This is a genomic window from Borreliella californiensis (assembly GCF_014205885.1).
GTDB classification, from domain to species: Bacteria; Spirochaetota; Spirochaetia; order Borreliales; family Borreliaceae; genus Borreliella; species Borreliella californiensis.
This window is the reverse complement of sequence record NZ_JACHFB010000002.1, coordinates 1-57,671: the sequence shown is the minus strand read 5'-3', so window position 1 is coordinate 57,671 and position 57,671 is coordinate 1. Positions and strand designations below refer to the sequence as shown.

General features: G+C 29.4%; 51 protein-coding genes, 2 tRNA genes and 2 rRNA genes (1 of these 55 running past the window's edge). 17 read left to right on the top strand and 38 right to left on the bottom strand.

The genetic code is table 11. The features are described 5' to 3' along the window. The 5 genes in view from HNP67_RS02440 to HNP67_RS02420 are tightly spaced (at most 17 nt apart) and all read right to left on the bottom strand, a layout consistent with a single transcriptional unit that may run on beyond the window. A protein-coding gene (locus HNP67_RS02440; protein WP_184124637.1) for an AAA family ATPase crosses the window boundary here: on the bottom strand, positions 1 to 1,635 show its 5' portion. 657 nt of this gene lie to the left of the window's left edge; the window shows 1,635 of its 2,292 coding nt (coding positions 1–1,635); the start codon lies at positions 1,633 to 1,635; its stop codon lies beyond the left edge, outside the window. A 10-nt stretch (positions 1,636 to 1,645) separates the two neighbouring features. Then, entirely contained in the window at positions 1,646 to 2,863 is a 1,218-nt protein-coding gene (gene tyrS / locus HNP67_RS02435; protein ID WP_184124635.1) for a tyrosine--tRNA ligase, read from the bottom strand. Beyond that, complete coding sequence (locus HNP67_RS02430; RefSeq protein WP_184124633.1) at positions 2,860 to 4,197, bottom strand: glycine--tRNA ligase; 1,338 nt, start codon at positions 4,195 to 4,197, stop codon at positions 2,860 to 2,862. Before HNP67_RS02430 ends, tyrS begins: the two co-directional genes overlap by 4 nt. 17 nt (positions 4,198 to 4,214) lie before the next feature. After that, positions 4,215 to 5,687 carry a glutamate--tRNA ligase gene (gltX, locus tag HNP67_RS02425; protein WP_184124631.1) on the bottom strand — a complete coding sequence of 491 codons (1,473 nt, stop codon included), beginning with the start codon at positions 5,685 to 5,687 and terminating at the stop codon, positions 4,215 to 4,217. A 12-nt stretch (positions 5,688 to 5,699) separates the two neighbouring features. After that, positions 5,700 to 6,467 (bottom strand): hypothetical protein, encoded by a 768-nt coding sequence (locus tag HNP67_RS02420; protein ID WP_184124630.1) that lies wholly within the window; start codon positions 6,465 to 6,467, stop codon positions 5,700 to 5,702. Between the two features lie 124 nt (positions 6,468 to 6,591). On the opposite strand from HNP67_RS02420, the gene pdeB reads away from it, so the two are divergent. Genes pdeB through HNP67_RS02400 form a run of 4 tightly spaced genes read left to right on the top strand, consistent with a single transcriptional unit; the run spans position 6,592 to position 10,112 of the window. Beyond that, a complete protein-coding gene (gene pdeB, locus HNP67_RS02415) occupies positions 6,592 to 7,731 on the top strand; it encodes a cyclic di-GMP phosphodiesterase PdeB (RefSeq protein ID WP_184124629.1) in 1,140 nt (379 codons plus the stop codon). A gap of 22 nt (positions 7,732 to 7,753) precedes the next feature. After that, positions 7,754 to 8,467, top strand: coding sequence for a 5'-methylthioadenosine/adenosylhomocysteine nucleosidase (locus HNP67_RS02410; RefSeq protein WP_184124628.1), 714 nt, complete (start codon positions 7,754 to 7,756; stop codon positions 8,465 to 8,467). Then, a complete protein-coding gene (gene metK, locus HNP67_RS02405; RefSeq protein ID WP_184124627.1) occupies positions 8,464 to 9,642 on the top strand; it encodes a methionine adenosyltransferase in 1,179 nt (392 codons plus the stop codon). Before HNP67_RS02410 ends, metK begins: the two co-directional genes overlap by 4 nt. Beyond that, positions 9,639 to 10,112, top strand: a complete 474-nt coding sequence (locus HNP67_RS02400) for an S-ribosylhomocysteine lyase (RefSeq protein WP_184124626.1) — start codon at positions 9,639 to 9,641, stop codon at positions 10,110 to 10,112. The genes metK and HNP67_RS02400 overlap by 4 nt, the downstream gene beginning before the upstream one ends. Before the next feature lie 12 nt (positions 10,113 to 10,124). On the opposite strand, the gene HNP67_RS02395 is transcribed toward HNP67_RS02400, so the two are convergent. The 23 genes from HNP67_RS02395 to HNP67_RS02285 all read right to left on the bottom strand — a co-directional run bounded on the left by HNP67_RS02395 (position 10,125) and on the right by HNP67_RS02285 (position 32,768). Then, complete coding sequence (locus HNP67_RS02395; RefSeq protein WP_184124625.1) at positions 10,125 to 10,787, bottom strand: hypothetical protein; 663 nt, start codon at positions 10,785 to 10,787, stop codon at positions 10,125 to 10,127. Between the two features lie 26 nt (positions 10,788 to 10,813). Further along, positions 10,814 to 11,233, bottom strand: coding sequence for an HIT family protein (locus tag HNP67_RS02390; protein WP_184124623.1), 420 nt, complete (start codon positions 11,231 to 11,233; stop codon positions 10,814 to 10,816). Positions 11,234 to 11,283: 50 nt separating this feature from the next. Next, positions 11,284 to 12,648 carry a magnesium transporter gene (gene mgtE, locus HNP67_RS02385; protein ID WP_184124620.1) on the bottom strand — a complete coding sequence of 455 codons (1,365 nt, stop codon included), beginning with the start codon at positions 12,646 to 12,648 and terminating at the stop codon, positions 11,284 to 11,286. 53 nt (positions 12,649 to 12,701) lie between these two features. After that, a complete protein-coding gene (locus tag HNP67_RS02380) occupies positions 12,702 to 14,126 on the bottom strand; it encodes an MGH1-like glycoside hydrolase domain-containing protein (RefSeq protein ID WP_184124618.1) in 1,425 nt (474 codons plus the stop codon). Positions 14,127 to 14,238: 112 nt separating this feature from the next. Next, on the bottom strand, positions 14,239 to 15,264 hold the full coding sequence (gene bmpB / locus HNP67_RS02375) for a nucleoside ABC transporter substrate-binding protein BmpB (RefSeq protein ID WP_184124616.1): 1,026 nt from the start codon (positions 15,262 to 15,264) through the stop codon (positions 14,239 to 14,241). 86 nt (positions 15,265 to 15,350) lie between these two features. Then, a complete protein-coding gene (gene bmpA, locus HNP67_RS02370) occupies positions 15,351 to 16,370 on the bottom strand; it encodes a nucleoside ABC transporter substrate-binding protein BmpA (RefSeq protein ID WP_184124614.1) in 1,020 nt (339 codons plus the stop codon). A 41-nt stretch (positions 16,371 to 16,411) separates the two neighbouring features. Beyond that, positions 16,412 to 17,473, bottom strand: coding sequence for a nucleoside ABC transporter substrate-binding protein BmpC (gene bmpC / locus HNP67_RS02365; protein WP_184124612.1), 1,062 nt, complete (start codon positions 17,471 to 17,473; stop codon positions 16,412 to 16,414). Positions 17,474 to 17,794: 321 nt separating this feature from the next. After that, positions 17,795 to 18,820 carry a nucleoside ABC transporter substrate-binding protein BmpD gene (gene bmpD / locus HNP67_RS02360; protein WP_184124610.1) on the bottom strand — a complete coding sequence of 342 codons (1,026 nt, stop codon included), beginning with the start codon at positions 18,818 to 18,820 and terminating at the stop codon, positions 17,795 to 17,797. Between the two features lie 96 nt (positions 18,821 to 18,916). Continuing rightward, the gene (gene rpsG, locus HNP67_RS02355) at positions 18,917 to 19,390 is read right to left on the bottom strand and encodes a 30S ribosomal protein S7 (RefSeq protein ID WP_184124608.1); all 474 of its coding nucleotides are present in this window, start codon (positions 19,388 to 19,390) and stop codon (positions 18,917 to 18,919) included. Between the two features lie 24 nt (positions 19,391 to 19,414). Then, positions 19,415 to 19,789, bottom strand: coding sequence for a 30S ribosomal protein S12 (gene rpsL, locus HNP67_RS02350; protein ID WP_002656492.1), 375 nt, complete (start codon positions 19,787 to 19,789; stop codon positions 19,415 to 19,417). 67 nt (positions 19,790 to 19,856) lie between these two features. After that, positions 19,857 to 23,990 carry a DNA-directed RNA polymerase subunit beta' gene (gene rpoC, locus HNP67_RS02345; protein ID WP_184124606.1) on the bottom strand — a complete coding sequence of 1,378 codons (4,134 nt, stop codon included), beginning with the start codon at positions 23,988 to 23,990 and terminating at the stop codon, positions 19,857 to 19,859. A gap of 15 nt (positions 23,991 to 24,005) precedes the next feature. Then, positions 24,006 to 27,473, bottom strand: coding sequence for a DNA-directed RNA polymerase subunit beta (rpoB, locus tag HNP67_RS02340; RefSeq protein ID WP_184124604.1), 3,468 nt, complete (start codon positions 27,471 to 27,473; stop codon positions 24,006 to 24,008). Between the two features lie 85 nt (positions 27,474 to 27,558). After that, positions 27,559 to 27,933 (bottom strand): 50S ribosomal protein L7/L12, encoded by a 375-nt coding sequence (gene rplL / locus HNP67_RS02335; protein ID WP_184124602.1) that lies wholly within the window; start codon positions 27,931 to 27,933, stop codon positions 27,559 to 27,561. 68 nt (positions 27,934 to 28,001) lie between these two features. Beyond that, positions 28,002 to 28,490 (bottom strand): 50S ribosomal protein L10, encoded by a 489-nt coding sequence (gene rplJ / locus HNP67_RS02330; RefSeq protein ID WP_184124600.1) that lies wholly within the window; start codon positions 28,488 to 28,490, stop codon positions 28,002 to 28,004. 4 nt (positions 28,491 to 28,494) lie between these two features. Then, positions 28,495 to 29,175 (bottom strand): 50S ribosomal protein L1, encoded by a 681-nt coding sequence (rplA, locus tag HNP67_RS02325; protein ID WP_184124598.1) that lies wholly within the window; start codon positions 29,173 to 29,175, stop codon positions 28,495 to 28,497. Then, positions 29,175 to 29,606: a 50S ribosomal protein L11 gene (gene rplK, locus HNP67_RS02320; protein ID WP_184124596.1), complete on the bottom strand. Its 432-nt coding sequence runs from the start codon at positions 29,604 to 29,606 to the stop codon at positions 29,175 to 29,177. The genes rplA and rplK overlap by 1 nt, the downstream gene beginning before the upstream one ends. Positions 29,607 to 29,657: 51 nt before the next feature. Then, positions 29,658 to 30,212, bottom strand: coding sequence for a transcription termination/antitermination protein NusG (gene nusG / locus HNP67_RS02315; protein WP_184124594.1), 555 nt, complete (start codon positions 30,210 to 30,212; stop codon positions 29,658 to 29,660). A 23-nt stretch (positions 30,213 to 30,235) separates the two neighbouring features. Then, positions 30,236 to 30,406 carry a preprotein translocase subunit SecE gene (gene secE, locus HNP67_RS02310; RefSeq protein WP_184124592.1) on the bottom strand — a complete coding sequence of 57 codons (171 nt, stop codon included), beginning with the start codon at positions 30,404 to 30,406 and terminating at the stop codon, positions 30,236 to 30,238. Between the two features lie 27 nt (positions 30,407 to 30,433). Continuing rightward, positions 30,434 to 30,506: transfer RNA gene (locus tag HNP67_RS02305), tRNA-Trp, on the bottom strand. 15 nt (positions 30,507 to 30,521) lie between these two features. Next, positions 30,522 to 30,701: a 50S ribosomal protein L33 gene (gene rpmG, locus HNP67_RS02300; protein WP_002556991.1), complete on the bottom strand. Its 180-nt coding sequence runs from the start codon at positions 30,699 to 30,701 to the stop codon at positions 30,522 to 30,524. A 27-nt stretch (positions 30,702 to 30,728) separates the two neighbouring features. Next, positions 30,729 to 30,801 (bottom strand) — tRNA-Thr (locus HNP67_RS02295). Between the two features lie 73 nt (positions 30,802 to 30,874). Then, positions 30,875 to 31,723, bottom strand: coding sequence for a hypothetical protein (locus tag HNP67_RS02290; protein ID WP_184124590.1), 849 nt, complete (start codon positions 31,721 to 31,723; stop codon positions 30,875 to 30,877). A gap of 13 nt (positions 31,724 to 31,736) precedes the next feature. Beyond that, positions 31,737 to 32,768, bottom strand: coding sequence for a hypothetical protein (locus tag HNP67_RS02285; RefSeq protein ID WP_184124588.1), 1,032 nt, complete (start codon positions 32,766 to 32,768; stop codon positions 31,737 to 31,739). Positions 32,769 to 33,115: 347 nt separating this feature from the next. On the opposite strand from HNP67_RS02285, the gene HNP67_RS02280 reads away from it, so the two are divergent. Further along, positions 33,116 to 33,775 carry an ankyrin repeat domain-containing protein gene (locus tag HNP67_RS02280; RefSeq protein WP_184124586.1) on the top strand — a complete coding sequence of 220 codons (660 nt, stop codon included), beginning with the start codon at positions 33,116 to 33,118 and terminating at the stop codon, positions 33,773 to 33,775. 9 nt (positions 33,776 to 33,784) lie between these two features. Here the strand turns inward: HNP67_RS02280 and HNP67_RS02275 are convergent, their stop codons facing one another. Then, on the bottom strand, positions 33,785 to 35,335 hold the full coding sequence (locus HNP67_RS02275) for a hypothetical protein (RefSeq protein WP_184124585.1): 1,551 nt from the start codon (positions 35,333 to 35,335) through the stop codon (positions 33,785 to 33,787). Between the two features lie 106 nt (positions 35,336 to 35,441). Between HNP67_RS02275 and HNP67_RS02270 the strand changes: the two genes are divergently transcribed. After that, complete coding sequence (locus HNP67_RS02270) at positions 35,442 to 36,632, top strand: dicarboxylate/amino acid:cation symporter (RefSeq protein ID WP_184124584.1); 1,191 nt, start codon at positions 35,442 to 35,444, stop codon at positions 36,630 to 36,632. A 23-nt stretch (positions 36,633 to 36,655) separates the two neighbouring features. Here the strand turns inward: HNP67_RS02270 and proS are convergent, their stop codons facing one another. Both proS and HNP67_RS02260 read right to left on the bottom strand, forming a co-directional pair. Next, positions 36,656 to 38,122 (bottom strand): proline--tRNA ligase, encoded by a 1,467-nt coding sequence (gene proS, locus HNP67_RS02265; protein WP_184124583.1) that lies wholly within the window; start codon positions 38,120 to 38,122, stop codon positions 36,656 to 36,658. Between the two features lie 50 nt (positions 38,123 to 38,172). Beyond that, positions 38,173 to 38,850, bottom strand: coding sequence for a DUF2259 domain-containing protein (locus tag HNP67_RS02260; protein ID WP_184124582.1), 678 nt, complete (start codon positions 38,848 to 38,850; stop codon positions 38,173 to 38,175). Between the two features lie 165 nt (positions 38,851 to 39,015). Here HNP67_RS02260 and HNP67_RS06870 point away from each other — a divergent pair, with 165 nt between their 5' ends. Genes HNP67_RS06870 through HNP67_RS02250 form a run of 3 tightly spaced genes read left to right on the top strand, consistent with a single transcriptional unit; the run spans position 39,016 to position 40,665 of the window. After that, positions 39,016 to 39,432, top strand: a complete 417-nt coding sequence (locus HNP67_RS06870; RefSeq protein ID WP_236845721.1) for a hypothetical protein — start codon at positions 39,016 to 39,018, stop codon at positions 39,430 to 39,432. Then, positions 39,429 to 40,040, top strand: a complete 612-nt coding sequence (locus tag HNP67_RS02255) for a DUF3996 domain-containing protein (RefSeq protein ID WP_184124581.1) — start codon at positions 39,429 to 39,431, stop codon at positions 40,038 to 40,040. Before HNP67_RS06870 ends, HNP67_RS02255 begins: the two co-directional genes overlap by 4 nt. A 10-nt stretch (positions 40,041 to 40,050) precedes the next feature. Continuing rightward, complete coding sequence (locus HNP67_RS02250) at positions 40,051 to 40,665, top strand: DUF3996 domain-containing protein (RefSeq protein WP_184124580.1); 615 nt, start codon at positions 40,051 to 40,053, stop codon at positions 40,663 to 40,665. 52 nt (positions 40,666 to 40,717) lie between these two features. On the opposite strand, the gene manA is transcribed toward HNP67_RS02250, so the two are convergent. Together manA and HNP67_RS02240 are read right to left on the bottom strand one after the other, a co-directional pair. Then, entirely contained in the window at positions 40,718 to 41,833 is a 1,116-nt protein-coding gene (manA, locus tag HNP67_RS02245; protein ID WP_184124579.1) for a mannose-6-phosphate isomerase, class I, read from the bottom strand. Next, complete coding sequence (locus tag HNP67_RS02240) at positions 41,830 to 43,707, bottom strand: fructose-specific PTS transporter subunit EIIC (protein WP_184124578.1); 1,878 nt, start codon at positions 43,705 to 43,707, stop codon at positions 41,830 to 41,832. Before HNP67_RS02240 ends, manA begins: the two co-directional genes overlap by 4 nt. 103 nt (positions 43,708 to 43,810) lie before the next feature. On the opposite strand from HNP67_RS02240, the gene HNP67_RS02235 reads away from it, so the two are divergent. From HNP67_RS02235 to HNP67_RS02225, 3 genes are read left to right on the top strand one after another with little or no spacing between them, the layout of a single operon-like run. Further along, on the top strand, positions 43,811 to 44,440 hold the full coding sequence (locus HNP67_RS02235; protein WP_184124577.1) for a hypothetical protein: 630 nt from the start codon (positions 43,811 to 43,813) through the stop codon (positions 44,438 to 44,440). Next, complete coding sequence (locus HNP67_RS02230) at positions 44,437 to 45,318, top strand: DNA/RNA non-specific endonuclease (protein WP_184124575.1); 882 nt, start codon at positions 44,437 to 44,439, stop codon at positions 45,316 to 45,318. Before HNP67_RS02235 ends, HNP67_RS02230 begins: the two co-directional genes overlap by 4 nt. Next, positions 45,315 to 46,094, top strand: a complete 780-nt coding sequence (locus tag HNP67_RS02225) for a hypothetical protein (RefSeq protein ID WP_184124573.1) — start codon at positions 45,315 to 45,317, stop codon at positions 46,092 to 46,094. The genes HNP67_RS02230 and HNP67_RS02225 overlap by 4 nt, the downstream gene beginning before the upstream one ends. On the opposite strand, the gene HNP67_RS02220 is transcribed toward HNP67_RS02225, so the two are convergent. After that, positions 46,082 to 46,702 (bottom strand): diacylglycerol/polyprenol kinase family protein, encoded by a 621-nt coding sequence (locus HNP67_RS02220; RefSeq protein WP_184124571.1) that lies wholly within the window; start codon positions 46,700 to 46,702, stop codon positions 46,082 to 46,084. The two genes, HNP67_RS02225 and HNP67_RS02220, sit on opposite strands and share 13 nt — an antisense overlap. A gap of 249 nt (positions 46,703 to 46,951) precedes the next feature. On the opposite strand from HNP67_RS02220, the gene HNP67_RS02215 reads away from it, so the two are divergent. The 5 genes from HNP67_RS02215 to HNP67_RS02195 are packed head-to-tail and all read left to right on the top strand — an operon-like array spanning position 46,952 to position 51,934. Beyond that, entirely contained in the window at positions 46,952 to 47,809 is an 858-nt protein-coding gene (locus HNP67_RS02215) for a protein-glutamate O-methyltransferase (protein ID WP_184124569.1), read from the top strand. Between the two features lie 32 nt (positions 47,810 to 47,841). After that, positions 47,842 to 48,969, top strand: a complete 1,128-nt coding sequence (gene cheB / locus HNP67_RS02210) for a chemotaxis-specific protein-glutamate methyltransferase CheB (RefSeq protein ID WP_184124567.1) — start codon at positions 47,842 to 47,844, stop codon at positions 48,967 to 48,969. 23 nt (positions 48,970 to 48,992) lie between these two features. After that, entirely contained in the window at positions 48,993 to 50,207 is a 1,215-nt protein-coding gene (locus HNP67_RS02205; protein ID WP_184124565.1) for a TraB/GumN family protein, read from the top strand. A 38-nt stretch (positions 50,208 to 50,245) separates the two neighbouring features. Continuing rightward, positions 50,246 to 50,881 carry an adenylate kinase gene (locus HNP67_RS02200; protein ID WP_184124563.1) on the top strand — a complete coding sequence of 212 codons (636 nt, stop codon included), beginning with the start codon at positions 50,246 to 50,248 and terminating at the stop codon, positions 50,879 to 50,881. A 24-nt stretch (positions 50,882 to 50,905) separates the two neighbouring features. Then, the gene (locus HNP67_RS02195; protein ID WP_184125255.1) at positions 50,906 to 51,934 is read left to right on the top strand and encodes a hypothetical protein; all 1,029 of its coding nucleotides are present in this window, start codon (positions 50,906 to 50,908) and stop codon (positions 51,932 to 51,934) included. Positions 51,935 to 51,952: 18 nt separating this feature from the next. Here HNP67_RS02195 and rrp1 read toward each other — a convergent pair whose 3' ends face one another. The 4 genes from rrp1 to HNP67_RS02175 all read right to left on the bottom strand — a co-directional run. Next, positions 51,953 to 52,876 (bottom strand): cyclic-di-GMP-producing response regulator Rrp1, encoded by a 924-nt coding sequence (gene rrp1, locus HNP67_RS02190; RefSeq protein WP_184124561.1) that lies wholly within the window; start codon positions 52,874 to 52,876, stop codon positions 51,953 to 51,955. 2 nt (positions 52,877 to 52,878) lie between these two features. Beyond that, positions 52,879 to 57,360, bottom strand: a complete 4,482-nt coding sequence (locus tag HNP67_RS02185) for an ATP-binding protein (protein WP_184124559.1) — start codon at positions 57,358 to 57,360, stop codon at positions 52,879 to 52,881. A gap of 98 nt (positions 57,361 to 57,458) precedes the next feature. Next, positions 57,459 to 57,569, bottom strand: a 5S ribosomal RNA gene (rrf, locus tag HNP67_RS02180). Between the two features lie 23 nt (positions 57,570 to 57,592). Beyond that, positions 57,593 to 57,671 (bottom strand): 23S ribosomal RNA (locus HNP67_RS02175); the annotation flags it as partial.

Sequence of the window (57,671 nt, the reverse complement as noted above, 5' to 3'; positions counted from 1 at the left end):
ACTATACTCACCCATGTTAAGACTAAACTTTGGAATTTTAAACTCTTGTGATAGAATATCCGTCAATTTGCATTTTCCTGATCCAGAAGCACCAATAAAAGCAAATATACCAATAGTACTTCTATTGGCAAGCAAATTAAATTTTAATAATTTAATATTTAATATCAAATCAAATACTAAGTTATCATGTATAACAAGTTCTTTTTTTATTCTATTTTCTAAATTAATTAGCAATTCGTTATTATACTCTTCAAAATTAAAAATATTAGAACCAATAATAGATTTAATCAGATCACAAACATCATCTTTTGTTATAATTCTTTTTATGTTTTCAAGCTTAAACTTAGAGCCCAATTCATCTAAAATATCAAAAGCTTTGTCTGGAAGAAATCTATCTTTAATATATTTTTGAGACATGAGAATGCAAGCTTGTATTGCCTCATCTGTATATTCCACATTATGATATCTCTCATAATCTTTTTTAATCTCCTGCAAAATATTATAAGCGTCTTCAAAATTGGGCTCTTTAAGCTCTATACTCTGAAACCTTCTCATTAAAGCCTTATCTTTTAAAAAAAACTTTCTATATTCATATTCTGTAGTAGCTCCAATAAATTTAATTTTTCCCAAAGTGAGAATGGGCTTCAACAAATTGGAAATATCCATACTACCAATTGAAGTAGCTCCTGCTCCTACTATCATATGGATTTCATCAATAAAAAGCATAACTTTTTTTCTTGAGTTTAAAAAATCTAAAACCCTATTCACCCTACTCTCAAGATCTCCCCTATATTTAGTGTCTGAAATAAGCCTACCAATATCAAGCGAATAGATTTCATACCCTATTAAATCCTTTGGAACATTCTCCATTTTTATTTTATATGCAAGACCTTGGATTAATACTGTTTTCCCAACACCAGGTTCTCCAAATAAAATAGGATTACTTTTGTGCTTTCTTAGTATCACCTGGATTAACCGAGATAATTCTTGCTTTCTACCAATTAAAGGATTGTATTTTAAATCCAAAGTATCAATAACGTTTGTTAAAAAATTACCGACAGAGTCTTTGCTTTCTAAGAAAATATTATTTTGATCTAACTTATCGTGCTTATCATTAAAAATATGAAAGCCTCCTTTCCTTTTTGGTACATTATTATGAATATACTCTACAATTAATTCACTGTTTCCTGAGGAAGATTTAGTATTTACAGTCAAATAATCATGAACTTCAATAAGTTTGTCAAAAATAGTTAAATTAAAACCTGAGCTAAAAAGCGCATCTAAAATACTATTTTTTCTTTTTTTGACAAGCACCCACAATAAATCTTTTTCTTGTATTTTATAGGGTTTTTTATAAAAAAAAAGAACACTAATTATATCTTCATACAAATAATCCATACTAGAAACATAGCCTGGGATATAATTGCCTCTTAAGGGAAGTTTACTAAAAAATTCTTCTAGTTGTTTATTAAGTTTATAAAAGTCAATTGCACACAAACTAAGCAATTCTCTAATTTTATCGCTTTTAATAAGCCCATAAAAAATATGCTCTTCTGTAAACACAAGATGCTTGGATTCCATAAAAAACAAAAAAGTGTTAAAAAATAAACAATTTAAAGCTCTTCTATCATACATCTAAAATCAACTATAAAACAATTCGTAAAAATTTTTTCTTACCCACTCTTAATTCAACTTCATCGTTATTAAAATCCTTTTTAGTAAGAAGGTGGCCCTGATTTTCTACCCTTTTGCCATTAATATAAACACCCCCAGAATCAATCAATCTTCTGCCTTCTGATTTGCTAGGCACAATTTTTGAATCTAGCATTAAATCAACCAATAATACCTCTTCTTCCAAATTAGAAAAGTTAAATTTAAAAAATGGAATATTACTTCTATCTCCAATTCCCCCAAATGCAGCAAAAGCTGCCTCTTGAACTTTTAAGGCTTCCGTTTCTCCATGAACAATTTTAGTTATCTCAAAAGCTAAAATCTCTTTAGCTTTATTTAAAGAATTCCCCTTAAAATTTGAAATTAATTCAATCTCATCTTCTTCTAAAAAAGTAAAAAGATATAAAAAAGTTTTCACATCCGAATCTGAAGTATTTCTAAAATACTGATAAAAATCATAAATACTGTAAAGATTGGAATCAAGATAAACAGCACCTTTTTCTGATTTACCCATTTTTTTCCCATCACTTCTTGTAATTAATGGAAACGTAAGCCCAAAAGCTTCTGATCCAATTTTTTTTCTAATTAGATCAACCCCTGAAATAATATTTCCCCATTGATCATCGCCACCAATTTGAAGTCGACAATTTTTAATTTTATTAAGCATATAATAATCATAAGACTGTAAAAGTTGATAATTAAACTCAATAAATGAAAGTCCAAAATCAAGCCTTCTTTTATAAGTTTCAAAGCTTAACATGCGATTAACAGAAAAATGCACCCCAATATCTCTTAAAAATTCAATATAATTGAGATTATCTAACCAATTTGCATTATGAATAAAGCATTCTGAAGTAAACTTAGTTATTCTTTGAAGTTGATTTTTTATCAACAAGGCATTATTGCTAATCTCTTCTGAAGATAAAATCTTTCTCATCTCACTTTTTCCAGAAGGATCACCTATTTTTGCTGTAGAATCTCCAATTAAAATAATTGGTATGTGACCATGTTGTCTAAGATGCATCATTGCTAAAAAAGGAATCAAGTGACCAATATGAAGAGAACTAGATGTTGCATCAACTCCCACATAAAAAACTATTTTTTCTCTATCCATTAAATCACTTAAAACTTTTAAAGATGTACATTGCTTTAAAAATCCACGTTTATGCAAAAGACTTAAAGCAAGATTCATTTATTAAAATCCTCTTTGTAATTTAAAATCTCTGTTTTAATGTATGAATATAAATCATTAATATAAATTCTTTTCTGAGTCATGCTATTTCTTTCTCTAACAGTAACTGTCTCATTCTCAAGAGTATCATAGTCTATTGTTACACAATAAGGAGTTCCTATTTCATCTTGACGTCTGTACCTTTTGCCTATTGTTCCACCATCATCGTAAAATATATGAAAATCATCGCAAAGCTCCATATAAATCCTTCTAGCAACCTCAATAAGCTCAACTTTTTTAACAAGAGGGAATATCGCAATCTTGTAAGGAGCCAACTTAGGATGTAAGCGCAAAACAATACGCTTATCTCCATCTGAGAGTTCTTCCTCAGAATAAGCATCACAAAGAGTCATTAAAACAGACCTTGTAAGACCAGCAGAAGTTTCAATAACATAGGGCACATATTTCTCTTTTGTTAACAAATCATGATACTCAAATATTTTGGGCTTGTTAGAAAATTTAGCATGCTGAGTTAAATCATAATTACCTCTATTGTGAATACCCTCTACTTCCTGAAATCCAAACGGAAATTCATACTCAATATCAAATGCGGCTTTTGCATAATGAGCAAGCTGCGTTGAATCATGAGCTTTAAATCTTAACCTATCGGATCTAATTTTAAGAATTTCTATAAAAAAATTCATTCTATTTTGCTGCCAATAGCAAAACCACTCGTCTATTTGCTTAGGATGAACAAAAAACTGCATTTCCATTTGCTCAAACTCACAAGTTCTAAATATAAAATTCTTAGTAACTATCTCATTTCTAAACGCTTTACCTACCTGAGCAATTCCAAAAGGAATCTTAAGCCTTGAAGAATCCAAAACATTTCTAAAATTAACAAAAATTCCTTGTGCTGTCTCAGGCCTTAAATAAACCTCACCAGAACCATCCTCCACTGCTCCAATATGGGTCTTAAACATCAAATTAAAACTTCTTGGAGAAGTAAAATTATTCCCAACTTTGCAATTTGGACAATTTTTTGACAAATCAACAAAATCGACTCTAAATCTACTTTTACAATCTTTGCAATCAACCATAGAATCTGAAAAACCATCAACATGCCCAGATGCTCTCCAAATTTCAGGGCGCATAAAAATAGCACTATCTAAACCTACAATGTTTTCATGCAAATATACCATGCTCTTCCACCACTCTTTCTTTATATTTTCTTTAAGTTCGACTCCCAAAGGACCATAGTCCCAAGCTCCTGAAAGGCCTCCATAAACCTCTGAAGACTGAAATACAAACCCTTTTCTTTTTGCAAGAGAAATAATATCTTCCATTCTAACCATAAAAATATCCTTAATAGCTATTCATTTATTCTTAAAAATTCCTGTGCTAATTTTATTCTTTCAAAAACTTTAGACCTACCTATCAATTTTAAAGAATCAAAAAGCGGCGGAGAAACTTTGCTGCCAAGAACTGCAATTCTAATAGGAAGAAGAATTTCTCCCAATTTAAAACCATTACTTTCAGCAAAATCATAAAAAATTTTATCATTTTCTTCTGACGATCTTTTTTCAAATCCTTCTAAAATAGGCTTTATTAACTCTAAAATAGAACAAACCTCTTTAGCTGTTTTTTTTCTGCTTAAAAACTCATCTAAATTCCAAGATTTAATGTCTTCATAAAAAAATTTAGTCATATTTAAAGCATCACTTAATTTTTTAATTCTACTCTTTATAAGAGGAATTAGTGACTTTAATTTTTGATCCTCTTCCAAAGTACTAGGCTTAGAAACATACCCTTTTTTTTGAAAAAAGGGGAGCAAAAGATTTAACAAATCTTCATCTTTTTTCTCTCTAATATAATAACTATTAAAAAAATCCAACTTATGATAATCAAAAATCGCAGGAGATTTATTGATCTTCTCAATTGAAAAAAATTGCTCAAGATCATTTTTTGAGAAAAATTCTCTCTTATCATCGTAGGACCAGCCAAGCAAAGTAACATAATTAATAATAGCTTCTGGAAGATACCCATCTTCAATAAACTGTCTTAAAGCTGTTGATCCATGTCTCTTGCTTAATTTTTGACCATCATTTCCCATAACCATTGGAAGATGACAATAAATAGGCGGCTTCCATTTAAAAGCCTTATAAAGAAGCACGTGCAATGGACCTGAAGAAACCCATTCTTGAGCCCTTAATACATGGGTAATTTTCATTAAATAATCATCAACCACATTAGCAAGATGATAAGTTGGAAGTCCATCTGACTTGAGAATTACAGGATCAGGACTAATGTCTTTATTTGCCCATGTAATTCTTCCAAGCAAAATATCATCAAAGCTAGTGTCTCCCTCTAAAGGAATTTTAAATCTGACAACAGGTTTGATTTTTTTAATTAGCGCATTCTCAACTTCATCACTACTTAAATTCCTACAATGCCTATCATATCCGGGTGGCATCTTATTAATATTTTGAATTTTTTTAATCCTTTCAAGCCTTTCAGAACTGCAATAACAATAATAAGCATGTCCAGATTCAATTAAATATTTAGCATATTGCTTATATATTTCACTTCTTTGAGACTGAACATAAGGTGCATAATCACCTCCTATAACAGGACCTTCATCAAAAGAAATACCAAGCCATTTAAGACTTGAATAAAGATCATTTTCAGCCTCTGAAAAATACCTGCTCTGATCTGTATCCTCAATCCTAAGTAAAAATTTACCTCCACAAGACTTTGCAAAAAAATAATTAAACAAAGCTGTTCTAATCCCACCAATATGCTGCAAGCCCGTTGGAGAAGGCGCATAACGAACCCTTATACTCAAAACACAACTCCTTTAATAAAAAACATCTTTTTTAGAAAAATCATAAATATAATAAAAAACAACAAAAAATAAATTTGAACCAAGTAGCTTTGTATGTTTAGAATCTATCCTGTTTTTAAATTTATAATATCGATTTCTAATCTCAATTTTTTTTCTTTCAAGTAAATCAAAAGATGTTTTTGATTTGCGCAATAAATAATAGAAATAAATAGTAAAAATATCATTTTTCAAAAAAAACTTATCTAAAAAATTTATTAACTCTTTTAGCTTTGAATGCTCTTCAAATGACAACATACTAAGAGCCTCACAATATTTCACCCACTTATTTCTACTATACTTGTAATTTAAAATCAAACTAGAAGCCTTTTCTTTTTCTCTAAAGCTAATAAGAACAGAATAAAGCTCTATTATTGTCTTATGTCTTAATCTGGTGTCTTTTAAATAAAAATAAAGCTCATCAAGACTTTTTTTATCTTGTTTTATTAAAATAAACCTAAGAAGAATAGATATTTCAAAAACACTTTTAAGCTTTTTACGAACCATTTTAAGCTTTAAAAAAGTAAATGCATCTTCCATCCCATTTAAAATAAAATACAATCTTGAAAAAAAATACTGAGAATATATAACATTAAAAACAATCACTAATAAAAAATAAATCACAATAAATTGGTAATTAAGTAAAATGAAGCTTAATTTCATTTGAAATCTTAAAATTGCCAGAAAATAAACAAATAATCCAAGAAAAATAATATTAAAACCTAAGCGTATTTTTTCTACCATAAAAATCTCTTCAAAAAAGCTTAATTCAAAAATTGAGATATAATAAATACATTATACTAATAGATGGACAATTAATAAATAATATGATATACATGGTTAGTAGAGCTTAATTTCAAGGGAATAAATGCAAAATTCTGAAAGCATTATTAAAAATATAAAAAATTCGTCATATTTAATAGATGAGGAATTCTTAGTTTGGCCTGAAAATGCATTTATTGGAGATAAAAACATTGAGCTTATTGAAAAATGGAATTTAAAGTCATACATTAAAGAGAGAAAAAATTTTTTCAGTGATGATTCTGTTAAAAAAGAATATGAAGAAATACACAAAAAATTCAACGAAGAGGCTATTTCTAGTTATCATGTAATAATAAGTAATTTAGAAGAAATCTATGAAAATTGCAAAAGAAATAAAAAAATATACTACCAAGATATAATGCCTACTGTAAAAAAAGTAATAGAATTTTACAAAAAACAGAAAAAAATTTTTATCAAGTATTTTAGAATTCCCAAGCTTTCTGCAAACTATCACATTATTCATTCAGTAAATACAGCTATCCTAACAGTAGCCCTTGGCAATGAAATGGGACTAAATAACTATAAAACAGTAGAACTTTGTAGTATTGCTCTTTTACATAAAATAGGATTTTTATTTATTCCATCAAAAATCAGCGAAAAAAAAGAAGCATTAACCGAGGACGAACTAGAAATAATAAAAAAATATCCCATAATAAGCTATAAAATAGCTTCAACAAGCAATCTGTCACGATCAATGTGCTTAACACTTTTAACACATAAAGAAAATCTAGACGGAACTGGCTACCCTAAAGGACTAACAAGCGAAAACATCAGCATAGAATCAAATATAATAGGTGCTGCTAGTGCCTATTCTGCTATCATTTTAGATAAGGCATACAAAAAATCCTTTAATTCTGGAGCATCTATTATTGAATTAATTCAAGATGCTGACAAAAAATTTGACAAAAGAGTTTTAAAGTTAATAATCAATGCTATATCTTCTTGTCCTTTAGACTTTATTGTAGAACTTAATGACAATTCTATAGCCAAAATAGTAGATATAGATGATTCTAACCCAAATCTCCCATACATAAACCACATAATAAAAAATGGAAAGGTTGTAGACAAAAATGAGCAATCTAGTGTTCAGTCTATACCAAACACAAACACAGGAATAAAAAAAATACTCAATCAAAATGAAATAGAACTAATTAAAAATAAATATTCTTTAATAGATATTATATAAACACTTAAAAGGAGAAAAAAGCATGATTTTGATAATATCAGCTATGCAAGAAGAATCAGAAGAAATAAATAAAATGCTTGATAACAAAGAAGAAATTGTATTAAACGATTACTTAGAAAATAAAAAGATTTACAAAGGAAAAATTTTAGGAAAAAATGTAATATCTTTAACTACAGGAATTGGTAAAGTTAACGCAGCAACTTGGAGCAGTCAAATTATCTCTAAATATAAAATCACTCACATAATAAACTCTGGGAGCTCTGGAGGAATAAAAGAAAACTCTAACCTTAAAATATTAGATATCATAGTATCCTCAGAAACAGCATACTATGACTTTGACTTAACCAAGTTTGGACACAAAATAGGACAAGTCCCCAATTTGCCACAAAAGTTTAAAGCAGATGAAGAGTTGCTAAAAAAAGTGGTCAATATTGTTGACAGCAAACTTTTAAACATTGATACCCACATTGGCTTAATCCTAACAGGAGATCGATTTGTTGACAATGAAAAAAATCTTGAAACAATTAAAAAAAATTTCAAAGATGCTTTAGCTGTAGATATGGAAGGAGCTGCAATAGCTCAAGTAGCTCACATATTTAAAATACCATTCATAATCATTCGTTCAATTTCTGATTTACCAAACACTAAAGACAACCATATAGACTTTAATAAATTTTTAAAAACATCATCAATAAATTCAAGCAAAATGATAAAGGAACTTATTAGGCTAATATGAATAAAATAATAGCAGCTAACCAAACTTTAACTTCTGAGGCTGTATCTGAAGGACATCCAGATAAAATTGCAGATCAAATCTCTGATGCCATCCTTGACGAAATGCTAAAAGAAGATAAAAATGCAAAAGTAGCTTGCGAGGTCATAATTGCACAAAATTTAGTAGTAATAGCAGGAGAAATAAATAGTCCTGTAAAAAAAAACATAGATATAAAAGGAATTGCTAAGAACATCATCAAAGATATAGGCTATACAGACATTGATTATGGGCTTGATTACAAAACAATAACAGTAATAGACGCTGTTGGCAATCAATCGCGTGACATTATAAACGCAATTGAAAAAAAAGGATCCAATGCCCTTGGAGCAGGCGATCAGGGAATAATATTTGGATATGCCTGCGATGAAACAAAAAATTTTTTGCCAGCTCCCTATGAACTTGCCAATTCAATTCTAAAAAAAGCCAGCAACCTTAGAAAATCAGGAGCAATAAAATGGTTAAGGCCTGACTCAAAATCTCAAGTTACTATAGAATACGATAAAAATAGAAACCCTATAAAAATAAAAAATATTATAGTCTCTCATCAACACCATCCAAACATCTCCCAAGAACTAATACGACAAACAATAATTGAAGAAATTATCAAACCCACCATTCAAGACAAATCAATGCTTGATGAAAATACTACTTATTGCATTAATCCTTCCGGAAATTTTGTAATTGGAGGGCCTACCGGAGACACCGGTCTTACAGGAAGAAAAATTATTGCCGATAGCTATGGTGGATTTGCAAGACATGGAGGAGGAGCATACAGTGGAAAAGATGCCACAAAAGTAGATAGATCAGCTGCCTATATGGCAAGATATATCGCAAAAAATATGGTTGCAGCCGGAATTTCTAAAGAATTTGAACTACAACTCGCATATGCAATTGGAATTGAAAACCCAATATCTATTCAAATAACTGCAGGAATAAATGATCCTAAATATGCAAACAAAATATTAAATTTTATTGTTAATAACTTCGATTTAACTCCCAACGGTATAATTGAAAAATTAAAATTAAAACAACCAATATATCTTAAAACTTGCACTTATGGTCATTTTGGAAAAAATGAATTTGAATGGGAAAAATTAGATTTTGTAAAAAAAATACAAACAGCGCTAAAAAAATGAAAAAAATAACAAGCTTTACAATAGATCACACAAAACTAAACCCTGGCATATATGTCTCAAGAAAAGACACCTTTGAAAATGTAATATTTACTACAATAGACATTAGAATCAAAGCTCCCAACATCGAACCAATAATTGAAAACGCAGCAATACATACAATAGAGCACATAGGGGCTACTTTGCTTAGAAATAATGAAGTTTGGGCCAAAAAAATAGTATATTTTGGGCCTATGGGATGCAGAACTGGTTTTTACTTAATAATTTTTGGAGACTATGAAAGTAAAGATCTTATTGCCCTAGTCACATGGCTTTTTTCCGAAATCGTAAATTTTTCAGAGCCTATTCCAGGCGCAAGTGATAAGGAATGCGGAAATTACAAGGAACACAACCTTGATATGGCTAAATATGAATCTTCTAAATACTTGCAAGTATTAAACAATATTAAAGAAGAAAATTTAAAATATCCTTAAGCTCACAAAAATTTATAAAATAGAAAGTATTTCGCTTTCATTTTTTGTTGCTACATCAAACTGAAAAATAAATCCTAATGTTATTTTGTGCATTTGATTTAAAAGTAAAGGTTTGTTGTAAAAAATTGGAGAAACTGTATATTCCAAAAAAATAAAATCTATATTAATTCTAGCTCCAATATCTACTCCCAAAACAAAATTATCTAGCAATGTCCAAGCTCTTGAATTTATAGAACAAATTTTTGCAACAATGTATGAAAATTTTAAACCCGTAAAAAAGATTAAACTAAACATTGGGGTATATGATAAAAAGAAATAATCACCATACATTCTCATTGAGAATGTAACATCTTTTATTATGAAATAATTTAGAGAATGCTTTAAATATGCTTGATCATCCAACATAAATACAATCTCTTTGGTGTAAGGAGTATGACTTGGTAAAAATTTAATATCTAAATTAAATTCTCCACCAAGTGCTAAATTTTGAGAAACATTAACACCAAGTCCACTGAAAATTTGATACTTAAGTCTTTCATAGAAGAACAAATCTTGAGTAAAATTATCAACACCAATCCCAAATCCACTATATACATTAAGATAACCAGGAATTCCTGAATAAATTCTTAATGTATTAAGAATAAAAACAAAAAAGAACAAAAAGTTTCTTCTCATAAAGAATCCTTTTTGGCAAAATAAAATTAAATATTCATACTTATTTGCATAGACAACTCTTTAAATTTTTCAACTTCAAGATTAAGTTTATTGCCTCTCTTAAAACCAAAACCATCATTTTTAAATCTTGGAATTACATGAAAATGAGTATGAAAAACTTCTTGCCCCGCACCAGCCCCCAAAGCAGAATAGATATTTATTCCACCATAAATGCTTGAGTTTATTCTCTTTAAAGCATTTGAAATTTTTTTACATACCCTTAAAACTCTCTCGTTAAATTTATCATCCATATTCAATAAATTCTCACTATGTTCTTTGGGAATAACAAGGGTGTGCCCAAAGGTTAAGGGGTTAATATCCAAAAATGCTAAAACCAAATCGTCCTCATAAACTTTATAACTAGGAAGCTCTTTGTTTACTATTTTGCAAAAAATACAATTATACATTAAAAATACCCTATTATAAAAAAATACCAATCAATATACTTAAATGAAATTCAAACAGCATAACTAACCAAAACCCATTTTGCTATATTAAAATAAGCTATTAAAGTAATAGCATCTGCAATCGTGGTGATTAAAGGGCCTGCCATAAGTGCTGGATCCAACTTCAAAATTTTAGCAACAATGGGCAAAAGACCTCCCAATATCTTTGCTACGGTCAAACTTACCATCAAACAAGATGAAACTACAAAAGCTATTTTCAACTTATCAGAATGGTGTGGAGCTACAAAAAATACAATTCTTAAAAAATTAACACTAGCAAGAATTGCTCCCACTAGAATACTAACACATATTTCCTTTAAAAAAACTTTAAAAAAATCTTTTACCTTAACAGTACCAAGAGCAAGCTCACGAATTATTAAAGCAGATGCCTGAGAGCCGGCATTGCCTGAAGTATCCATTAAAAGGGGAATAAAACTAGCTAAAACCACTAAAGACAACATTAAATTTTGATAATTTGAAATGATTGTTGCTGTAAAAGTAGAAGATACCATAAGAACTAAAAGCCAAATTATCCTATTTTTTGTCATAACTAAAATAGAAGTATCAAGATAAGATGTATCTAAAGGTTTAACGGCTGCAATCATTTGAAAATCTTCAGTATTTACAGATTGAATAACCTCTAAAATGTCATCAATAATAATAACTCCTATCATTCTCCCCTCATTATCAACAACAGGAACACTGGTAATATCATGTTTTTGAAAAAGAAGTGCAACATCTTCTTTCTCATCATTGACCCCCACAATATAAAACCCACTATTTCTCATTATTGACGAGAGAATAACATCATCTTTAGCTAATATTAAATCTTCAATTTTTATAACTCCTTTTAAATGCTTTTCATCGTCTGTAATATAATAAGTGTAAATATCTTCTTTGGTTTTAGCTACCCTTCTAATATAATCAAGAGCTCTGCCAACTGTGAAATCTTCTTTAAGCTCAACGTATTCAATTGTTACAATCGAACCTGCAGAGTCATCACTGTAAGATAAAAATTTATTAATAATTTCTCTATTCTCTTCTGTAGAACTTGCTAAAAATCTCTGAACAACATTTGCAGGAACCTCTTCTAAAAGGTCAATAACATCATCAAGATTCAACTCATCAACCATCTCACTTATTTCTTTGTTGGTAAAAGAATTTGCTAATTTATTTTTTGTAGATTGATCAAAATTAGAAAAAGTTTCAACTGCTATTTTTTTGGGCAAAAACCTGTAGAGTAAAATCAATTCAGTCCCATTAAGTCTTTTAAGAGCCTCAGCAATATCAAAGGAATCATGCTTTAAAAATTTTTCTTTAATTTTAGAATAACTCTTCTCTTTAAGAAAAATTCTCAATTCATCAATATCTATCATTAAAAGGCCCCCAAAAATTTAAATTTTACAAGACATTTAATGAACCTAATTCATCAAAGCTTATCCAACAACATAGAACATCTTCCTGAAGGAATAGGAAGGGTTTTTTCTTTTTTATTTAATATATTTATTGTAAAATAATAAAGTTTCTCAGATTCCATTTTTATTTCCCAACCTCTTTTCCCTTTATTACAAATTATTGTAGTTTGATTCTTTTTAAGAGACAAGCTTTCTATCCCCATAATTTCAAGAGTGGGTATGTTCCAATATACAGTTTTATCAGGCAAGCTAATTGTAAGTCCAATAATATTTTCTATCATCAAACTAATACTAAAAAGCGCAAGATAACAAATAAGACCTTTCTCAGTATAAATTTTTTTATTAAAATCAAAATATGCAGGTCCTTCTTGCATGGGTTTATAAGCTTCCCAAATGTGCCCTTTAATTTTATTAAAAGGCATTAAAGTGTCTAATATATAATACAAATGCCTTATAGTAAATTCTCTTGCAATATTTGCACGACCACAATATTCAAGACCTTTGATCACAAAAAAATTCATATAAGTATATACTGAACCATAATATCCATTGCCATCCTCACTAAAACCTGGTTCACTAACAGAAAGCGTTGGAAAAGGATTTGGAGTCCCAAAATGATTATTACTTTTTAAATAAAAAATCATTCTTTCTATTCTGTCCTCACTAGGAATCTCGGAAAGCATTGGGAAAAAACCTACTATTGTCTTAATTTCAAGAATATTTTCATTAACATCAAGATCATAATAAAATCCATCTTTTTCGCTCCACATTAAAGAATTAATTTTAACCTTAAGGGAAAAAAATCGTTTTTTGTATTCAAGTGATAAATTTTTATCATTTAAAATGTCTGCTAATTTAGAAATACAATATGCACTATGAACTTGTAATGAATTAAAATCTATAGGATAGTATGCATCTGCTCTTGGAGAGTTTTTATAAAAAATTTTATTTACATCAATTGAATAAAGACCATTTTCCTTTAAAAATTTGCTCTCTATCCATTTATAATACTTATCAAGAATTGGCAAAACTTCAGAAATTCTCTTTTTATTCCCTGTTTTATGATATAAGTTATATTCAGCCCACGCAAAAATAGGAAATCCAATATTTTCTTCATTCTCATCAAGATCAATAACAGCATTGTTATTATCATATCTAGCTCTGATTGCACCAGATTCTTCCTGCAATTGATAAAATTTATCAATTGCAGATGTAGATGAATATTCCCCATTACTATAGACAAGAAAAAAGCTTGACATACAAGCTTGCATCTGATCTATATAATCACAATTTTCCGAATAATAATTTTTATCTTTTTTACCCCTATCGGCAACTTTTTGCAAAATAACTTTATCTTGAATCCAAGATAAACTTTTATTATAAATATCAATAAAGTCTTGATCATAATAGTAAATTTTGGGAAACATTTTTTTATTCAATGCTAAATCCTCTAAAACAATAGAAATATACTTCTATTTATTATAACACAATAAATATAACATAATTAAAAAATTAAAAACTGGAAAATTAAAATTTTTCTATCTCAAAAGTTTATAACTTTAATATTTGTTTTATAAAAATTTCATATCCTTCCTGATTGCAAGGAACAATAATCTCTTTATTGATTATTTTTTTCTCAATAACTTTTATGTATTCAAATTCATTCGCATTAGATAAACCAACAACACCATCTCTTAATCCCATTTGAACAACTTTTCCACCTTCCCAAACATCATTATTTTTAATATATTCGCTAGTAATCAAATATAATGCGTCCCCAACGTTTTTTATAACAGAAGTAATAAAATTTTTAGGAGCAAGATGTGACTGGTCTTGATCAGCTCCAATAACATAGTAACCATCGCCAAGTTTTTTTGCAGCTTCAATAACACCAACTCCTGCCAAACCAGCTGCAAAATGAATTATATCTATCCCTTTAGAATACATTTTATTAGCTATGACTCTACCAATATCAACATCGGAAAAAGAATTAGAATATTCACTTATAATCTCTATATCTTTATTAGCATACTTTGCACCAGCTTCATAACCATAACGAAATGCATCTACTATACTGCCCTTAACTCCCCCTATAAAACCTATTTTACCAGAAAAGCTTTTTTTAGCTGCAATATAGCCAGCCAAAAAAGCACCTTGTTCTACCCTGAAAACAACAGCAATCAAATTTTTGGGAATCTGAACATCATCGCCATAAATAGGATCTATTATTCCATAGTTAATTTCTGGATTCTCTAATGAAGCCGATAAAGATGAATCCGTAAGCATATACCCTACAAGCCAAATTAGGTCTGAACCATTCGTTTTTAAATTATCAAGATCTGAAACATAACTAGAATAAACTCCAGAAACAGCTCTAGAAAAAACTTTTTCAATACTTTCTGGAAAATCTTTTTTCAAACGCAATAAAGCATCATTGGCACTAGAATTAAAAGATTTGTCATCAAGAACACCATCTACCAAGATGGATATCTTAATTTTTTTTGAACCAGATTCTATTCCATTCCTACTAAAGCAAGAAGTCAATAAAATACCAAATATAAAAATTGCAATTCTCATATAGAAAATTTCTCCATTTCAATTATTCAAATAAAACCAATATGTTTTTTATACTTAAAAATAAAACATATAAATTGATTTTTTATTTAAATAAATTCTAAAAGAAATTTCTCATAACTTTCTTTATCATATGGAACAATAATTTCTTTGTTGATTATTTTGCTAGAAATACTATCAATTTCTTTCTCAAGTTCAAAGGGAATCATCTTAGGATTTCTTACAAACCCCACAACTCCTTCTTTAAGACCATAATTTATTAATTTGCCACCTTCGAAAGTATTAGTTTTTAAATAGTTAGATGTAAAAATATTTAAAGCTCTACCAACATCTTTGGTTGTAGATGTTATTACATTATTGGGAGCAAGATATGATTGATCCTCATCAACTCCAATAATGTAATGACCAGAACCAAGTTCTTTTGCAACCTCAATAGCCCCAATTCCTCCAAGACCTGCAGCATGATGAATAATGTCTATCTCATCAGAATACATTTTAGTTGCAATACTTCTACCAGCTTCAATGTCAGCAAAACTACCAATATACTGAGTAAATATCTTTATATCTTTATTAGCATATTTAGCACCAGCCTCATACCCATACCTGAAAGCATTTACTATCTCACCTTCTATTCCCCCTAGAAATCCAATTTTACCTGTTTTAGAAACCTTTGCAGCAATATAACCTGTTAAAAATGCGCCTTCTTGAGCCCTGAAGGTTATACCTACCAAATTTGCAGGAATAGGATCATTAGAATAAATAAGATCAATAATTGCATATTTCATCTCGGAATTTTGAAGAGAAACAGCCTTGGCCACATCGCTAAATCTATACCCAATAAGCCAAATTAGATTTGAACCTGCATCCTTAAGCCCCTCAAGATCAGACAAATAAGAATTCGCTGATGATTCTTTTAAAACAAGCTCAATCTTAAATTCCTCTTTAACTTTTTTTGCACCATTTAAAGCACTCTCATTAAAAGATTTATCATCAAAAGTTCCATCAATTATTAAAGATACCTTAGGAATTTCACTCTCAAGACCACTCTTACCACTACAAGATAAAAAAATAATACCCTTAAATAAAATCAACAACAATAATCTATTCATAAACTATTCCCCCTTTACAAATAAATCTATACCTAAATAGTTTATAACTTTGATTTAAATAAATCAAATGCATATTCACTATCGGGAACAATAATTTCTCCACTTATTATTTTATTTTCCAGATCAACAACTTCATCAACTAAGCTATTATTTAAAATATCAGGATCTTTAACAATTTCTATTACTCCCTCCTTTAGCCCTCGATCAATAACAATCCCGCCTTTAAAAACTCCACTATTAATATACTCTGATGAAACAGAATAAATAACCTTTCCAATATCCTTAAGTATTGAAGTAATAACATTTTGAGGTGCAATATATGATTGATCTTGATTTAAACCAATAACATAATATTTGGATCCAAGCTCCTTAGCAGCGTCATAAACTCCAAGCCCAGTTATGCCAGCTACTGGAAAAATAACGCCTACTTTATCCTCTTTATACATGAATAGAGCCATTTCTTTGCCTTTTTCTTTATTAAAAAGAGAGGGTGCCTTTTTTGAAACTAATCTTAATTTGGGATTAGCATAAAAAATTCCAGCTTTAAAACCAAACTTAAAATCATTTAAATGATCACTTGTAGGGCCTGTTAAAAATCCAATCTTTTCTTTTCTGCTCATCTTAGCAGCAATATAACCAGCTAAAAATGCGGCCTCTTCATTTCTGAACTTGATGGCCAAAGAATTCTTAGGAACTTGAATATCTCCATAATCAAAAGCATCTATAATACCATAAAAAATATCTGGGTGTTCGTAGGAAAGCTTAACTGACAAGCCAGAAAATTCGTATCCAACCAACCAAAAAAGATTTAAAGGACTTTTTTGAACCGCATAAGCATCCTCTGTCATTGCCTCATCAACAGTAAGAAGTTTTTTGCCCGCAATAGGATAAGGCCTTAAAGATTTAGTTATAAGTTTTATTCCAAAATCATCTCTAAGTTTTACAACACCGTCATGAACGCTTTGATTATAGCCCTTATCATAAAAGCTGCCATTAGCTAAAACACCTACAACAACTTTGTCAGATTTAATAGACTTTTTATTAGATTTAAAACAAGCAAATACTAATAAAGATAAAGTAATAAAAATAAACCTTTTAAACAAAATTAATCCTCTCCTTACAAAATTTATTTAAAAAAATAAATAGAACTTTTTAAAAATTAAAATATTAACTTTATTTTATTAACAAGTAGTATTCTTTATTTATAAAATAAAATTTCAATAAGACACTTAAAAAGATACTTCTAGCACTAATAAAAACACGGTAGTAGGAAAAAAATTATTTTTCCTACATCACCATAATATCTAAATTTAAACCCTTTTGCAAGATTAATTTAAATTAAAACTTACAATAACTAAAAAACTTCATAAAATATCTTTAAAGAATTAAAAAGATTTTTCACAAACCAGTTCATAAAAATCACGTTAATTTTCCATTTGCAAAATAAAATTATCATAAGATACCTTGTCATAAGGCACTTTTATTATACCCCTTATTATACTTTGCCCGATTTTTAATGATTTGTCATAAATCTCATAATAATTTGATTTTAGGTTTTCATTTAAAACCAAACCAAGTCCATCTTCTTTAATCCCAAAAAACATGGTCTTGCCCCCATCTAAAACTCCAGTTTCTAAATACTTTTTTGTTAAACTATACATCAATGAATCAACTTTCTTTACAGCAGAAACAATAACATTATTAGGAGCAAGATAAGATTGATCCTGATCGACTCCAATAATATAATGATCGGGCCCCAATTCTTTTGCGGCCTCAATTACTCCTATACCAGAAAGTCCTGCAGCTGCAAATATGATATCAACCCCATCTCGATACATATTAGATGCCGTTGAGCGACCAAGCCCAAAGTCTCCAAATGTACCAACGTATTGAGAGACCACTTTAATATTAGAATTTGCATACTTAGCACCAGCTTCATATCCATACATAAAAGATTCTAAAACTTTTCCCTTTACCCCTCCAATAAATCCGATCTTACCCGTTTTAGAAGCCTTTGACGCAAAATATCCTGCTAAAAAAGCCACCTCTTCGGATCTAAAATTAATATTGAGAAGATTTTTAGGTATTTGAATTTCATCATAAACCCCTTCTATGATTGCATAACTAACAGAAACATTCTCGCTAGCTCTTTGAAAAAGAATGTCTGACAATCTAAATCCAACTCCCCAAATCAAATTTGAATTACCATCTTCTAAGTTTGCAATATCTCCTAAATAAGAATTGCCTGTAGATGCTTTTTCAATTATATTTATATTTAAATCAGCCTTTAATTTTCTTATCGCCTTAGAAGAACTTTCATTAAATCCTTTATCATCAAAAGCACCATCAACTATAAGCGAAACTGTTTTGGCCCCTGATTTACCATCATTAGAGCCAGAACAAGCGACAACAAATAAAAAAATAAAAAAATAATAAACTTTTTTTAACACAAAAACACCCTCCTTACTTTTAATAAAAAATACAAAAAATAGTTCTAATATTGCACAGCATATAAACAAAAAAAGACACCTTTAACAGGTGTCTTTTTACCATCTATAATGAGTAAAAGCTTTATTTGCTTCAGCCATTCTATGAGTATCTTCTTTCTTTTTAAAAGCAGCTCCAGTAGAATTATACGCATTTAAAAGTTCGTTTGACAACTTTTCCCTCATAGACCTACCACTAGACTTTCTAGCAGCAAAAATAATCCACTTCATAGCCAAAGCTTCTCTTCTCTCTTCTCTAACTTCAACAGGAACTTGATATGTAGCACCACCCACCCGTCTACTTCTTACTTCCACCAATGGCTTAATATTATCTAAAGCTTTATAAAAAACAGCCATCTTATCACTTTCTTCAAGCTTATTAGCAAGTAAGTCTATTGAACTATAAAGTATATTCTCGCTTATTGATTTTTTTCCATCATACATCATTCTGTTTGCAAACTTTGCAACAATTCTAGAATTGTACCTGGTATCAACAAAAATTTTCTTTTTGATTTTTTTACTTTTTCTTGACATATCTAATATTAATCCACCTTTCAGTTAAGCTTTAGGTTTTTTTGTTCCATACTTAGATCTACCCTTTTTCCTATTATTAACACCAAGGGTATCCTTAGCTCCTCTAACAATATGGTACCTTACACCAGGCAAATCTTTAACTCTACCACCTCTAATTAGAACCACAGAGTGCTCTTGTAAATTATGACCAATTCCTGGAATATATGCTGTTACTTCAAATCCATTTGAAAGTCTAACACGTGCTACTTTTCTTAAAGCTGAATTAGGCTTTTTGGGAGTTACGGTCATTACACGTGTACAAATTCCTCTTCTTTGAGGACAATTTTGAAGCGCAGGAGATGCGGTCTTCTCCGTTTGACTTTTTCTAGGCTTTCTAATTAACTGATTAATTGTAGGCATTTATCAACGCTCTCCTTTTCTTGAAACTATTAATAAAATGGTAGCAAATATATCACTTATTTTCAAGCTAAACTCCAGAATCGATATTTTCACTAACTTTAATTTTTTTATAAAGCCCCATACCAGTTCCAGTAGGAATTAAATGTCCAATTACAACATTTTCTTTCAATCCCCTAAGATCATCTATTTTTCCAGCAATTGAAGCATCTGTTAATACTTTTGTTGTTTCCTGGAAAGAAGCTGCGGAAATAAAAGAATCTATATTAAGAGACGTCTTAGTTACTCCTATAAGAATTGGACTTGCTATTGCTGGCTCACCACCTTGTTCGATTACTTTTCTATTTTGCTCATAAAAAGTATGCTTATCTACCTTTTGCCCATAAACAAAATTAGTATCACCAACTGCTACAATCTTCACTTTTTTCATCATTTGCTTAATTATCACGCCAATATGTTTATCATTAATGCTTACACCCTGTTTTCGATAAACATCCTGAATTTCTGCCAACAGAAATTCTTGCAAACTAATCCCACCTAAAATTTCAAGCACATCATGAGGATTAATTCTACCATCACAAAGCATATCTCCTGCTTTAACAACATCTCCATCTCTAACCAAAAGATGTTTGCCGGCTGGAATATAATGTTTATGTTCAACCCCATACTCATCTAAAATATTAATAAGTCTTTTACCTTTTTGAATTGATTTAAATTGCACAATTCCACTTACTTTAGCCATTTCGGTTAAATTCTTAGGAATTCTTGTTTCAAAAAGATCATTAACACGAGGCAATCCCCCTGTAATATCTTGAGTTTTTTCAGAACCTTTAGAAAGTTTTGCAATAATATCTCCTATATTAATGCTCTGACCATCTTCAACTTGAAGATAAGCATCGCCAGGCAATACATAAGATGCAACCTCCATACCACTACTATCAATAATAAAAATTCTAGGATCAAGGGATTCAAAAACATTATCTGTAATTCTTTTTTCAACATTGCCTGTTTCAGTATTTATTTCCTCTTTAAGAGTGGTTCCTAAAATAATATCCTTAAATTTAATTTTACCCTTAACCTCTGCAATAATAGGCTCTGCAAATGGATCAAATGTGCCAATAACTTTGCCTGATTCAACATAATCACCAACCTCTATTTCAAGCTTTGTGCCCGCTTTCAAGGCAACTTCTTGCTCTTCTGATACTATGAAAAAATTATCCTCTCTTAATTTAACATAACCAATATAAGAAGAGAGAATCTCTGCACCCTTTTTATCAACAAACAAGGGAATTCCTTTTATTACTCTTTGAGAATCCAAAACTTTAATCTCTTTTATGTTCTTAATTTTTTCTTCATAAAAAACATTGATTATTTTTAAAGTTCCTTTTCTTGTGAAAAGAATTCCATTATCAATTCTAACATTAAAACCTTCTATGCCATTAAGTATAAAAGCATTCTTTAAAGATATTTTATCATCCTCACTACCAGCCTGAGCAACTCCGCCAATATGAAAAGTTCTCATGGTTAATTGAGTACCTGGTTGACCTATGGACTGAGCAGCAATTATTCCTACAGCCTCACCAATGTTAACGGGTTTGTTCTTAGAAAAGTCTCTACCATAACATTTTTGACAAACACCATGTTCAGCTTCACACGTTAAAACAGATCTAATCACAAGTTTTTCAATACCAATTTTCTCTAATAACTCTATTTTAGCTTCTGAGATTTCTTCATTTGCATCTAAAACAATTTCACCAGTAATTGGATTTTTTATTCTTTCAATAGAATAACTCCCAACAGCTTTTTCTTTCAAAGATTCTAATATTTCTTCACCATTTTTTACAGTCTCAACTTTTATTCCATTTATAGTTCCACAATCTTCTATTCTAACAACAACATCTTGAGCAATGTCTACTAATCTTCGAGTTAAATATCCAGCATCAGCGGTCTTAAGAGCAGTATCTGCTAGACCTTTTCTTGCTCCATTTGTAGATATAAAAAACTCTATCACAGAAAGACCTTCTTTAAAGTTAGAAATAATTGGAAGCTCAATAATATCCCCAGAAGTTTTTGCCATTAATCCTCTCATACCAGCAAGTTGTCTTATTTGATTTCTACTGCCTCTAGCACCAGAATCTGCCATCATATATATAACATTAAATCCATCTCTGTCTCTCTTTAAAATTTCCATCATCTTATTAGTAAGTTCTTCGTTGGTCTTTAACCAAACAGAAACTACATTATTATATCGCTCTTCACCAGTAATAACACCTTTAGCATAATCATTTTGAATTTTAGCAATCTCTTTATTGGCCCTCTCTACATAAGTTCTTTTTTCATCAGGAACAATAATATCACTCATACTAATTGTGCACCCAAACTTAGTAGCATACCTAAAGCCAAGCTCCTTGATAATGTCAAGCATTTCAATTACGATAGAAGAACCATGAACTACATAAACTTTTGATATTAAAATTTGTAGCTCCAAATCACTAAGAGTTTTATTTACAAATTCAATTCCATTAGGCAAAGCCTCATTAAATATAACCCTACCAGCTGTGGTTTTTTTATACTCGCCATCAATTTTTACATAAATAGAAGCATTATAATCTAAACTCCTATTATTTATGGCAAGAATAACATTACTAAAGTTTAAAAACTTTTTACCTTCTCCAACAACATTCTTTTTTTCCATAGTTAAATAATATAAGCCCAAAACAATATCTTGGGATGGAAAAACAATGGGATGCCCATTAGCAGGATTTAAAAGATTATTTGTTGAAAGCATTAAAGCCCAGCTTTCAGCTTGTGCTGCTGGAGTAAGCGGCACATGTACCGCCATTTGATCACCATCAAAATCAGCATTATATGCATGACAAACAAGAGGATGTAATTTTATTGCCTTACCCTCAACTAACACAGGCTCAAAAGCTTGAATTCCAAGTCTATGAAGAGTAGGTGCCCTATTTAAAAGAATAGGATGCTCCTTGATAACAAGATCTAAAATTTGCCATACCTCGTCAACTTCTTGCTCTATTAAATTCTTTGCCCTTTTGATATTAAAAACAGCTTCACTCTCAATCAGCCTCCTTATCACAAAAGGCTTAAAAAGCTCAAGAGCCATTTTTGCAGGCAATCCACATTGATGTAGTTTTAGCTCAGGACCAACAACAATAACAGAACGACCAGAGTAATCTACTCTTTTACCAAGAAGATTTTGTCTAAACCTTCCCTGCTTACCTTTTAATGCATCGGAAAGCGACTTTAAAGGCCTGCTAGATGAACCTTTGACAACCTTTCTTTTATGAGAATTATCAAAAAGAGAGTCTACTGATTCTTGAAGCATTCTTTTTTCGTTTCTCACAATAATCTCTGGCGCATTAAGAAGAAGCAATTTCCTTAAACGATTATTTCTATTTATAACTCTTCTGTAAAGATCATTAAGATCAGATGTTGCAAAGCGCCCTCCATCAAGCTGAACCATTGGCCTAATCTCTGGAGGAATAACAGGAAGAACTTCCATAATCATCCATTCTGGCTTATTGCCAGAAATTTTAAAATTCTCAATAATTTCAAGACGTCTTAAGAGTTTCTTATCAGTTTTATCATCTTTATCTATCATTTGAATCCTAAGCTTAGATGAAAGCTCATCAAGATCAAGATTTTCAAGAAGGGTTTTAATAGCTTCAGCTCCCATTGAAGCATTAAAAGACATACCATATCGCTCTCTAGCTTCTATGTACTCATCTTCATTTAAAAGCTGCATTTTTTTAAGATCAGTATCACCCGGTTCAATTACTACATATTTTTCATAATAAAGAATAGAATTCAAACTAGATGCCGTAATATCAAGCAAAAGCCCAATCCTAGAAGGTATATATTTGTAATACCAAATATGCGCAACTGGAGATGCTAGCTCAATATGACCCATTCTTTCACGTCTAACCTTAAAATGGGTAACCTCTACATTACAACGATCACAAATAATACCTTTATATCTAATCGATTTAAATTTACCACAATAACATTCCCATTCCTTTGTAGTACCAAAAATCCTTTCACAAAAAAGCCCATCCTTTTCGGGCCTTAAAGTTCTATAATTAATAGTCTCGGATTTTTTAACCTCCCCATAAGACCAATTTCTAATTTGATCAGGAGATGCTATTTTAATTTTTATTCTTTCAAAATCTTTTATCTCTTTCATGAAAACTCCAAAAACCTAGCTTTTATTAATCAATTCTTCTTCCTTTTCTGTCAAAGGAACTTGATTCCCAACATCATCATAAATCGACAAATCAAGCCCAAGTCCTCTAAGCTCTTGCATTAGCACATTAAAAGACTCTGGAATCCCCGATACATTAGTAGGAACACCTTTTACTATATTTTCATATATCTTGACTCTGCCTGACATATCATCAGATTTAACTGTTAAAAGTTCTTGAAGAGTGTGTGCTGCACCATAAGCTTCAAGAGCCCAAACCTCCATTTCTCCAAGCCTTTGTCCACCAAATTGAGCTTTTCCTCCAAGAGGTTGTTGAGAAACAAGAGAATATGGGCCTGTTGACCTTGCGTGCATTTTATCATCAACAAGGTGGTGCAGTTTAAGCATGTAAATCACCCCAACCATTACTTCATTTTCGAACGGCTCTCCTGTATAACCATCATATAAAATTTCTTTAGAAGTTGGATTAAATCCAGCTTTTCTTAATTTTTCCTGAATTTGTTCATTTGTAGCAGATTCAAAAACAGGAACATTATAAGATTCACCAAGATATTTACCAGCAAGACCAAATTGAGATTCCATCAACTGTCCGATATTCATTCTAGATGGAACTCCTAAAGGATTTAAGCATATATCAAGAGGGGTTCCGTCTGCAAGATAAGGCATATCTTCAACAGGAAGAATCTTTGCAACAACACCCTTATTGCCATGTCGTCCAGCCATTTTATCTCCCTCTTTAAGCTTCCTTTTTTTGGCAACATAAACTTTAAGTATTTCCTCAACTCCAGGAGAAAGATTGCCAACATCCTCTTTAGTAATCCTTTGAACATCAATAACTGTACCTTCAGTACCATGAGGAACTTTTAATGAATTATTTTTAACATCTTTTGCTTTTTCTCCAAAAATGGAAGTTAAAAGCCTAAATTCAGGAGTAATGTCTCCTTCTGACTTTGGAGTAACTTTACCAACCAGAATATCACCGGGCTTTACATAAGTTCCTATCCGTATAATTCCATTTTCATCCAATTTGTTTAGTATTTTTTCGCTAACATTAGGGATATCTCCTGTAACTTTCTCAGGACCAAGCTTAGTCTCTCTTACCTCTATGCTAAATTCTTTGATATGAATAGATGTATAAAGATCTTCCTTTACAATTCTGTCAGAAATCAATATAGCATCCTCATAATTAAATCCATTCCAAGGAATAACTCCTAACAATAAATTATTACCAAGAGCAAGTTCCCCAAATCTAGTGGCAGGACCGTCAGCTATTATTTCGCCCCTTTCAACCTTTTGACCCTCTTTAACTAAAACGGATTGATTAAAGCAAGTATCTTGATTTGTCCTTTCATACTTAACAATATGATATTCATCTAAATCTTTAGAATTCTCTGCCTCAAAAGGTTTAACAACTATCTTGCTACTTGTTGCAAGAATAACTTCTCCACTTCTTTTAGCCTTAACAACTACTCCTGAATCCTTTGCAACAACACTTTCCATACCCGTACCAACAATAGGAGGCTTAGGAAAAAGCAGGGGTACTGCTTGTCTTTGCATATTAGAACCCATAAGAGCTCGATTTGCATCATTGTGCTCAAGAAAAGGAATTAACGCTGAAGATACTGAAATTAACTGCCTAGGAGAAACGTCCATATAGTCTATGTTTGTAGGTATTGTTGTAGTATAATCACCAGAAATTCTAACAGAAACTAAATCTTCAAGATACTTTCCATTAGAATTAAAAGCGGCATTAGCCTGAGCAATGCACTTTTTCTCTTCGTCAATAGCAGATAAATATTCCAATTGATCAGTCACCTCGCCATTAACAACTTTCCTATAAGGGGTTTCTAAAAAACCATAATCATTAACCCTGGAATAAGTAGCCAAAGAAACAATAAGTCCAATATTTGGTCCTTCAGGAGTTTCAATAGGACACATTCTACCATAATGAGTATAATGCACATCTCTTACTTCAAATCCTGCCCTGTCTCTTGAAAGTCCTCCCGGTCCAAGGGCATTAAGACGCCTTTTATGAGTAAGTTCGGCTAAAGGATTGACTTGATCCATAAACTGTGAAAGCTGACTGGTTGCGAAAAATTCTTTAACAGCAGATACAATAGGTTTAACGCTTATTAATTCTTGAGGCTTTAGATTAAAAACTTCTTTGTTAGACATTCTGTCCTTAGCAATTTTTTCAACCCTTGACATAGCACTTTTATATATATTAGTAAGAAGCTCCCCAACAGAACGAACTCTTCTATTTCCCAAATGGTCAATATCATCAAGAACATCATGACCTTCATATATTCTTAAAAGATGCGATATGGTGTTAACAATATCATCCATAGTTAAAACTGATGTACTTAAATCATCAAATCCAAATTTTTTAGAAAGCTTATAGCGCCCCACACGTCCAAGATCATATCTTCTTTCAGAAAAGAATATAGTTTTTAAATCGTTTTCAGCATTATCAATTGATATTGGCTCACCAGGAAAAAGAGAACCATAAACAGCCAGCATAACTGATTCTTTTGGAAGCTCTTTAGAACCATCCTTTAAAGCAAAAAAAGCATCCTCTTTTTCAAAGCAATTTAAAATAACATTCGAGCTTACAAAGCACTTTCCAGAAATATCATCATAACCATCAAAATCAACAAGCTCTATTTCATTTACTCCATTTTGTAAAAAATCTTCAACATCTTGCAGAGTAATTTTATCTCCTGCTCGATAATACATATTTTCTCTTATGTTAATACTCTTGGCTAAATATTGCCCCGGAAGATCTCTTTTTGTATCATCTTCAACTTTAATTTTTTTAATATTATAAAAAGTTTCTATTATTTTTTCTCTCGTATCAAACCCTAAAGCTCTTAAAAAAAGAGTTATGAGTATTCTTTTTTTTCTATCTATTTTTACATAAAGATAATCTTTCTTAGAATCAATCTCAAATTCTAACCAAGAACCACGATAAGGAATTATCCTGGCAGAATACAAATCTTTTTCTTTATAAAAAACAACTCCTGGAGATCTGTGAATCTGAGAAACAACAACCCTCTCAGCCCCATTAATAATAAAAGTGCCCCTTTCTGTCATTAAAGGAATAGTTCCCATGTACACATCTTTTTGCCTTATTTCCCCAGTAGTCAAAAATTGCAAATTTAGTCTTACTTTTAAAACAGCCTCATAACTTTGCCCCTTTCTTTTACATTCTTTTTCTGTAAAGTTAAGGGCATCATTTTCTATATAGTATCTTTCATACTCAAGAGCAACATCACCATTTCCACTTTTGATGGGAAATATATTTCTAAAAACAGACTCAAGACCTTCATTAAGTAAAGGTTTTTTATTTTTTAATTTATCAAGTTGTAAAAATTTTTCATAAGAATTTAATTGTATTTCTATCAGGTTAGGTAGGTCTAAAATCTCATCAGCTCTTCCTTGTCCCAGATGAACTCTTTTTATCATTAAAAGACTCCTTTTTTAAGACATAACAAGCCGCACATCATAACGACATGCGGAATATAACAACTTTGATATATTTTTAATTTTTTTATTTAACTTCAACTTTTGCGCCAACTGCCTCAAGTTTCTTTTTTAATTCTTCAGCATCTGACTTAGAAAGACCTTCTTTAATAGCTTTAGGAGCAGCTTCAACTAACGCCTTAGCTTCTCCAAGACCAAGTCCCGTAATAGCTCTAACCTCTTTTATAACATTTATCTTGCTATCACCAAAAGACATAAGAATTACATCAAATTCAGTTTGTTCTTCAGAATCAGCTGGGCCTGCTGAAACAGCTCCCCCCACACCAACAGAAACAGCTGCAGTTACTCCGAACTTTTCCTCAATAGCTGTTACAAGGTCAACAACTTCCATAGTTTTTGCACCCTCAAGCCAGGTTAAAATATCTTCTTTATTTAGTGCCATATTAACTCCTTATATATTTATTTTACAGTGATAGCATGCACTCAAAAATTAAGACTAACACTGCCATGTTAATTTTTAACATCAGTCAAAGCTTTCAATGTTCTTGCAAGCTTAGAAACTGGCGCTTTTAACACGCTAGCAAATAAAGAAATAGACTCTTTTTTAGTAGGAAGTTTGCTATAAGCTTGAACTTTAGTCTCATCATAAAACTCTCCTAATACAAAACCACCCTTTACTTTTAAAGTACTACTTTTTACAAAATCATAAAAAATTTTTGCTATTACATTAGCCTCTTCTAATGCAGTAACAACAACTGTAGGGCCAACCAAACAAGAATCAACAATATTAATATTCTTTTCTTTTAAAACCATCTTCATTATATTGTTTTTAACAACTTTTAATGCTCCATGTTCGCCTTCTATTTTATTGCGAAGTTCTGTCAACTGAGCCACATTTAAACCTCTATAATCTAAGAAAAAAAGATTTTGTTTACTATCTATAAATTGTTTTAATAAATCAAACATTTCCAACTTTTTAGAATTTATCTTTGTGCTCATAATGTCACCTCCAAACAAAATTAACTTTTATAGAAGGCCCCATAGTAGATGAAATATAAATACTATCTATAAAAGCTCCCTTTAAGTCACTTGGTCTTTTTCTAACAACTTCCTTGATAAATTCCTCATAATTTTCTTTTATCCTTTCATTATCCATAGAAGATTTACCAAAAGAAAAGCTTATTACACCATTTTTATTTGCTCTAAATTCTGTTCGACCTTTTTTAAGACTATTGATTGCATCTTTAAGATTATTTGTAACTGTTTGGGTCTTTGGATTGGGCATTAAACCCCTTTTCCCTAAAATAGGGCCAAGCCTTCCAACATCTTTCATCATATCAGGAGTTGCAACAACAATATCAAATTCATCCCAACCACTTTTAATCTTATTTATAAGATCATCATCGCCAACATAAGTTGCACCAAAAGCTCTAGCTTCATTTGCTCGATCACCTTTTGCAAAAACAAGTATTCTTTTTGGCTTCATAAACTGATTTGGCAAAACTATAGTGTCTCTAACAGTATGATTCTTTTTTAAATTAAGGTTAACAGATATATCTATAGTTTCATCAAATTTGGCAAATTTAATTTCTTTCAACAGTGAAATTGCATCTTCAATGTTATAAAATTTATTCTTATCTACTTTGGAAAAAGCTTTAATATATTTTTTACCCTTTTTTGACATTATTTCTCTACCTCAACACCCATTGAACGTGCACTTCCTGCAATAATTTTAAACGCTGCTGATTCTGACTTTGCATTTAAATCAGACATTTTAATTCTTGCTATCTCCATCAACTTTTCTTTTGATATAGTTCCAACTTTATCTGTATTAGATTTTTTAGATCCTGATTCTATCCCAATAGCTTTTTTAATTAAAATTGAAGCTGGAGGGGTCTTTACAATAAAAGAAAAACTTTTGTCACTATAAATAGTAATAATAACAGGAACCACAATGCCGGGATCCATCTTTGCGGTTCTTTCATTAAATTCTTTTACAAACTGAGGACCACTAACTCCATGAGGTCCAAGCGCTTGCCCTATTTTAGCTCCTGGAGCTGCTTGAGCAGCTGGAACCTGTAATTTAATCCAAGAAATTGCTTTTTTTCTTGCCATATCATCTCCTTATGGTAATAACGCCTTCAAAGCTCCCATTAATATTAAATTTTAAATCTTTTCTATATGCTGAAAATCAACTTCAACGGGTGTTGATCTTCCAAAAATTTGAACTGCAACTTTTAATTTCTTTCTTTCATAATCAATAGAACTAATAAGCCCCTCAAAGGAGTCAAAAGGTCCGCCTTTAATCCTAACCCTTTCTCCCTCTTCAAAGTCATAAAGCATAAAAATAGATTTATTTGCTTTAATCTCACCAGTAAGCATAAAAACACTTTTTACTTCTTCATCATTAATAGGAATAGGTCTTTGCCCCTTACTAACACCAACAAAATTAATAACTCCTTGAACTTTGATAATATTAGCAACAATATCTTTCCAACCTACTTCTGGAAGATCTAGCTCAATAAGAATATAACCTGGCCAAATTTTTCTCTCTCTTATTCTTTTCTTGCCATTTCTTATCTCTTCTACTTTTTCAATAGGAGCCTTAACATCTAATACTACACCACCAAAAACACCTTCACTTATTAAAAGTCTTATGTCCTGCTCTATCTTTTTCTCATATTGAGAATAAGTTTGAACTACATACCAAGCTCTAGACATAATTTACCCTTCTTACAATAAAACTAAAATACATAAGCTACAACAAGAAACATAAGATAATCAACTATACCCAAGAAAATAGAAACAAATAATACCAGCCAAAAAACTTGTCTTCCATTTCCAACCACTTCATTATACTTAGGCCACGTTACCTTCTTAAGTTCCAAGATACTATCTTTGATAAACCTAAACACTTTAAAGCCTCACTTTAACTCTAACAACAGGTCAGGAGGGACTCGAACCCCCAGCATACAGTTTTGGAGACTGTCGTTCTACCATTGGAACTACTGACCTATTATTTACTATTTATTATTTTATTTTTCCTTCCTTGTGAAGAGTGTGTTTTCGCAATTTTGGACAATATTTCATCAATTCTAACTTTTCTTGCTTATTGCGTCTATTCTTAGTAGTAGTATAATTTCTAATTCCTGTCTCTTCACAAATCAAAGATATTAGCTCAACAGCTCCTTTGCCCTTCTTTTTACCCATATAACAAAACTCCTAACTACCAACAAAAGCCCCCAATCGGACTTGAACCGACGACCCCCACCTTACCATGGTGGTGCTCTACCAACTGAGCTATAAGGGCACTAATTCCCTATAAAACTCTTTATTATCTTAGTGGATTGTTTGGAAAAAAACAAGTACTAAGTTTAATTTTCTTATTTTATTACAACAAGTTTTCCATCTTGCAAAAGTTTAATGTTGTTACTATTTGAAAACAACTTATTAATAGAATGCTCATCAAGTATAATATCTGTATTATTTTTACCATAAATACTTTTGGCAACTAATTTTAAAGGACGATGTCCAACCCTATTTTTATTGCTATAAAGAACATCGTTGCTATACTCAAGCATTCCCCATTTTTTCAAAGCCTCTGGAGAAACCATTCTTTTATCAAAATAAGGCCTAATGTTTTCATCATAAATTTTGATAAAAAAAGAGTCTTCTAATTTTTTAGAACCAGAAGTATTATTGTAGACCTCACCTACATAAATCACAATTCCTGTATAATCGATTTTATCAACATCGGAATTTACCAATGGATAAAAAGCTTTATAGGGAGTTTCATGTGAAAAAAATAAACTTATAAAATTGGGGAAAAGACTAAGCTCATACCTAACAGTTAGGCTTCTTAAATCTTCTGAATATTTTATATAAGATCTTTTCAAAATACTATTAGGGCCTGAAAAATTAAGTATTAAGCTGGGATTCAGGTCAAAATAATCTTTAAAAGTATTTTCAGAATCCATAATTATCTTAAAAAGAGATTCTCTTATTAACGTGTCTTTAAAATCATTAATAGTTGCTATTAATTTAGAAGCCGTATTTAAACCTACTGGTCTAAATTCATTTTCATTAATTTCCTTAACAATGTCAAAGCAAATAACCTTCCTATCCCAATCGATTATTCTGTGCACACTTGTCTCAGCAAATTCATCTTTTATTATAGAAACATTAGAATAAAGTAGAAATAAATAACTAAAAAGAAACTTAAGAAAATACATAATCTCCTTCCTATTATTTTTTACCTAAATACACGCCTATCCAAGTCCAACCATTATTAATTTCTGGATCTTTAGGATAAACAATTCTTTTAAAAACAAAATACCATTCCCGAATATGATCCCATCCGCTTGACTCAAGATAAGATATATCATCACTAGAATCTGCCTCAAGATGCTTTGCAAATTGTATTCCGTTTTTCCTTCTCCCCCCAAGCCTAATCATCGTGGTTAAAAAGCTATTAGTATTAATAGAATTACTCTTTCCACCCTTTTGATCCCAGCTTTGAATAAAAAAATTATTTTTATCCCTTATATTAAGTAATTTAGAAGTATCCCCAGAAAGAACAAAATTTTTAACGTCCTGGATTAAATCCCCTAAATTTCTATAAACAACAAACTCTGGATTATTAAAGTAATTGATTTTTGTAACAACATTAAAATAGTCTCTAGAATCTATTTTTAAATGTGACCTTGGAATTGAAAAAAATTTTTTATAGTAAAAATAAGATTCATCGTAATCTTGAACATCCTCCAAACTTAATGCAAGATTATAAAAATAATTACCCTTTTCCTCATTGTTTAAGTCATCAATTCCTGTATTTAATATAAATTTGTAATACTTGATTTTATCGATTGAATCAATATTTAAATTGACAATCTTTTTAGCCGCCCTTGTTTTCACTGAATAGTTTTCATAAACATAATCATCAAAATTATCAACAACACACTTGTAAATACTAAAAGCTACAAAATCCTCTCCCATGGAACTATAAATATTACCCATTAAATAAAGATATAAAGGATAATATTCTCTGGATTCATCATCAATAATTCCACTATTTACAATTTCTAAAGCATCTTCATAATTTTTATTTGCAATATATATATTAACAACCCTATCAATAATAAGAAATTTATCTAATCTATTCTTATTAGAAGACTTTAAAAGATGAGTAAGATTTTGAATTTCGCTTTGTTTTTGGTTGCAAGAAGTAAATAGCAACAAAATCAAAATAAATTTAGAAATTTCGGTCAATAGATTCATAAAAGTATTTTACAATATAAATATGCATAATAAAATGCATCCCCCAATTTAAAAAATTGTCAAAATTTTATATAAATATCAACTTAACATGACCACATTTTATATTAAAATAAATACAAAAACATCAAAACAACAGCGCTAAAGTACATAAATTTAAAATTAAAACTCGGTATAAACTCAATATTTAAAAAATAATAAAAATCATTTTGTAACCGACAATTGCGAACATAAAAATGTTGAAAAATAATCTTATAATGATCTATAATAAATTTTAATTTAATGCCTATTTAAAAAAGCAATCGTCTAAAATTAAACACTTTATTAAAGGAATATAAAGCTAACAAAACATGAAAAAAGAATTCATTATACTTTTACTGTTATTGCAAACAATATTGAATTTAAATTCAATAAATGCTAATACAAGCACCTCAATAGTAAAAGAATTGCAAAAAAATTTATATGTTTTCAATAGTAAAGAATATCAAAAAGATAAAGACACTTTAAATGAATTTATAAATTCAATAAATATAAACGACAAAGAAATCTTGCAAAATTTAGAAAAAGTTAAAAATGAGCTTTTTATAATATCTGTTTTTTTCAAAAATAAAAAAGGGGTTTTAATTGCATTAAATCTTGGAGCAGACATAAACCTTAAATATAAAATATCTCCAATTTCAATTTCAATAATAAACAATGAAATTGAAATCATAAAAATATTGGTAGATTACGGAATAAGCCTTAATCAAATAGATGATACCAGCTATTCTCCAATATTTTGGGCAATATATACTAATAATGAAAAAGTATTTGAACTTTTAAAAGAAAGCGGAGCTGATTTAAGCTACACACTTAAAAATAGAAAAACACCAATGCAAGCCGCAATAGAAACAGAAAATATAAACCTAATTAAATCTCTGGAAAAGAAAAAAATTTACATTGACGACAATTATAAAAAAGAACTTAAAACGCTTAAAAATAAAGAAATAGTCCGAATTTTAGTAAAATAGAAAATAAATTTAATACCCATCAGATGTCTGAATATTTTTATCTTTATCAATAAGATCTTTGTATATAAAAGATTTTTTAGCAAGTACCTCTTTTAAATTTTTAGAAAAGGGTAAATTTCTCCACATTATACCACGCACCAATTTCTCAAGTTTTTGAATTCCTTTACTTTCCTTTTCTATCCAAAGAAAATAATCTTCTAGAAAAAAATTTTTAACATTTCCTTTTTTAATAAATTTAACATAATAATCGTAATATTGACCTGTAATTCCTGTTTCCATCCATCTAAAAGAAGCCTGTTCTTTTGCAAGCTCCCAAACAAAATCACCAATACCCAAAATAACCGCTTTTCTTAAGTTTTTAGCATACATGGGTATTAATACTTTACCCCTGCCGTTTGCTCTGTTTTTAACATCAATTGATTCCCAACAAATTCCTTTATCACCATAAGAAGGTATTAATATAAAATAAGGAACCACTCTAAGCAAATCTCCTCTATACGCTTTTTGAAAAAGTCTAGGCTGAATATCTTCGATTTCCCAAACAAGCTGCATAATTCTTTCTCTGCTTCCAAAATATTGAGGGTTAGCAACCACATTATTTTTCAAAAGAATAGGGAAATGATTACCTCTTGGCCCTATCGCAAGTTTATTGGCGCTTCTGATAACTTCAACTTCATCATATGCAATAGCTGATTCAGCGGACATCCCAATATTATTCATTTTATTTTGAATTTCTAAAAGCTCTCTGTTAGTGTCTTCAATTTTATTAATAAAAACATTAACATCTCGATTTGATTTAATAAGATCATCAACATAATTACTAGCAAAATTTAAAGGCTTTAAAATCGAATTGGGATAAGAACTCTGCACCCCGTATTCAGTCATATAAGTTAAATCGTTTTGACTATTATTTAAAAATAAAAATTCAAACATACTTCTTAACTTATTAAGAGCCTCTTCTCTGATCTTATCAGTTCTCTTAAGACTGCTTTTTGCAAAATCAATATTTGCCAAAAGTTTTTCTTTCTTATTAAGTAAAATTTTTTCCAAATCTTCTTCTTTAAAATTATCCGATGGCAAATCAGTTGCTAATCTACTAAGCTTAAAACTATTAACCCCATAAAGCCATTCATCAAAATAAATAAAAGACTCATTATAATGATTGTCCCAAATAGTTTTTGAAATTAATAGCTGAATTTCAGCCCCAAGTGCATTTGGAATAAGGGCAGCAAATCTAAATAAAATTTTCTGCTCCATAGTCAATTTTGAAATGTTTTTTGCAATCGATTTGAGAAAAGACCAATAAATGCTAATCACTTGATTATATTTTAAAACCCTATCAACCTCTTCTGACTGCGGATTTAAATAGTCTACTAAAACCTTATGAAGCTTAAAACCAATTTCTTTACTACTTGAAATAAGATTTTTATAAAAATCTTTAGTAAAAAAATTCTTATCATGCTCCTCTAAAGTTAAAATATTTGGCAATCTTGAATCTAAATCCGTATCTACAGAATCAGGATATTTATACAAAAAACCCCCAAAAACACCCACAAGCAATATGACAACACAAGTACAATTGTAACTCTAAAGTTTATATTTACAAAAAAATTTAGTACTATTTATTATATACAGTGTACCTTAAATCTCTGAAAGGGGAAGTCGTATGAATATAAAAATCAATTTTTTTTTCACTCTGCCTATTGGGATCTTTTTAGGATTATTTTTCCCTCTTGGGATTTATAGCTCTTTATCACATGCTTTTATAAGATTGTCATACTTATCTCTTATTCCCTTTTTAATATTTTCAATTCCATTAGGAATTGAAAATATTATTGAAAATAAAAACTTTAAAAAGCTTTTTGGCAAAACAATTTATTACGGGATTTTAACTAACATATCTGGAGTTGCTGTATCAATAATAGCCGCTACAATATATCTTCCACAAAGAATTCCAATACTAGAAAAAACAATACAAAATACACATTTTTTTGAAAAAGAAGCTTTACTAGAAACATTTTTTCCAAAAAATATTTTCAAAATATTTACATCTAGCAATCCAAATCTATTAAGCATCTACATGATTTCAATAATAATAGGCACAAGCTTTTATTATGCAAAACAAAAGGGCAGAATAGCTAGAGAACTGATGCTAAGCGCATCTAATCTTTTTTACCATGCAAATGGGTTTATTGTAAATATATTAAACATAGGCATCATTTTTATAACAGCAGACTACACTACAAACTTAAAAAACTTTAAGGATTACCAAAATTACACAAACAGCATAACATTCTTTTTGGCATGGACAATTATAATTCTATTCGTAATATTGCCAACACTTAGTTATAGATTAACAAAAAGCTTTAAAATGATATATAAAGGAATCCTTGTATCATTTCAAAACATAATATTTTCAGGACTTGCAAAAGATTCTTATTCTCCTTATGTAATATTAATAGAAGATATTAAAAATGAAAAAATAAATATAAAAAAATCCATAATTATAAATATACCTTTAATAAATTTTGTATCTAAATTTGGTACTATTTTTGTTTCAGTAATATCATTTTTTATAATTTTAAAATCATATTCTAGCTTGCCCATTTCTATCTATGAAATAAGCTATATGAGCACTTTATCATTTTTTTTTGTCTTTGCATTTCCTCATATACCAAATAGCTTAATTTATATAATTACAATGCTTTGCTCTACCTATACAAAAGGAATAGAGCTAAATGTTTCCAATATAACACCAATGCTACCAATATTAATCTCTTTAGCTTTACTAATTGACTTTGCTTTTAACATTGCAATCATTCATATAATAAATTTCAAAGAACTAAAAGATCAATAAAAAATTACTTAAAACTAAACAAATTAATAAGATTTGGCAAATAAAACAAAATATTTGGCCTTAGAAGAACAATAAATACAAGTCATACCCGTTAAATCTCTGGCTTTAAATTCATCCGGAATACATCTTATTGTGGCTTTAGTTTCATTTTTAATAATATTTTCGCAATTTAAACCACCACACCAACAAGAAAGCACAAATCCAGAATAATTATTCACATAAGCTTTGAATGCCTTGTAACTATCCTTGCTACTTCTAAAAATCTCTTTAGTATTTAAGGTCCTAAAATTCAATGCTTTTTCAAATAAATCTTTTTGCATTAAATCAAGTTCTACCTTGACCTTGCTTATAAGAGAATCAAGTGATATTTGATACTTAAATTTTCTGTCTTTATCTCTTCTTGAAATAGTAACAGAATTTAAAAGAACATCATTTATACCTATTTCAAGACGTATTGGAATTCCTTTAAACTCGGCAGATGAAAATCTAAATCCTGGAGAGCTTCTAATATCCTTATCAATTTCAACCCTAAATTCTGCTTTTTTTAAAGCATTCACAACACAATCAGAATAATCCAAAATTTTCTTATTAATCTCATATTCTTTTTTAAAAATAGGAATAACAATAATTTCTATTGGAGCAATGCGAGGCGGTAAAACTAAACCCTTCTCATCAGAATGAACCATAATTAAAGCACCAATCAATCTGGTAGAAACACCCCAGCTACTAGCAAATACATGTCTCATCTTGCCGTCTTTGTCTTGAAATTTTACATCAAATGCCTTTGCAAAATTTAAACCTAAATAATGAGATGTAGCAGCTTGAAGCCCTTTTTTATCCTGCATTAATGCCTCAATTGAATAAGTAGAAACAGCACCCGCAAATTTTTCCTTTTCAGATTTTTTACCGCAAAAAACCGGAATAGCTAAATAGTCTTCTATAAATCTTTTATATACATCTAAAATAAGCAAAGTTTCTTCTAGTGCTTCCTCTTCAGTAGCATGAGCAGTATGCCCTTCTTGCCACAAAAATTCGGTAGTGCGCAAAAAAGGCCTTGTTCTCTTTTCCCAGCGAACAACATTTGCCCATTGATTAATTTTAAGAGGAAGATCTCTGTAAGACTTAATCCATTTGCTATACATATTCCAAATAATTGTCTCAGAAGTAGGCCTTAAAACCAAAGGCTCTGCCAAACTCTCTCCACCAGCATCCTTAATAATAGCAAACTCAGGTGAAAATCCATCAATATGATCCTTCTCTCTTTCTAAAAAACTATAAGGAATAAGCATGGGAAAATATGCATTCTCATGTCCTGTCTCTTTAAATTTTTTATCAAGTATATTCTGAATTTTACTCCAAATAGAATACCCATAAGGCATAATTACCATACATCCTTTTACAGGGCTGTAATCAGCAAGTTTTGCTTTCTGAACTATATCCAAATACCATTTGGAATAATCATCTTCTTTTGATGCTATAAAATCACTCATACATTATCCTTAATAAAGAATTGCACTTATTTAAAACCTAAATATTATATTCAATATTTTTTAACTTCAACCATAAAACGCTTATACCTATTTCCATAAGAATTTAACATGATTTTTTCCAAAACAAAAACGATTCCATCTTCATTTGGGAATAAAACAATCTCTCTTATTCTGTAATCAATAACATTCTTTCTATAATAATTCCCTCTTCCAACAGTCAAATGCCTTTCTAGAGTTGAATTACAATATCTGACAGATAAAAAAATATTAAAAGAAGAAGAAAGATCTTGAGAATTAATATCCTTATTTACAAAAACTTGATATTCGTTTCCTGTTTCAAAATCAACAAAATTTAAAAAATCTGTTTCTGGAATTTCGCTCCTTACATAAAAATAAATTTCGCGCCCTCTTCTTAAATGATTAATTTTAAATTCTTTAACTTTGAAATTAATCATCTTTAAAAGCTCATAAAGACCTTTATCATAACTGTCTGAATACTCAATGTGCTCCTTAAAAATTTTAGAATGTACTCCAGAGTTTGCAAAATTATTTTTAACAACATCAACAAAGTATGCAGAAGAGTAATAATATCCATTTTCAAAACCATATTCACCAAACATAAAGTATTTATCATTATTAGAAAATCCTAAATTTTTAAAAAAAATATTTTCTGGAAACCCCAATAAAAAAGAAAAAAAATAAAAAAAAACGATATACAGTTTAATCATAAGCTTTGTATAAGTTTAATAATAATAAATTATGTACTAAATCTTATTTATAATTAATTTACTCTTACTTAAAATAATATCAAAACAACATTTCAAATTCAAAACTTTGATATACTATTTATTTATAGATTAAAAACTTAATATTTAAATTTTTGGGATAAATTTTTGAAAAAAAGAATTAATAGCCTAAAGTTAGCTTCAAAACCCTTGGAACAAATAAAGTTTTTTTGTAAAAGCTTTAAAATAAAACATTGCAAAAAATCTTATTTATTTCAAATTAATAAATTTATATTTTTTTCAAAGGCTAAAAAATCACTGCAAAAATATACTCCCAAAAATCCCATACAAACAAACAAGATTAACATCAATATCCAATCAAGTAGTATAATAATACCTGTATTTGTGACTAAAAATTTTTTGATAACCAAAACTTTGATACACAAAACAATAAAAAATTTAACAATAAAGTTTTGCTATCAAAATAAGCAAATAAATATCGATATTTTTAAATTTTTATGCTTTATTAAAAATATTGTAAAAATAATATCTAAAATTGAAAATAAAAAAGGAGAATTTCAATGAGAATGCTATTAGCAACAATAATACTCATATTAACAACGGGCTTATTAACTGCCCAATCAAAAAGCAAAAGTATGACTGAAGATGACTTTGATTTTGATAAACTTCTTGCAAAAGAAGAGTCTGTACGCCGTTTGTTTGGCATAGGTTTTGGGATTGGATACCCACTTACAAACATTACAGTATCTGTTCCATATGTAGACATAGACCTTGGCTACGGAGGATTCGTAGGGCTTAAACCCAACAATTTCTTGCCCTATGTTGTGATGGGAGTAGATCTTTTATTTAAAGATGAAATACATAAAAACACTATGATTTCTGGCGGGATTGGAATAGGTGCAGATTGGTCAAAAGGAAGTCCTGAAAAATCAAATGAAAAAACTGAAGAAGAGGAAGAAAATGAAGCTCAACAGGTAGCTTCTCTTCAAAATAGAATAGGGGTTGTAATAAGGCTACCTTTAGTAATAGAGTATAGCTTTCTTAAAAATATTGTGATTGGATTTAAAGCTGTTGCTACTATTGGAACAACTATGCTACTTGGCAGCCCAATGTCATTTGAAGGAGCTAGATTTAATTTCTTAGGCACAGGCTTTATAAAAATATATATATAATGGAGAATAAATGATAAAAAATTTTAAAAAAATACATGTTTTTTTAACATTAATATTAGGTGTGGTACACCTTTCTTTTGCATCTGACAATTATATGGTCAGATGCAGCAAGGAAGAAGATTCAACTACCTGCATCGCAAAGCTTAAAGACATAAAAGAAAAAAAAAGTTATGACTTATTTTCAATGGGCATCGGAATAGGTGATCCTATTGCAAACATTATAATTACAATTCCTTATGTAAATATTGATTTTGGATATGGAGGTTTTATTGGCCTTAAGTCAAACAATTTTGAAAATTATCTAAACGGCGGAATAGATATTATTTTTAAAAAACAAATTGGACAATATATGAAAATCGGCGGTGGCCTTGGAATGGGCGCAGATTGGTCAAAAACATCCCTTATACCTCCTGATGAAGAAGAAGCAACTGATTATGAGAGAATAGGTATGGTTATAAGAATTCCTTTTGTAATGGAATATAACTTTGCAAAAAATTTATCCATAGGATTTAAAGTTTATCCTGCACTAGGGCCAACAATATTGCTAACAAAACCAAGCATTTTATTTGAAGGAATTAAATTCAATTTTTTTGGATTTGGATTCATAAAATTTGCATTTAATTAACCAAATAATTAAATTGGCAATTAAAATTAAGCTCACATAAGCAAGCTTAATTTTAATTAAAACCAGCAATAAAAGCCTGACCATCCCCATCAATAAATAAGTTTTCAGCTTTTCTGCCTATAAATATGCTCTCACCTTTCTTAAGGTTTAAGGATTTATTTATACTCACACGCCCATCTAAAACTAGCAAGACCATTGCACTATTTCTATTAATACAAATGTTCTTATTCATTCTTTTTTGAATCAGTTTCAAATTAGTATTTGGGAGTCTAAATACACTAAAATTATCTTGAAAATCAGGACTTAGAAATGATAACTTTCCTTCTTCAAATTGCCCAACTCTTAACATCTCTTCTTTATCAATATACTTGGCAGTAAGCCCTGCCCTAATAACATTGTCAGAATTAGTCATAAGCTCAATGCAGTCTCCCTTAAGATATGCATGCACCTCCTGACTATTTGTATAAACAACTTCTCCTGGCTTTAGCTTTAAAATATTCATACCCAAAAATACTAAAAGACCCACATCTATACCATAAATATTGTAAATTTCATTAAACCAATAGCCTCTAAAATTATCAATAAGATCCAAATTTTTTAAAACTTTTTCAACAATCTCATCAAGTTCATGCATTTGCAAATCAAAAATGGTCTTTACAAAGTCTTTATGTGATTGAAAGTCAAAATTTAATTTCAACATTTCACAAATTATTTTAATCTCACCCAAGGGCAAAAAGCCTTTAAGAGCATAAAAATCACTCAAGGCATATATAAGTTCAATTTTGGGATTTTTATCTTTATATATCCTTTTAGGATCATTAATGTCTATCCCTTTATTATTTTCTGATTCATACCCCTTTAAGGCAATGTCTTTAGAGGGATGAATTTGGATCGACAAAGGTTTATTTGCAGACAACACCTTAAATAAAAAAGGAAATTCGTCATTGCAACCTAAAAGCTCTTTATGATCTTCTAAAAAATCGCTTAAAAGAACATATTCATTTTTATATAAAATCTTACTAGAAAATGTCTTATGTGCTCCAAGCCACATTTCAGCCTTAGGTTTTCCATCAATCTTATCGCCCAAAAGATTGGGAATAAAATTAATTCCTCCCCAATCATATTCTTTAATATTATTTTTCATTAAGAAAATATTATCTTCATTCATTCAGATTCCCTTAATTTTAAAGATTTCAAAAAAATTACTAAAGCTGTTGCAACCGCAACTCCAACAGCAATTGCAATTATAAACTCAAATTTATTATCAACAACAGGAAGCACTATTGGCCCTCCGTGTGGAGCATGATTAGCAACACCTAAAAAAGCAGCAATAATGCTTGCCACAGCCCCTCCTACCACTATCGAAGGAATTACTCGTCCAGGATCACTAGCAGCAAAAGGAATAGCTCCCTCGCTAATACCAATAAATGAAATTAAAAAGGCGATTTTGCCAGATTCTTTCTCTTCATTTTCAAATAACTTAGGCGCCAAAAAAGTTGCAAGCCCCATAGCCATAGGAGGAACAGGAATTGCTGCTGCTACCATTCCCATTATTTCTGGCACTTGAGGAATTAGCCCCACACCAAAAAGAAATGCCACTTTATTAAAAGGCCCGCCCATATCAACAGTAATCATTGAACCTAGTACTAAGCCTAAGAAAATTTTGCCCAACACCCCAAACGTTTCTGAATTGCTCTGTAAAGATTTAAGCCCACTCTCAAGTACCCCCATAAATTCTCCAATATAAACACCAACATACAACATAAAAAAGCCAACAATAATAGTACTTATTAGCGGAATTACAAATATAGGCATAACGGGTCTTAACCACTCAGGAACAGATCTTCTTGCTAAAAACCTTGCAACATAGCCCGCAAGAAACCCTGCAAATATTGCACCCAAAAACCCTGCTTTTACATTTCCAGACATTACTCCACCAACAAGACCGGGTGCAAGACCAGGCTTATCAGCAATTGCCATTGAAATAAAACCAGCAAGCACAGGCAGCATCATTCCAAAAGCAATAGAACCAATATCTGCAATCTGCTTATAAAATGGATGCTCAGAAAAATTAGGCCCATCAGGGCCAATCCCAACAAAAGCAATGCTGAGAGCAATTAAAATTCCCCCACTTGCAACAACAGGAATCATTGGAGATACTCCACTCATTAAATATTTATAAAAACTACCTTTGCCTGTTGCAGCCGAAACTTTAGGAGCGCCATTAGCGCCAGAGTCTTTGCTTTTAAATATTGGAGCATTAAAAGATTCCTTAATAATATTTTCTGTATTGTTTATCGCTTTTACAGTTGAAACTTTACAAACTCTCTTACCTTCAAATCTCTTTTCATCAATATCCTTATCAACAGCAAGTATTACAACCGATGCATTTCTAATTTCCTCTTCGGTTAGAACATTTTCAATACCAATAGACCCTTGAGTTTCTACTCTAATGCTATAACCCTGCTTTTTAGCTTCATTTTCAATTTTCTTTGCTGCAATATATGTATGAGCAACTCCAACAGGACAAGCAGTTACAGCTACTATTTTTTCTGCTTTTGTAGCTCCAAAAACCTCTTCTTTGGCTTTTCTTTGAACATTCTCTATATAATAATAAATATCATCAGTAGTAACAAACCCACTTAAAGCATTTTGAAAAGCATCATCTTCAAATAGCTTAGCTATAAAAGCAATCGCCTTAAGATGTTCATTACCTTGTTGCTTTTTTGACATACAAATCAAAAATATTAAATTAACAGGAGGATTCTCATCAGACCACTTAACCCCAGCGCCTTTAATGTAAAGCAAAGAAATAAAACTGGTCTTAACAACATCCCCTATAAAATGAGGAATTGCAACCCCATTTTCCCAAGAAGTGTCACCTATATTTTCTCTATCAAGAATTCCTTGAAGAAACTCTTTTTTATTATCTATATATCCCTTATCATTGATTTTTTCAACTAAAAAATCAATTACATCTTCTTTTGAATTTACTTCTGGCAAAATAAATACAAGATCTTTTTTTAAAAAATTAAAAAACATAACTGTGGTCTCCTAGTAATTAAACATATTGTATAATATACAATAAAATAGCATAATATTGAAAAGATAAAACAATTTTTATATTATTTAAAATAATCTGTTTATGAAAAAAAATCCAAACATTTATATTTTCTTAACATTGCTTATCATTCCCACTTTAAATGCATTTGCAAACGAAAAAGACAATGCTAATGAAAAAAATAATCAACCCAAACAAAGCTCTAATTTTTTTAGCCCAGAAAGAGGATTCATATATTCAACAGGAATTGGAATTGGAATTGGATTTTTTCTAAATTCAAATATTAAACACTTTATTTTTAGACCTTATTATACATTCTCTAATAATACTTTTGATTTTTTAATCGTTGCTATGATATTAACAAAAGAAAGCCTTAATATCCCCCAAAAAATGCAATACTTTAAATCCTATATTGGAGGAGGAATAAACTGGCACATTGCAAACTTAATTAAAAAAACAAAATATTTTTCCGCTACCATTGGCATAGGTGGTCGTTTTTACCTATCTACAAACTTTATAGGAGACATTCGATTTTACGAAAAATTGCCTTATGTGATAGAGCCTTATATGTTTGTTGAAATTTCTTCTAAAAATGCAATTCCTTTAATGGGGCTAGACTTTAAAATTGATTTTTTATTTTTAGATACATTTAACATTTCTTTTAATTTCACTATCAGATATAATTTTAAGGACGAAAAAGAGATAGAAACATGAAAAAAAGGTCAAAATTTTTTCTTTGCTGCTATATTTTATGCCTAACAGGATTTTTATTTTTTTCATTAAATCCAAAAGCTCTAAAACAAATTAAACACAAAATTTATGACTATTTAGAAATAATAGAAAATAAATACATTAACATTACAAAATCTATTCCAATAAAAGAATCCCAATTAATACCAAAAGGATATCTTACTACTCAAATAATAAGCAAAAAACATTACACCTTAGGATATGCTGAAAGCGCAAGACAATCCGAATGGGCTGCTTATCCACTTAAAAGAGAAATGGTAGAACTAGCATTAACTTTGTTAAAATCAAAAAAAATTAAAAGGAGTACCAAATTCTTTGAAGACACCAACATCAAGGGCACTTTTCCAAAACTTGAAGATTACTTTAAAAGCGGTTATGATAGAGGCCACATAGTAAGTTCAGCAGACATGTCTTTTTCTGAAAATGCAATGAAAGATACATATTTTTTATCAAATATGTCACCTCAAAAAAGCGAATTCAATTCTGGAATTTGGCTAAAACTCGAAAAATTAGTAAGAGAATGGGCAATCTCAAAAGGATATATATATATCATTAGCGCTGGAATTTTAACAGAAAATAAAGGATTTATTGGTAAAAACAAAATTTTGATACCTAAAAATTTTTATAAAATAGTACTGGCAATTAATAATAACAATTATTATGACATAATCTCTTTTATTGTCCCAAATGAAAAAGCAAAAGACTTAGATTTGAAAAATTATGTTGTTAGCGTCGATTCAATTGAAAAAAAAACAAAGATAGATTTTTTTGCAAAACTTGATTCAAAAATTAAAAAAAAGATTAAAAAAATACAAAACACGTATTCTTGGAAATTTAAATGAAATCAATATTTGCAAAGTTAAACTCTTCTATTAATCTCTTTCTTTTTATAATTTTTATTTTAGCATCACTAGTTATACTGACTTTCTCTTATAAAATAAAATATAATGAAAATTATCAAAATTATATTCTAGAAATATACAATAATAACTTTATATTATTGGTTAATAAATTAACCATATTTATTGTTGGAATCATAGGCTCGCTGTGGTCATACATTAACTACAAAAGAACCAACAATATACAATTTATACTTTTCTATTGTTTTATTAGTTCATATACATTAGAACCTATTTTGATCTCTGAAGATTTTTTTTTAAATAATAACCTAAATTCAAGTTATTATTTATTTACAAAATTTATCCTCTTTGTAAATACTTTTTCATTATTAAATTTATTTTTTCTAAGTTTATATATATGCGATTTCAAAATAAAATCAATACATTATACAATTTATATTATTTTGATCTTTGCTTGCATATATAGTTACACAATGCCCATCAATTCGTACGAAAATAGTCAAAACTACGGCATTCTTAAAATCGAAAGTACAAAATTTTACATAGACGCATTCTTATTGCTCATTTTAACAAACTTTATAGTAGCCTTTTTAAGAAAAAAAAGCTTTGATTATTTTTTCCTTTTTGTTTCAATGCTTTTAATATTAAGTGGAATTTACTTAAATTTGCTAAAAATACCTTATGCATTTCTCCCAATCTCAATTGGCATACCAATCTACTTAAAAAAATCAGGAAAAATTTTCTTTTACTGGCTATAAAAAAAGGCCGTTAAAAAATAGGACGAAGTTGAAACAACAAGTGGTAAAAATAAATTGTCATAATTAGCAGCATCAAAAAGCTCTACCAATACTGCTAAAATTCCAAGAATTAAAGCTATTGTTAAATAAGGGAAAAAATAATAATATGAAAAAAAAGTAACACAAAATACAACAAGGCTGCCAGAAATCGTTTTGTCATTTACAAGCTTAAAAGAAGGAATTAACTTTCCAACAAGACTTGCAAATCCATCACCAAGGCATACCGAGAATATCCCAATATAATTAAAAGGATGCATAGCTAAACAATATGATATCAATATGCCTAAAAACAAAAATATGGGCGAAAAAGATACTTTATTGGGCAATATTTTTCTTGATTTTAATATTATGTTTGAAATATTTTTAAAGAAAAGTAATTTTTTGTTAGTAATTCTAAAAATTTCAGAACTTAAATATAAAATCATAAAAAGTATATTAGAAGTAAGTCCTATCCAAAAATTTATTCCATAAAAACCCAAAACTATTAAGCTAAAAACATGAAAAAATTTTCTAAAAATTTCATACTTAATATCTTCCCTAAGAATTGTTCTTTTAAACCCATTAAACATCGTCTGATCTTTTTAAATGCATATTAAATCGACATTTGCAAATATTTTTTCCAACACTCATTAAGTTCCTCATTTATTACTACAAATAAATTAAAATAAATAAAACCCTTTTTATAAACCCATGTCTTATAATAAAATTATTTATATTAATTTTACAATTTTTTTTCAAAAAAAATATTCTTACCTAGAGATTTATTATAAATAGGCAATACTTATTTATAAAGATAAAAATTAAGCGGTTTTCCAAAAATGATAGAAATTGAAAATAAACTATTTTTAAAATTTTGCGATTTTATATATAACAACAGTGGAATTCGTTTTGATGAAAAAAATAAATTTGTTCTTCAAAGCAGAGTAAATGACGCAGTACGAGATCTTGCTCTTAAAAACCCATCACAACTTTATAATTTAATAATTAGTGAAAAATTAAAAAAAGAATATTTCTTGGATTTAGTCACAACTAATCTAACAAGATTTTTTAGAAATTCACTACATTTTCAAACTTTTGAAAAATTTGTAATTCCCAATTTAATTAATATTAAAAACATAGAAGAAAAAAATAGAATTATTATCTGGTCTGCAGGATGTTCAACAGGCGAAGAACCCTATTCATTAGCATTTGTACTCAAATCAAAGCTTCCAAAAGAAATAGATTTTGTTATTATTGCTTCTGATTTAAGCTTAAAATCTTTGATGATAGCAAAAGAAGGATATTATTCATCAAATAAATGTGAAAATATTCCTAAAGAATACCAACACTATATATATTCTCATTCAAACGGATATAAAATTAAAAATGAAATTAAAAATCATATAAGATTTGACTATCATAACTTAAATTTTGAAAGTAATTTTTCACAAATTGATGTTATTTTTTGCAGAAATGTATTAATATACTTTGATGAAAAATCAAAAATTAAAGTACTTAAAAGATTTTACAACAACATGTCTAAAAACAGCTATTTATTTATAGGACATTCAGAATCACTTTTTGGACTCAACCTTCCTTTTAAATTTTTAAAAACACCTTGGGCAGTAATATATGAAAAAAAAGATACTAGCGGCCAAAAAGAAAAATTTAAATCACAAAATAAATATAAGTTATAATTTAACAAGAATAAAATAGGGAAAAAGTAACGGTGGAAACAAAAATTTCTGTACTTATCATAGAATACTTTGCTGTAAAGAGAAAATTTATATCAGACCTCATCAATTCGTCTCCAAAACTCCAAGTCATTGCAACTGCTTCTAATGGCAAATTTGCAACAAATAAACTTAAAAAACATAACCCCGAAGTAATATTAATGAATTTAGAAGAAAACAATATTAAAGATATTCTATTTTTGGAGAAAAAAAACAATATAAACAAAACAATACCAATTGTTGTCACATCTTCAAATCAAAATCTAATAAATATTGCTGCTTTAAAGGGTGCTGATGCTTTTATATTAATATCTAAAAATAAAAAATCACATGAAATAAATAAAGAACAAATTATTAATTCTCTTTTAGCATATGGATCGATATCTATAAAAAACAAAACTGTCTGCAATAAGGATATGAAAACAAAAAACTATGAAAGAGCTAATTTTTTTTTAAATCACAAAAATAACATTTCTTCATTAACTCAACTTGAAGAACATGCAAAAGAAAAAATATTAAATGAAAAAGAAATAAAAAAACTTAAACTGAGAAAATTTGACATAATAGCAATTGGAGTATCAGCAGGAGGCCCCGTGGCCTTAAAATCAATATTGCCAGAAATACCTGAAAGCTTTCCACCAATAATAATTGTTCAACACATGCCTAAAGGATTTACAAAGGAATTTGCAAAAAATCTTAATAATCTTTGCAAAATAAACGTACAAGAAGCCACCAATAACGAAATATTAAAGCAAGGACATGCATACATAAGCTCAGGCGGATATCATACAAGAATTAAAAAAATTGATGGTAACTATCAAATACAAACTCTCGATGGCAAACATATAAATGGTCACAAACCATCTATTGGGGTATTATTTCAATCTATAGCAGAGATTGCAAAAAATAAAGCAATTGCCCTAATAATGACTGGAATGGGAAATGATGGATCAAGAGAAATTGGAGATATAAAAAAAGCTGGAGGACTAACTATTGCGCAAGATAAAGAAAGTTCCATGGTTTTTGGAATGCCAAAAATAGCAATAAAGGAAAACAATATAGACTATATAGTTCCACTAAACCATATGGTAAAATTATTAAAAGCTATACTACTTAATAGCTAAATTTTTTAAACAAGGAATATTTTTTGGACAATAAACAAGAAAACACCGAAACAGAAGACTGTTTTTCTCATGTAAGTAAATTTAATATACATAATAAAGCAATATATATACTTGGAACTGCTCACGTGTCAAAAAAAAGCTCAGAAGATACTGCAAATTTGATAGAAATTTTAAAGCCAGACTATATTGCCGTTGAACTTGATGAGGCTCGCTATCATTCGATCTTAAACACCAATGAAAATGAAAAATGGAGAAACTTGGATATAGATAAAGCATTAAAACAAGGAAAGGCTTTCTTTCTCATAATAAACATAATTCTTAGCAATTTTCAAAAAAAATTAGCAAAAGAACAAGGAATAAAACCTGGTGAAGAAATGAAAACAGCTATTTTAAGAGCCAAAAAACACAATATTCCATTAATTCTTGCTGACAGAAAAATTGAGACAACTCTAAAAAGAGCTTGGATATCTATTCCAATATTTGAAAAAGCAAAAATAATCTCAAGCCTTTTTTCCCTAACAGATGCAAAAATTACAAAAGATGAAATTGAAAAGCTCAAAGAACAAGACGCTCTTTCAAAAATAATGGAAGAACTTTCCAAAGAAATACCCAAAGCAAAAAAAGCATTAATTGATGAAAGAGACGAATTTATTACAAACAAAATACTTGAAGGAACAGGCATTATTCTTGCCGTTGTGGGCGCAGGCCATGTAAGCGGAATAATGAGAACTTTAAAAGAAATAAGTCAAAATAAAAAAATAATAAACGTTGAAGAACTCGAAAGAATACCTAAGAAAAATTTTTCATTTAGCAAGGTGCTATCCTACTTGATTGCAATTTCAATCATTTTACTAATAGTAAGCTCTTTTTACTTTAAGGGATTTGATTTTGCTTACAAAAATTTAAAGCTTTGGATAATATCTAACTCTCTTTTTTCAGGCATCGCATCTATTTTATTAAAATCCAATCCTTTAACAATTTTAACAGCTATTGTAGGTTCTCCAATATTCTCATTAATACCATTCATAGGAACAGGCATGGTAGCAGGACTTGTTGAAGCTTATATAAACAAACCAAAGGTCAAAGATTTTGAAAATCTACAAGAAGAATTGTCGACAATAAAAGGATATTTCAAAAACAAAGTTACAAGAATTCTATTAATAGTGCTTTTTGTAAACTTTGGATCTACAATTGGAACAATTGTAGGACTTAAATTTTTATTAAATGTTTTCAAATAAACCCTTAAAATATAATAAATATTTACACAGGAGTATATATGGGGCTTGTATTTTTAGGTCCTCCAGGTTCTGGAAAGGGGACTATTTCAAAAATTATTTCTAATGAATTTAAATATCAACACATTTCAACAGGAGATTTATTTAGAGAAAATATTTTAAATTCTACAGCTCTTGGAAAAGAAATAAAAAAAATTGTTGAAAAGGGAGAACTGGTTCCTGACCTAATCACAATCAAAATAGTAGAAGACAAAATTAAAGCTATTAAAAATAACAAAAATTTTATTTTGGATGGATTTCCGCGCAATATTTGTCAAGCCGAAGCACTTGACAAATTTTTACCAAATGCAACAATAATAAACTTCTTAATTGATGAAGAGTTAGTAATAAAAAGACTCTCGGGAAGAAGAATTTGCAAATCCTGCAATAATATTTTTAATATATATACCCTAGCCACAAAAACCATTGGTACATGCGATGTTTGCGGAGGAGAACTTTACCAACGAGAAGATGATAAAGAAGAATGCTTAAAAACAAGACTTAAAGAATATAAATTACAAACAAAACCATTAATAGCATTTTACTCAAAATGCTCTAGACTTAACAATGTTGATGCATCAGGCAAGATTGATGAAATGAAAAAAAAAATAATTAAAATAATGTTAAAAAAAATTTAAATGGAAAAGGTATGCAAAATAAAAATGTTAATAAAAAAAATTTGCTTTTGCTTGTTAATTTTGCAAGCAAAAATAATTTTTGCTCAAGATCAAAAGAACCTAGAATTCAATAATGAATATTTTTACTTTAATTTTCAATCTGCTTATTATCCTCCCCACGAGCTGGGCACAAATGAAAGCAGCTTTTCACAAAGCTTTAAACATCCTAATTTCCAAAATATTAAACCAAGTTTAAAAATTCCAGTCAATTATTGGGGAGGAATAAAACTAATATCATATTTAGGCTACTATAAAAATTTCAAAGCTTTGCACAATCCCAATTCTATATTTTTTAAAAACAATGGCATAGACATAGATTTAAATATTGGATTATCTCCTGTAAGTGTCTCATTTAAAAGCAAAGCAAGCTTTACTCCTATTGCTTTTTTAAATTTATATGCATCAAATGAACTTGGTATAGGTTGGCAAGCTTTTGGATTTAAAGGAGTTGGCGTGCACATTGAAAATGGAAAATATTCAAATGCTGTTGAATTTTATTCAGAAATAACAACAGGAGGACGATTCCAATTTGACTTAAACGCCATTTTTCAAGGAGAATGGACGCACATTATTACAGTTATTGGAAATGATTTTATATACTTAATCAATCCTCATGCAAAAAAAGATCAACTTTGGAAATATAAAGCAGATGATGGCAAAAATATAAATGGCATGCTAATAAAACCTTACGCTCTTTTAGCTTACAAAATGCCAATACCTCTTAACACCATAGGGCTACTTTATAAAGGAAAAACACAAATTGGCAAAGAAAGAAACATAAGCTCTTGGAAAAACAAGGGTTGGGGAAGTGATATTTTTTATCACAATATTTCTATTGTTGCTAATTTTGAAGTTATCAAACCTTTAACAATTGGCCTTCAATTTAAATTATCTACAAATCCCACATACACAAGTAACACAGCTGGACTGGCTGATATTTCAAAAAGAATAGCAACTGACAATTCTTATTTTTATTATGATTCCATTGGAATATCTATAACTTATAAATATTAAGGTCTATTAAATATAAATTTAATACCTAAACTGATTTCTTCCAGAAACTTTAGCCTCATAAAGCTTGCGATCAGCAAGCTTTATGATATTGGTAAAATTGTTATCAATAGGAATTTCTTGAGCAAGGCCAATTGAAACAGTTACAATGCTAGAAACACTACTGTGCTCATGAACTATTCTTAAGCACTTTATATCATTAATCATTGTTTTAATAATGCCAATCATTTCATTTAGACTCTTGTTTACAGAAAAAAAAATAAATTCTTCTCCTCCATATCGAGCAACATCTATTTTATATTTTAAAGAAACCTTATATAAAGCTTTAGCAATCAATTTAAGACATTCATCACCATTTGTGTGGCCATAATTATCATTGTAATTTTTAAAATTATCAATATCCAACATCCCAACAATTATTATTTCTTTACTTTCTAAAGCTTTCATCCATGACTTAGAAAATTTATCCATAAAAAATCTTCTATTTGGAATTTGAGTAAGCCCATCAATTCTAGACAAGCTTTTAAAATAATCTCTTAACTTCTTTAATTCAAGATGCGTCTTAACTCTAGCATCAATTATTCGACTATTAAAAGGCTTTAAAATATAATCTACTCCACCAACGTTAAATCCTTCAAGCTGAGCATCTGTGGAACTCCTTGAACTAATAAAAATTACAGGAATCTCTTTGGTATCAGGATCGCTTTTTAACTTTCTACATACCTCATAGCCGCTAATATCTGGAAGTCCTATGTCAAGAAGTACAAGATCCGGACTATCTTTTTCAACTTGCTTTAAAGCATCAAGTCCGTTTGTTGCAACCTCAATCTCATAAGCATCTTGCAATATGTTTACCAATAAATCTAAATTGGTGGGAGAATCATCTACAATTAAAAGCTTCTGATTCTCTGCTTCAAAAGCTTTATCTTTAATTATCATTTCCACTGCTAATATCTCTTATTATTAAGCATTTCAATAATCTCTTCAAGAATCTTAGAGCTCTCAGCAAATCTATATAGTCTTAAATTCTTGCGAAGATCACTAAATAGTACCTGAATATTATCGTCTAAAACATACTTGTCAATGCTCTCAAGAATTTCTTTGTATTCTCTTGGCTTTCTAGTCTTAATACCAATTAAAAGCTTATTGAGAAGGTTTAAAAATTGATCATTATTTTTAAAGTATAGCTTGTTCTCACTAACAATCTTAGACTCAAATAAAACATTCTCCTTTATGTCGCTTATTAGCTGAAATAAATCATCTTTTACAAAAAAATACATTTTTTTCAACTCATAAATTGAATCTTTACTTGTTTCAATTTTTTGAAAATCTTTATACAATTCACTACGCATATTAGAAAGAGCTCCGGATATTGAATGAGATATATCCTTAATTAAAGACAAATTTTCCTCATCAAAAGCTTTTTCTAAATCAATAATGTTAATAGAGATAAAATCAACAAGCCCTCTACATAATTCAGAATATGATGCATATGAAAGATTTAACTCTTTTAAAGCCCTATTAACATCTAAGTTAGGAAACTTAACAAGTTGATTGAAATCTTCATTCTTCCGAACATCATTAACTTCAAATTGTAAATATTTTTTTAATATAGTTTTAATTGAACTTATGTGTATTGGTTTTGAGATATAATCATTCATACCACTTGCAAGACACTTATCTTTATACTCTTGCAAAGCATGCGCTGTTACAGCAACCAAAACACACGGCTTTAAATTCTTAGCCTTTTCAAATTTTCTAATTTCCTTAGCCACTGAAAATCCATCATATCTTGGCATTCGTATATCAATAAAAGAGATAGCATATTTTTTATCTTTTAAAGATTTTAAAGCCTTTACTCCATCATCTACAACATCAATAAAATTCTCATTAATGCCTATTACAACAAGAATATCTTTCAACACTTTTTGATTTACCTGATTATCTTCAGCTATTAAAACATTTATGGGTTCTTTTATCTTATAAGCGATATCTATTGGAACCAAGTCTTCAAAATCCATTTCTGGGGTACACTCTTTTTTATAAACAGAACATATACTAAGCCCCATTAAAGGCTTTTTAACATACATATATTTTAAATTTTTTAAAGCTTTATTATCTAAATAATAAAATAAAAAAATAATTTGTACATCAGAACTTAGTCTTTCAATATTATTGGCAAATCGAATACTCTCTTGAATATTATCGTTATTTACATTTACATAAACAAAACTGTAAAAAGGAAAATCATTGAAAACTTCATAAGCATCCTCAAAAGATGCTACATAGTGAACATTAGAAGAGCATCCCAATAAAATCGAACAATGTTCAAAAATTTTAATAGCTTTTCGACTTAAAAGCACATTTAATACTTTATTATCATCATTTATTGATTGCAATCTATTGATTGACAAATTTTTATTCTTAAGCTCACCGCCCAATAAAAAGGGCAACATAAATGAAAAAGTGGTACCCTCTCCCACTTTGCTATCAACAGCAATGCCAAGGCCACCCATTAGTCTTACAAGCTCTCTAGATATTGACAATCCCAATCCTGCACCTTCATGAATCCTTGAAGAAGAATCATCCTCTTGTTTGAATATTTCAAATATCTTAGAAAAATTCTCTTTTTCAATGCCTTTGCCTGTATCCATTACCTTAAATTCAACTGTAACTAAAATCCTATTACCATCGGCTATTGTTCTACATACTTCTTCATAGTTTAAAACAATAACACCATCATCTGTAAACTTAAAAGCATTTCCTATTAAATTAATTAAAACTTGTTTAATTTTTACAATATCACCTTTTATATAATTCTTAAAAATAGATTTAGAATAAGAAAATAAATCAATATTTTTCTTTGCACATTGAGATTGAAAAGTTTTTAAAACCATTTCCATTTCACTTTCTAAATCAATCTCTTGACTCTCAACATATAATTCACTGACATCTATTTTAGACAAATACAATATATCATCAATTAAAGAAAGCAAAGAATCAGATGAATAATTTATCATTTTAACATAATCTTTTTGAACATCTGTAAGAATAGTTGTATCCAAAAGCTCAGTAGCCGCCATTATTCCGTTAATAGGGGTACGAATATCATGGCTGACGTTAGCTATAAAAATGGTTTTAGCAGCATTAGCAGCTTCTGCAATCTTTTTTTCATTCATCACAAAAGAATATCTTCTTTTCTGCTCAAATGATAATCTAAACATAAATATTATTACAAATCCTAAAAAAGTAAAATAAAATATAATGACTGTTGACACTAGAAATTTAAAATTATTAAACCTGATACCTTTAGATTTATAATAAATATCAAATTTCCAGTCATTTAAATACATCTGACTGCCAACATTAGAACGCATAACAACTTTTTGAATAATTTCCTTCAAGATATAATCCTGATTATAAATAGCAAGACTCAAGTCAAAAGCCAAGTCTCTAAAAGTAGGAAGCTTCTCAACATCAACAATATTTAATTCTTCAAAAACAGTAGCAGCTGTATACTCATCGCTAATAATCCCATCTACCTTTCCCTTATAAAGAAGAAGAAGGGCTTCCTTAAAGCTACTTACCAGAATAAGCTTTGATTTAATATTAGAGGCCAAATTTTTACTATATAAAAAATCAAGTACAGCAAACCTTTCTAAAGGTCTAGATGGAAGCACCTTTTTTTTATTTGAAAAAATATAAAGTGGAATTCGAGAATTTAATTTTATATTAAAAACATTATCTAAATTTGAATCGGTTGCATTAGTATTTAGCATATCAATTTTTCCAGATTTGATTAATTTTTTAAGATCTAAATTACTGTGTGCTTCAATTATGTTAAATCCTAAACCTGAAAACATTCTAATCTTATCAAGCAAAAATTGATTTATTCCTTTATAATTATTTGCTTCAGCATAATCTATTGGATACCAGTTTTTAACAGCAAGATTTAATTTATTATTTTTTGATAACCAAATTTTTTCTTCAATATTAAATTTAACCTTATTCATAATCTTATAACTATTTATTCTAGAACTATTAATCTCTTCTTTATCCAACCAATTTTTATCTATTTGAAGTAAAGATTCAAATGAAATATCATCAAATATAGAATTAAGAATATATTTAATAACCTTGTAAACCCTGTTATCAATAGCTAATACTAAAAACCTATTTTTATTAAAAATCGAATCGTAAGATTTTAATCTGCCATTATATCCATTTAATTTTAATAAATATTTTGTTGTTATTGAATTTTCTATAAACCCATATGAATTATTAACAATATCTATAAAGTTATTAACAATATCTTTATTCTTATTTAATTGAATGTTATTAAAATTAAAATCAATAAACTGAGAATTTATTGGACCAGTATCATTGTTTAGGTCTTTAGAATAAAATTTAAAATTAAGAGGATATATTGGCTTACTTACTACATAATTAACATTTTCAAATACACTATCATTACTAATAATTCCTCCAAAAATGCCTACTGACTTTCCATCTAATGATTTCTTAATATCCTCTTTGGGAAATCCCTTAAAAATAGGCTTAAAGATATGTTGCCTTGAGATAAGATTCCATAAATCCACTAAAATTCCAGACAATTTCCCCTGTGAATTAATAAAGCTCAAAGGAGGATAATCATTATATAAACCAACATCAACAAAATTTCCCTTAGAAGTACTATCTAAAAAAGAAACAATAAGTTCTTCAGGCATTTCCATCAAATACGAAAACAAATCTAAATTCAAATTCTTTACTATCTCAGGTGCATTTCTACTAATAGCCACTCTATTTTTGATACTATAAAAAACATCTCCGGAAAAAATCACAAGGTCTTCGCTTAAAAACTGCTTTGCAATATAATGCAAAGTCTTACAATCACCATATATATAATCAACTTTATCATTTTTTAAAGCCAATACTAACTCTTGAGAATTATCCGCCAAAAAAATAGTGTTAGCACTTTTTAGTCTTAAAATATCTTCATATATTGTATTTTTAATAACACCTATATTAAAATTGGATAAAAATGTTGAATGGATATTTTTATATTTTTTATTAGAGCTTTTAGAAAATAAAATTGAAATACTCCTAGCAACTTCACTTTTAAAATAAAAAAAATCATTTAATTTTGTGTTATAAGTCAATCCTAGATATATTGCTTCGTCTTCAATTTCACTTTCATTTAAATTATCAATATGCTCAACTCTAATATCAACACTATTATCTTTTGCCCATTTATCTAAAATAGGAAAAATAAGCCCTTCATATTCCCCGTTATTATTCTTATAGTAAAAAGGGAAAAATTGATCTATAAGCTTAAACTTGAAAAAATCCTTGGAAAATAAATTGGCGTTGACAAAGCAAACCAAAAGTAAAATTAAAAAATTAGCACTTAAAACGTTCGCTTTTTTCATTTTATTTTAAAATTTCCTTATTAAAATACAATATTTTTACCACTGTGTAAAAATAAATATACATAATAAATTTAAGGCTTAAAGTATAAAAATAAAAACCCTGGCAATAACTTACTCTCCCGCGAACTCGCAGTACCATCAGCGAATAAGAGCTTAACTTCTGTGTTCGGAATGATAACAGGTGTTTCCTCTTTTCTTTAACCACCAGGGTTTTTACAAGGAAGACAAAAATATGGCCAAAGATACGGGTAATTAGTATTAGTCAGCTTAATATATTACTATACTTACACTTCTAACCTATCAACCTGGTA

Excerpts from the sequence above, each read along its gene's own strand:
- tyrS (WP_184124635.1), bottom strand. The coding sequence starts at position 2,863 with ATGAATCTTGCTTTAAGTCTTTTGCATAAACGTGGATTTTTAAAGCAA.
- HNP67_RS02430 (WP_184124633.1), bottom strand. The coding sequence starts at position 4,197 with ATGGTTAGAATGGAAGATATTATTTCTCTTGCAAAAAGAAAAGGGTTT.
- HNP67_RS02420 (WP_184124630.1), bottom strand. The coding sequence starts at position 6,467 with ATGGTAGAAAAAATACGCTTAGGTTTTAATATTATTTTTCTTGGATTA.
- pdeB (WP_184124629.1), top strand. The coding sequence starts at position 6,592 with ATGCAAAATTCTGAAAGCATTATTAAAAATATAAAAAATTCGTCATAT.
- HNP67_RS02410 (WP_184124628.1), top strand. The coding sequence starts at position 7,754 with ATGATTTTGATAATATCAGCTATGCAAGAAGAATCAGAAGAAATAAAT.
- metK (WP_184124627.1), top strand. The coding sequence starts at position 8,464 with ATGAATAAAATAATAGCAGCTAACCAAACTTTAACTTCTGAGGCTGTA.
- HNP67_RS02400 (WP_184124626.1), top strand. The coding sequence starts at position 9,639 with ATGAAAAAAATAACAAGCTTTACAATAGATCACACAAAACTAAACCCT.
- HNP67_RS02395 (WP_184124625.1), bottom strand. The coding sequence starts at position 10,787 with ATGAGAAGAAACTTTTTGTTCTTTTTTGTTTTTATTCTTAATACATTA.
- HNP67_RS02390 (WP_184124623.1), bottom strand. The coding sequence starts at position 11,233 with ATGTATAATTGTATTTTTTGCAAAATAGTAAACAAAGAGCTTCCTAGT.
- mgtE (WP_184124620.1), bottom strand. The coding sequence starts at position 12,648 with ATGATAGATATTGATGAATTGAGAATTTTTCTTAAAGAGAAGAGTTAT.
- bmpB (WP_184124616.1), bottom strand. The coding sequence starts at position 15,264 with ATGAGAATTGCAATTTTTATATTTGGTATTTTATTGACTTCTTGCTTT.
- bmpA (WP_184124614.1), bottom strand. The coding sequence starts at position 16,370 with ATGAATAGATTATTGTTGTTGATTTTATTTAAGGGTATTATTTTTTTA.
- rpsG (WP_184124608.1), bottom strand. The coding sequence starts at position 19,390 with ATGTCAAGAAAAAGTAAAAAAATCAAAAAGAAAATTTTTGTTGATACC.
- rpsL (WP_002656492.1), bottom strand. The coding sequence starts at position 19,789 with ATGCCTACAATTAATCAGTTAATTAGAAAGCCTAGAAAAAGTCAAACG.
- rpoC (WP_184124606.1), bottom strand. The coding sequence starts at position 23,990 with ATGAAAGAGATAAAAGATTTTGAAAGAATAAAAATTAAAATAGCATCT.
- rpoB (WP_184124604.1), bottom strand. The coding sequence starts at position 27,473 with ATGATAAAAAGAGTTCATCTGGGACAAGGAAGAGCTGATGAGATTTTA.
- rplL (WP_184124602.1), bottom strand. The coding sequence starts at position 27,933 with ATGGCACTAAATAAAGAAGATATTTTAACCTGGCTTGAGGGTGCAAAA.
- rplJ (WP_184124600.1), bottom strand. The coding sequence starts at position 28,490 with ATGAGCACAAAGATAAATTCTAAAAAGTTGGAAATGTTTGATTTATTA.
- rplA (WP_184124598.1), bottom strand. The coding sequence starts at position 29,175 with ATGTCAAAAAAGGGTAAAAAATATATTAAAGCTTTTTCCAAAGTAGAT.
- rplK (WP_184124596.1), bottom strand. The coding sequence starts at position 29,606 with ATGGCAAGAAAAAAAGCAATTTCTTGGATTAAATTACAGGTTCCAGCT.
- nusG (WP_184124594.1), bottom strand. The coding sequence starts at position 30,212 with ATGTCTAGAGCTTGGTATGTAGTTCAAACTTATTCTCAATATGAGAAA.
- rpmG (WP_002556991.1), bottom strand. The coding sequence starts at position 30,701 with ATGGGTAAAAAGAAGGGCAAAGGAGCTGTTGAGCTAATATCTTTGATT.
- HNP67_RS02290 (WP_184124590.1), bottom strand. The coding sequence starts at position 31,723 with ATGTATTTTCTTAAGTTTCTTTTTAGTTATTTATTTCTACTTTATTCT.
- HNP67_RS02285 (WP_184124588.1), bottom strand. The coding sequence starts at position 32,768 with ATGAATCTATTGACCGAAATTTCTAAATTTATTTTGATTTTGTTGCTA.
- HNP67_RS02280 (WP_184124586.1), top strand. The coding sequence starts at position 33,116 with ATGAAAAAAGAATTCATTATACTTTTACTGTTATTGCAAACAATATTG.
- HNP67_RS02270 (WP_184124584.1), top strand. The coding sequence starts at position 35,442 with ATGAATATAAAAATCAATTTTTTTTTCACTCTGCCTATTGGGATCTTT.
- proS (WP_184124583.1), bottom strand. The coding sequence starts at position 38,122 with ATGAGTGATTTTATAGCATCAAAAGAAGATGATTATTCCAAATGGTAT.
- HNP67_RS02260 (WP_184124582.1), bottom strand. The coding sequence starts at position 38,850 with ATGATTAAACTGTATATCGTTTTTTTTTATTTTTTTTCTTTTTTATTG.
- HNP67_RS02255 (WP_184124581.1), top strand. The coding sequence starts at position 39,429 with ATGAGAATGCTATTAGCAACAATAATACTCATATTAACAACGGGCTTA.
- HNP67_RS02250 (WP_184124580.1), top strand. The coding sequence starts at position 40,051 with ATGATAAAAAATTTTAAAAAAATACATGTTTTTTTAACATTAATATTA.
- manA (WP_184124579.1), bottom strand. The coding sequence starts at position 41,833 with ATGAATGAAGATAATATTTTCTTAATGAAAAATAATATTAAAGAATAT.
- HNP67_RS02240 (WP_184124578.1), bottom strand. The coding sequence starts at position 43,707 with ATGTTTTTTAATTTTTTAAAAAAAGATCTTGTATTTATTTTGCCAGAA.
- HNP67_RS02235 (WP_184124577.1), top strand. The coding sequence starts at position 43,811 with ATGAAAAAAAATCCAAACATTTATATTTTCTTAACATTGCTTATCATT.
- HNP67_RS02230 (WP_184124575.1), top strand. The coding sequence starts at position 44,437 with ATGAAAAAAAGGTCAAAATTTTTTCTTTGCTGCTATATTTTATGCCTA.
- HNP67_RS02225 (WP_184124573.1), top strand. The coding sequence starts at position 45,315 with ATGAAATCAATATTTGCAAAGTTAAACTCTTCTATTAATCTCTTTCTT.
- HNP67_RS02220 (WP_184124571.1), bottom strand. The coding sequence starts at position 46,702 with ATGTTTAATGGGTTTAAAAGAACAATTCTTAGGGAAGATATTAAGTAT.
- HNP67_RS02215 (WP_184124569.1), top strand. The coding sequence starts at position 46,952 with ATGATAGAAATTGAAAATAAACTATTTTTAAAATTTTGCGATTTTATA.
- HNP67_RS02200 (WP_184124563.1), top strand. The coding sequence starts at position 50,246 with ATGGGGCTTGTATTTTTAGGTCCTCCAGGTTCTGGAAAGGGGACTATT.
- HNP67_RS02195 (WP_184125255.1), top strand. The coding sequence starts at position 50,906 with ATGTTAATAAAAAAAATTTGCTTTTGCTTGTTAATTTTGCAAGCAAAA.
- HNP67_RS02185 (WP_184124559.1), bottom strand. The coding sequence starts at position 57,360 with ATGAAAAAAGCGAACGTTTTAAGTGCTAATTTTTTAATTTTACTTTTG.